Origin of the sequence: Streptomyces sp. NPDC056580 (assembly GCF_042793175.1) — a bacterium.
Classification (GTDB): domain Bacteria; phylum Actinomycetota; class Actinomycetes; order Streptomycetales; family Streptomycetaceae; genus Streptomyces.
Genome location: NZ_JBHTVE010000024.1, coordinates 1 through 57,671, shown reverse-complemented (window position 1 = coordinate 57,671; position 57,671 = coordinate 1). Strand labels below are relative to the sequence as shown.

Here is a 57,671-nt window from a genome sequence, read left to right as displayed (position 1 = left end):
GCCCAACGAAACGCGGGACGATCCGCTGACGCTGCCGGACGACGACACGGCCAACTCGCTGTGGCGGCTGCGGGAGCGGCTCCTCGCCGCGGAGGAATCCGACGAGGTCTGGTCGTGGACGCGGGTCGACGCCGCTCTGCGCACCGAGTTCGGCTACACGAGCGCTCCCGGATCGGACCCGCTGTACCGGCTCGGGGCGCGCTTCTTCCCGTCACTGCTGGAGGACGACGGCATCGTCGTACCGGTCGAGGACCGGCGTTGGAGCGCCCCGCTGGCCGGGTCGCCGCCCGCGATGTGGAACACCCCGCCCGACGGACCGTTCCGCTACGCCGCCGACCGGCTGACCGCGGGGCTGCCGCTGCGCGACGAGGCAGTGGCCGCGAAGCTGGCCCGCATCCGTCAGCTGCGCCCTGAAGAGCGGCACTCGGTCAGGGAGTTGCTCGCGGGACCGCGGGCCGATCTGTCGCCGTTCGCGTTCCTCTTCGAGGACCCCGAGGCCGCGCTGCGTCTGTTCACGCACGAGGAGGACGAGCGGGAGCGGTTCGCGTTCTTCGCCCGCTCGGTGCGCGGGGCCGTGGCTCGCGCGAGGGTCGTCGCGGGCCACCTCGCCGCGCATGTCGAGGCCGCGACGGGGCAGCGCCGCGACGGGACCGAAGCGCTCGCCAAGGCGCTGTTGCTGACGCTGCGCGGCGACGAGAACGTGGGGCTCGCCCCGTGGGAGAACGACGCGGGCACGGCGCCCGCCGTGACCTGGGACGGTGTGAACGGGGCGGCACTGGCGGCCCTGCTGTCGGTCACCGGCACCGGCCTGCTGGGCGAGTACCGCCGGGTCACCACCTCCGGCCGGGGCCCGCTGGTGTGGCGGCAGCCCAGCTCCGCGCTGCGGCTGTTCGGTCCCGGCCGCGACGAACTCGCCGTCGCCGTGCCCGGCCTGGTGCCGGGGCTGGATGCCACGCTGACGGCGGGGCAGGCCCGGTTCGCCGGGGTCCGCAACGGGTTCGCGCTGAGCGACCCCACCGGTGAGCCGCTCGGCGCCGCGGAGGGCTTCGCCGTCCGTTGGACCGGCAGCCTGCTCGTCGAGACGGGCGGCGCGTACACCTTCTACGCCGGTGCCCCCGGGCAGGACGGCGAGATCCCCGACCCCGAGGCCACGCGGGCCCGGCATTGGCGCGTGGTGCTGCGCCGGGGCCAGCGCGTCTGGGTGGTCCTGGCCCGGCACTGGCCGGGTGAGACGGGCGCACCCCAGTGCGCGTCCGAGCTGGAACTGCGCCGCGGCGCCTACGAGGTGGAGATCGAGTTCCTCCAGTCCGCACCGGCGTTCGCCGAGGCCGACGACGTACGCCCGGCCACGACCGGATTCGAACTCGCCTACAGCGGCCCGGACTCCGACGACCGCCCCATCGCCCTCCCCCAGCACCGGCTCTACCGCCGCACCCAGGACCCGGGCCCTCTGGACCGGAACCTGAAGGACCTCACCGACGCCGAGCGGCGCGCCCTGCGGGAGCGGTACACCGGTTCACTGCGCGACGTACGGCGCACCTACCAGCGGGCGTTCAAGGCGCTGCTGCTCGCTCACCGGCTCGGCATCGCCGCCGCCCCCGTGGCGGACGACGGGCAGTCCGAGATCGGATATCTGCTCACGTACCCGGACCGGTTCTCCGGGGCCGCCTACCGCAACGAGGGCACCGCCTACGCGGTGCACCTGGCCGGTCTCGACCCCAACCTGCTGCCGGTCGCCGACCCTTACCTGCCCCCGGATGCGGCTGTGGACCAGCGGGTGGCGCCGTCGGTCCCCCGGCAGCAGGCACTGACCGACATCTGGGAGCGGCTGTTCGACTACACGGTCACCCGGGCCGAGACGACGGGCTCCCCGGAGCGGCCCCTGTGGCTGCTGTTCCACGAGTCCGCCGAGAGCCACCCCGACCTGCCCGCGGATCTGCTGCGCCACGTCGGCGTCGACCTGCTGCGCACCTCACTCGTCACCCTGTTCGACGGCGGGCCCACGCTGGTCAGCGACGACCTCGTGGACGAGCGCTGGCCGATCCGCGTCTGGCACGCCGACCTGCTGCTGCGCAAGGTGCTGTGCCGCTTCCTGGTCGCCGACGTACGGACCGCGCGGCCGGACCTGTGGGCCGCCGACGACCCGGCGGCCGGCGGGAACGCCAACCTCACCGCCTTCGTCGCCGACGGCTACCTGTCCGCCGGGCCACCCCGACGGTACAGCGATCTGCGCGCACTCGACGACGGTCTGCGCGAACGCGGCCGCGCCGCTCTGCTCGCCTACCTCACCCGCTTCGACCGGGTCACCGGTGTCGGTGGCGCCCCGGCGCGCGAGGCCCGCCATCTCAGCGACCTGCTGCTGCAGGACGTCCAGGCCGGACTGTGCGAACGGGTCAGCCGTGTCGACGACGCCATCAGCGCAGTACAGACGCTGGTCAGCCGGGCGCGGCTGGGGCAGGAGCCCGGCTGGACGCCGTCTGCCGGGTTCCTCGCACTGTGGGATGCCCAGTTCGCTCGCTACCAGGTGTGGGAGGCGTGCGCGCGGCGGCAGTTCTACCGCGAGAACTGGGTGGACATCGACGAGTTGGCGCTCGCCCGGCGCAGCGAGACGTTCACGTTCTTCGAGGCCCAGTTACGGCGGGTCACGCTGACCCGGCCGGAGCCGGGCGGGCTGGATGTCTGGGCACAGCCGCCCGCGCCGGAGCACCCCGGGTTGGCGCTGCTCCAGGTGCGCGATCCTGCCACGCTGCACGAGGTGGACCCCGCCCGGCACGGGTTCGATCGGCTGGGCACGCCTCAGCGGCATGCGCGGCCGTCGTGGCTGGCGGCGGTGCACGCACCGTCCGGGGACGGGGGTGACGTACCGCCTGAGGGCGGAGACGACGATGACCGGGAGCCGCCGGACAACGGCGGGAACGGTGGGGTCGACTGGGAGCCGCCACACGACGGGCCGATCGACCTGGGGATGGTCCTGCGCGACGAGCGCGGTGAGCTCGGTGAGCCCGGCGACGACAGGGCGCCCTCCGCGGAAGCCGTGCAACTGCCCTGGTGGATCGAGGCGCCCGTGCGGCTGGGCACCCGCTTCCTGCGGGTCGCCGCCGCCGGGGACCCCGCGGTCACCGCCGGGCCCGGGACGATCGGCCTGCTGCCTGGCCCGGCCGCGTCGTCGTGCTGTGCGACCTGCGGCTGCGAGCACGGAACGCTCGTCGACGAGTATTACTTCTGGCTGCTCGACGCCCAGCTCCACGACCGCGTCGACCAGGACCCCGGCTGGCTCTGGCACGAGTCCGACCAGCTGCCCGGCCTGCTGGCGTGGCCGGAGAAGCGGGCGTTGCGGCTGGCGTGGTGCCGGGTGCGGCACGGGGAGTTCAGTCCCGTCCGCTACAGCAGCGAGGCGCTGCGCTGCACGGCCGGCCCGACGCTCCGGTTCGCCGGGCGGACGGAAGACTCGGTCCGCCTCGTCGTCACCGGCGGTATCGCACCGCCCGGGCACTCGGCTCAGTCACCCGGTTTCCGCTATGACATCGCCGCGGATGACGTCGTCGTACTGCCGCAGGCCGTGGCACCCCCGCCGGCGCCGAAGCCGCCGTCCGGTCCCGCGCATCCGGGTCAGTTGGCCGCCTACCCCTACTTCGTGTTCCACAGCCCCGGGGCACCGCTGGTGCCGTCCTCGCCGTATGCCGCGGCGACGGCCGTGGCGGCGGCGCTGCGTGCGCACTGTCAGCCCGGTGCGGCGCTCGGCTGGTACCGGCTCGCCGCGGATGTGGCGCACGGCGACGCCTCCTGGATGCGCTGTTGGGGTCGGGAGGAGGGCCAGAGGCATCGCGGGTGCTGTACGGACAGCACGCATGCGTCGACGGAGGACGTGCGGCGGCGCAGCATCGTGCTGCACCATGCCGAGACGCTGCTGGAGTGGGGCGACGCGCTGCTGCGGGCCGGAGGCAGTCCGGAGGATCTCAACCAGGCGCGCGTGGTCTTCGACGGGCTGAAGGCGCTCCTGGGCCGCAGGCCGCGGCTGGTGCTCGACGCGGACGCGACGCCACCCGGCGAGGCGCCGACGATCGACGCGCTCGTCCCGCATCCGGCGCCGCCCAATCCGCGGCTGATCGGGCTGTACGACAGCGTCGAGGACAGACTGTGTCTGATCCGCGCCTGCCTGGACGCGCAGCGGCTGCCCGCCCTATGGCCGCCGGACGGGCCGTTCCTCGGGAACACCGAGCGCCTCGGCTGCGACGACGTGTGCGTGCCGGAGAGTCCGTACCGTTTCGCCTTCCTGGTCAGCCGGGCCCGCGATCTCGCCACTGAGGTGCATGGCCTCGGCACCGCGCTGCACGGCGCGTTCGAACGCGGGGACGCTGAGTTCCTCGCGGCGGTGCGGGCGGACCAGGAACGCCAATTGCACGCACTGTCGGTGCAGACCCGCCGCTTGCAGTGGCGGGACGCGGACTGGCAGGTGCAGGCACTGCACAAGACCAAGCAGATCGCCCTCACCCATCGCCGTTACTACGCCGACCTCGTGGAGAAGGGACTGATCCAGGGCGAGAACGACTATCTGTCGCTGACCGAGCAGTCCGTGGGCAGTCACGGTACGGCGATCCCGCTAGAGGCGACGGGGCAGGCGCTCGGCTTCATCCCCGACATCTGGCTCGGTGTGGCCGGTATGGGCCCGCTCAACGCCAACCAGCTCCCGCTCGGCACCAAGCTCGCCGGGGTCTTCTCGGCGGCCTCGCGCATCGCGGGGATCTTCGGGTCGATCGCGGGAATCACCGCCTCGGAGCGGCTGACCGAGGCCGGTTGGGACCGGCGTGCAGCCGAGTGGCGGCATCAGGTGGAGATCCACGACATCGAAATCGAGCAGATCGAGCGGCAGATCCTCGCGGCCGAGCGCCGCCGGGACGCCGCGCTGCACGAGCTGGACGAGCAGCAACTGCGCTGGGAGCAGGCCCGAATCACCGAGGAGATCGTCCGGGACAAGCTCACCGGTCACGCCCTGTTCCTGTGGCTGCAGCAGGAGACAGCCGCGCTGTATCGGCAGACGTACGAGCTGGCCGCGCGTGCGGCGGTGCAGGCGCGGCACGCATTCGAGCTGGAACGCGCCCTGCCCGCCCATGACTTCCTCGCCGAGGCGCGCTGGGACCGATTGCACGAGGGGCTGCTCGCCGGTGAGCGGCTCGGGCTGGGACTGCGGCGGATGGAGCAGGCGTACCTCGATCTCAACGCGCGTGAGTACGAGTTGACCAAGCACATCTCGCTGCGGCTGCACGCGCCGGTGGAGTTCCTGCGGCTGCAAGCCACGGGGCGGTGTGAGATCGAGCTGCCGGAGTGGCTGTTCGACCGGGACTATCCGGGGCACTATCTGCGCCGGATCAAGAGCGTCGCGCTGACGGTGCCGTGTGTGGCCGGGCCCTACACGGGCGTTCATGCGCGGCTGACGCTGCTGGCGAGTACGACGCGGGTGAGTCCGGCGCTGACGCCTCCGGTGGCGCCCTGCTGTTCGGGGATGGCCACCTGCGGTTCCTGCGACGACAGTTGCAACCACGGAGGTTACGCCCTGCTCCCCGAGGACCCACGTGCCGTACGCCGCTACGCAGCCCGGGAGGCTGTCGCCACCTCCACCGGGCAGAACGACAGCGGCATGTTCGAGGTCCGGTTCCAGGACGAGCGCTATCTGCACTTCGAGTACCAGGGCGCGGCCAGCCGATGGCTGCTCGAACTCCGGCAGGAGGAAAACCAGTTCGACTTGTCGAGCGTGACCGACGTCGTAATGCATCTGAACTACACCGCGCGGGAGGGCGGCACGGCCCTGGCGGAGGCGGCACGGCGGGAGACGCGCAAGCGGCTGCCCGGCGACGGACTCCGCGTGTTCGACGTCGAGCAGGACCTGCCGCAGATGTGGTACACCTTCGCCCGCGTCGCCGAGGACGAGGAGCGGCGGCTGCCGCTGCGGCTGTCCCGTGCGATGTTCCCGTTCCTACCGGGCAACCGGGGGCTGCGCATCGGCCGGGTCGAATTCTTCTTCGAGGCCGGGTGCGCCTGCCCGTCGGTGCACCACTCCGTGCGGTTCCGACCGCCGGGACGTCGGGGGGCCGAGGAGTACGAGGTCGTCGAGTGCGTGGCCTCGCGTGACTGGCCGGAGCTGTTCCACGGTGTGCTGCCCGACCTCGGTACGGAGGGCAGTCCGACGCTCGTGCACGGCGGCCGGGAGGTCGACCTAGGCAGTGTGACGGTGCCGCCGCAGTTCGGTGAGGTGTCGCGGCTGTGGCTGCTGTGCAGCTACGAGGCCGACGACGGTGACCGGGAGCGGCGATGACCGACCAGGACCAGGGTGCGCCCGCCTTCCCGGGCGCCGAGCGCGACGACACCGAGCCCGGCCCCGTCCGGCCCCAGCCGGATCCGCTGCCGGGGGCGGAACTGCCACCGGCCGGCGGGGCGGTGCGCGGGATCGGGGAGAAGTTCGGCACGGACGCGGTGACCGGCACGGGCTCGTTCGCCGTGCCCGTTCTGCTGACCACCGGCCGGGACGGCTTCGGCCCGCAGATGTCACTGGGCTACGACAGCGGGCAGGGCAACGGGCCGTTCGGGTTCGGCTGTTCGCTGCGGCTGCCGTCCGTCACCCGCCGCACCGACAAGGGCCTGCCCCGCTACGACGACGCACACGAGTCCGACGTGTTCGTACTGTCCAGCGCCGAGGACCTCGTCCCCACCGGGCAGGACCGGCACCGGGGCAAGCATCTGGTGCGCGGCTACCGCCCCCGGGTGGAGGCGAGCTTCGCGCGGATCGAACGCTGGACGAGCATCGACGACCCCGCCGATGTGCACTGGCGCTCCTGGTCCGCGGACAACGTCCTGACGGTCTACGGCGCCGACGCCGACGCCCGGATCAGCGACCCCGAGGCGTCGGAGCGCGTCTTCTCCTGGTTGATCAGCCAGACTCGGGACGACCGCGGCAACGTGATCGCCTACGAGTACGACCGCGGCGACGGCGTAAGCGACCAGGCGCAGCGCTATCTGCGGTGCGTCCGCTACGGCAACGCGGTCCCCCTCCTGGACGACGCCGGGGAGCGGCCGGCCTCCGTGTCCACGGCCGAACTGCACGCCCGGCATTGGCACTTCACGCTCGTCCTCGACTACGGCGGCCACAACGAGGAGCGGCCGGGCCCGGACCCGGACCGGCGCTGGACGGCCCGCCCGGATCCGTTCTCCTCGCGCCGCGGCGGGTTCGAGCTGCGCACCGAGCGGCTGTGCCGCCGGCTGCTGATGTTCCACTCGTTCCCAGAGGAACCCGGTGTCGGCGAGGACTGTCTCGTCGCCGCGACCGAGCTGTCGTACGCCCCGACTCCCGCACCGGAGGAGGCCACCCGCCCGGTCTACGCGGAGCTGACAGCCGTCACCCACGCCCGTTTCCGGCGCAGGCCCGAGGGCGGGTACCGGCGCAAGGCGTTTCCGTCGGTGGAGCTGGCCTACAGCCAGGTCGCCGTGCAGCACGAGGTGCGGGTCGTGGAGCCGCGTGAGCTGGCCCGGCTCCCCCACAGCCCGGGCCGACTGCGCTGGCTCGACCTGCACGGCGAGGGAATCCCGGGCGTGCTGACCGAGCATCCCGGCGTCTGGTACTACCTGCGCAACCTCAGCGCGCTCACGGACGCACCGCACTTCGGCGAGCTGGAGTCGGTACCCCGGGTGCCGAACCGGACCCTCGCCTCGGGTGCGGAGCTGCTCGATCTCAGCGGGGACGGCCGCCTGGACGTCGTAGATCTGACGGGTCCGCAGGCCGGGGTGTACGAGCAGGACGAGCACGGCGGCTGGCGGCCCTTCCGTCCCTTCGCCGGGCCGCTCGTCAATGACCCACGGGCGGAGCTGCGGCTGGTCGACGTCACCGGGGACGGGCTCGTCGACATGCTCAGGCTGGCGCCGGACGAACTGGGCTGGCACGAGGGGCTCGGCACGTCGGGCTTCGGCCCCGAGCACCGGGTGGCGGTCGATCCGGCGCAGTGGCGGGGCACGCGCGTGGCGTTCAACGACGCCTCGGGGGCGCTGCTGCTGTCGGACATGACCGGGGATGGGCTGCGGGACCTCGTGTGGGTCGGCTGCACGCACGTGTGCTACTGGCCCAATCTCGGGTACGGCCGCTTCGGCGCGCGTCACCTGCTGGAGAACTGCCCGCGCTTCGACGCCGACGACAGCTTCTCCCCGGACCGGGTGCGGCTGGCCGACATCGACGGGACCGGCACCAGTGACCTCGTGTACCTCCATCCGGACGGGCCGCGCCTGTACTTCAACCAGTCCGGCAACGGCCTGAGTCGCGAGGTCCGGCTGCGCGGGCTGCCCCCGGCCACCGCCGTGGACGACTGCGACGTCGTCGACCTGTTCGGCAACGGCACTGCCTGCCTCGTATGGACCTCTCCCCTGCCGGGGAACGCGGGCCGGTCCGTGCGCTACGTGGATCTGATGGGCATCAAGCCCCATCTGCTGACCCGGACGACCAACAACCTCGGCGCCGAGACTCGGATCCACTACCGCTCCTCGACCTCCTTCTACCTGGAGGACGAGGCGGCGGGGCGACCGTGGCGTACGCGGGCGCCGTTCCCGGTGCAGGTGGTGGAGCGGGTCGAATCGATCGACCTGGTGGCCCAGCACCGGCTGACCACGCGCTACGCCTACCACGACCAGTATTTCGACCCCGTGGAGCGGGAGTTGCGCGGGTTCGCGGTCGTCGACCAGTGGGACACCGAGGACCTCGACGCTCCCGGGGACGGGGAGTGGGAGAACTCCCTCCCAGTGGCACCCGTCCACACCCGGAGCTGGTTCCACACCGGTGTCCGACTGAGCAGAGTGAGCCGGCTGCTGGCGCACGAGTACGACAGGGGGTGTGACCGCGACGGCCTGCCCGACAGCGTGCTCCCGGAGGGGCTCACCGCGCAGGAGGAGCGCGAGGCGTGCCGCGCGCTGAAGGGCATGCTGCTGCGGCAGGAGGTGTACGGGCTCGACGGGTCGGAGCGCGAGTCCGTGCCGTACACCGTGCTAGAGCGGAACTTCACCGTACGGCTCCTCCAGCCGGTGAGCCGCAACCGGCACGCGGTGTTCCTCGCCCATCCCCGGGAGCAGTTGACGGTGCGTTACGAACGCGACCGTGACGATCCTCGGGTCACGCACGCGATCACCTTGCGGGTCAACGAGTTCGGCCAAGCGCTGGAGGAGGTGGCCATCGCCTACGGGCGATTGCCTGCCGATCCTCGGCTGACGGCGGCGGTGGACCGGGAGGAGCAGGCGCGAACGCTGGTGACGGCCGTCCGGTACGAGCACAGCGAGCCGCTGCTGGACGAACCCGGCCACTACCGGCTGCCGCTCCCGGCGCAGCAGAGCACGATCGAGGTGCGGGATGTCGTCCCGCCCGAGGGCGGCTGGCTGCGCTTCGAGGACTGGACGGGGCCCGGCGCGCCGTTCGCGCGGCTGCACCGGCTGCTGCGGCGCACCCGCACCCTGTACCGCCCCGACGACCTCGGCGGCACCGACCCGGTGGCCCTGCTACCGTTGGGCCGCGCGGGGCGGCGGGGCATCCCGGGCGTCGGGCTGACCCTGGCGTTCACGCAGAAGATCCTGGCCCGGCCGCTGTTCCCAGCCGAGGACCTCGACGCGGTGCTGCGCGAGGGCGGCTATGTGCCCGGTGACGTTCCGGGCGAGTGGTGGGCGCCGTCGGGGCGGACGTTCCTCGGGCCTGCCGGTACCTTCCCCGGCGAGGGGGCGGCGGACGAATTCGCCTACGCCCGGGCGCACTTCTTCCGGGCACGCCGCTACCGCGATCCCTTCCAGGACGGAATCACCAGTCCCGACCGCGAGGTGCGCTACGACCGGTACGACCTGTTGCCGGTCGACACGGTGGACAGCCTCGGCAACCGGAGCACGATCGGGGAGCGCGGGCCGGACGGGGTGCGCGAGGAGTCCGGCGTGGACTACCGGCTGATGAAGCCGGTGCTGGTGACGGACGCCAACGGCAACCGCTCCGCCGTGGCGCTGGACACCCTCGGGCTCGTCGTGGCTACGGCGGCCATGGGCAAGCGGGGGGAACAACTCGGCGACTCGCTGGAGGGGTTCGACGACACCTTCATGGACGCGGCTCCCGGAGATGACGCCGGACAGCTCCTCCTCGGTGCCACCCGCCGCATCTGCTACGACCTGGAGGCGGTCCGTCGTACGGCGTCCGAGCCGGTGGTACAGCCGCTGTCGGTGCGGACCATCCTGCGCGAGCGGCACCTGAGCGACCTCGCGCCGGGCGAATCCTCCCCGCTTCAGCAGAAGTTTGTGTACGTCGACGGGTCCGGGCGAGAGATTCAGGCCAAGAGCCAGAGCGACGAGCCAGGCGGCTGGATCTCCAGCGGCTGGAAGGTCTACAACGCCAAGGCGAACGTAGTCCTGTTCCACGAGCCGTATTTCACCTCCTCACCCGGCTACGAACCGGGCCGGCGCGAAGGTGTGTCGACGGTGCGCTGCTACGACGCCACACAGCGGCTGGTCGCGACCGTGTTCCCCGACGGGACGTACAGCAAGCGGGTGTTCGGCGCCTGGTGGTCGGGCACCTGGGACCGGTCGGACACCGTGCTCGCCGATCCGCGCCACGACCCCGACATCGCTGTGGCCACCCGCGGCCTGTCCGACCTCCTCCCCGCCGGGTGGCGGCCCTGGTACGAGCAGCGCGTCGATGGCGACCGCGGCGACGCCGAGCAGCGGGCCGCCCGGGCCAGCGCGGACCACGCGAACACCCCGGACCTGGAGTGGTTCGACGCGTTGGGCCGGGCCGTGCTGGTCCGGCGCACGGACGGGCGGCACGCGGTGGAGAACCGGGTGGTGCTGGCGATCACCGGAGAGGTGCTCGCCGTGCACGACGCGATGCCCGGCGGTGATCCGCGCGGGCGTGCGGCCAGCCGCGCCGACCATGACCTGCTCGGCCGGGTCGTACGGCACTGGGCGGTCGACTCGGGCACCCGGTGGCGGCTCGCCGACGTCCTCGACCAGGAGCTGCGCACCTGGGACTCCCGGGGGCACGTCTCCCACACCCGCTACGACGCCGGCCGCCGTCCCGTGGCCGTCCACGTGACGGGGGCCGATCCCGACCGGCCCGAGGCCGAGGTGATGGTGGAGCGGGTCGTCTACGGGGAGTCCCTCGCCGACGCCGAGGAGCGCAATCTACGCGGGCGTATCCATGTGCGGTGCGACCAGGCAGGGTTGTCGGTGTGCAACGGCTACGACTTCAAGGGGAACCCGAGTTCGTCCACGCGGCGCGTGGCGGTGGCCTACGACCGCGTACTGGACTGGAGCCTGGAGCAGCCGTCCGACGTCTTGGAGCCCGCATGCCTCAACGCGTCCACCCGCCTGGACGCGATGAACCGCCCGATCCTGCTGACGTCGCCCGCGCTCGACGCTCCGGCGAGCGTCACCCGCTACCGGTACGGCCGCTCCACCCAACTGCGTGCCCTCCAGGTGCGGATCGAGAGCGAGCTGGACTCCGACGGGCAGCCAGTGTGGACGGACGTCGTCACCGCCATCCGCTGCAACGCCCGCGGTCAGCGCACCCGAATCGAGCGCGGGAACGGGCTCGTCACCGACTTCGCCTACGACCCGCTGACGTTCCGGCTGATCCGGGTGCGCTCCGCCCTGGGGTCCCGGTGTGTACAGGACCAGCACTACACGTATGACGCTGCAGGCAATCTGGTGCTGGTGCGGGACGACGCCGTATCCCCGGTCTTCTTCCGCAACCAGCGCGTCACGGGCGAGTCCGCCTACCGCTACGACGCCCTGTACCGGCTCGTCGAGGCTACGGGGCGCGAGCAGCTCGGGCTCATCGACGCAGGCGGGCGTCACCGTCCGGTGGCGCATGCGGAGGACGGCATCGCTGTCGGACGGTATGTGGAGCGGTATACGTACGACCTTGTGGGAAACCTGCTGGAGATCGCCCACCGGGGAAGCGACCCGCACCACCCGGGCTGGACAAGGGAGTTCGAGTACGCGCAGGACAACCGGCTGCTGGCCACGTCCTTCGCCGACGGCCCGCGCGAGACGTACGCCTACGACGCACACGGCAACACGGTGGGCATGCCGCATCTGGCCCGGATGGAATGGGACCACCGGGACCAGCTGAGGTCGACCTATCGCCAGGTGGTCGACGAGGACGGTGAGGAGGGTTCAGTCGTCGTCGGGACGTACTACGTCCATGACGCGACCGGCGTCCGCACCCGAAAGGCGACTCAGCGTTCCGGTGGCGTGCCGATGCGCGACGAACTGTTCCTCTCCGGGCTTGAGTTCGTCCGGTCGTTCACCGGTCGCCATGCGGGTATCATCCGCACCGGCCTGGATGTGGGCGACGGGGTCGGTGTGTTCGCGCGGGTCGAGACCCGCAACGACGTGGACGACGGGTCGCCGCGGCGCCGCGTGCGCCACCAGCTCACCGATCATCTCAGGTCGGTGACGCTGGAGTTCGACGACGAAGGGCGGCTGCTGTCGGCCGAGGGCTACTCACCGTACGGCGCCACCGTCTGGCGGGCCACACGCGGACAGACGGACGCCTCAGCCCGCCGCGGGTTCCTCGGCAAGCAGCGTGACGACGAGACGGGCTTCTGCGCCATCGGCGCACGGTACTACGTTCCCTGGCTGGGGCGTTGGCTGTCGTGTGACCCGGCAGGCCAGCGCGGTCCAACGAGCCGGTACGCCTACGCAGCCTGCGATCCGGTGAACCGGCTGGACGACAACGGTGCCTGGGACATCAGTTGGAAGGACGTCGCCATCGGCGCGGCCATCGCCGTGGGGACGGTCGCCGTGGTGGCGGTCGTCGTGGCGAGCGCGGGCACAGCGGCGGCTCCGCTGCTCGCGGCGACGGCGACTTCGCTCGGGGTAAGCGAAGCCACGGTCGTCACCGGGGTGGTGGCGACCGGCACCGCGTTCGGTATCGCAGGGACCGTGAACACGGCCAACGAGGTGCGGACAGGCCGGACAGTGACCGGCCGAGTGCTCAGCGACCAGGAGCGTTCACGCAAGCTCGGGGCACTGCCCGTCGAGGCGGTGGCGACCATCTTCGGTATGCGGGGCATCTCCTTCGGGGGCGGCGGTGGAGGCGCGGCACCGAGCATCGCAGCCGATATCTCGGTCGGCGCCAACGGGACCGCGGCACTGACCCGGCCGAGCGCCGACTTCGGCTTCAGCCTGCCGAACATCGTCGCCAACACCGAGGCCATCGCCCCCGCACTCATGGCAACCGCGGCCCCCGTGGTCAGCGCGATCACGGGCGGCGGTGGAGGTGGTGGGACGTCGGGCGGATCAGGCGAGTCCGGCGGGCAGTCGAAGGAGCCGAACCAGTCCGCCAACCCGCCGCCCGAACCGAACAGTTCATCGACGACGGGTACGGGCGCACAGCCCGAGCCGAGTCCCGCCGCCGCCTCCGATGCCGCGGGGGCCGCGACCGGCGGCAACGGTGCCAACGGATCGACGTCCGGGGGCTCGACGGCCGGCCCGCAGATCGCCCCGTACAAGCAGATCGGCGGCCACCACATCCACCAGTCGGCCGCCAACTCCCCGGCCGGGCAGACCTCCCGCACAGGCAACCCCAACCACGGGGACGCGCTGGCCATCGAGCAGGGCGTGCCGGGCTTCAGCGAGGCCGACCACAATCTGGCATCCGCCCTTCAACGCAACGCCAACCGTGCCATGTGGGGCAACGAGATCACCGACCAGCCGATCGGCCCGGTAACGATCACCGCCGCCGGCGAGGGCACGAACCTCGGTAGTCCGTCACCGTTCTTCGAGGACGTCAAGGCATTCTTCGCCCTCATCGCGGCGGGCCGTTCGCCCGAGCAGTCACTGATCGACGTACTGCGGTCGCGGGCCCAGATCGACGCTTCGGGGGTGTCCACGGTGCGTGTACCGTCGCGTTGAATCGGGACGACAGATCGCGGGCCGGTCCGAGTGGCAGGCCCGCCCGGCCCAGGTTGGTGCGCCGTTCGTCCGGCAACCTCCTTTAGCCTCGCGCTTTCACGAGTGGAGCTGTCCGGGTCTTGATCGAATAAGCGGAGAGTGCTGCTGACCCGCAACGATGGGACTTGTCGAGGTCCTGTCAGCTGCAAGGAAAGAAGCACTACCGGTTCAGCGGTGCGCGACGACTTCCAAAGCGATCTTGAGATGCCGCCCCGTCATGCCCTTGGCCTTGGTGATGTCGAAGGCAAACCGGTCGATCGTGGTAGTGCCGCTCGCCGTCATCCGCTTGCCCTCCTGGGCAACCGTGCCGAGTGTGACGGCGATCGGCTGAGTCACCCCGCATACCGTCAGCTCGCCGTACAAAATGGCATCAGCGCCGGATCGTTCCACACGCTGGCTCCGAAAGCCGATCTCGGGATGCCGCGCCACATCCAGGTAGTCAGAGGACCTGACGTGGTCGTCACGCTGCTGATTGCCCGACTCGAAGCTTCCTGCCTCTATTGCGACGTGCACCAACGACTCTTCTGCCGGGTCCGCGACAGTGATCCGGCCGTGACCGATGGCGAAGGTACCGCGGACTGGGAGCAGCCCGAACATGGCGCGTGTGGCGAAGCGGACCGTTGATGCCGCCTGATCGATCTCGTATGCACCTGCTGCTGGTAAGAGCTGGTTCTCTGATGCTGCCATGAGCTTGTAGCCTCCGTGCGCTGAAGATCAACCCGTGATGGGTCAGCCTCTCGCAGCGGCAGCGGGTATGCCAGCCCCCGTGCAGGCGTGGCTGACAAGGAGGTCCTGGCAGGCGGCCAAAGCGTTGTCGGTTCTCGTCAACATTTCTGCGGCGTTGATCGCCAAAGTGCTGTCCGAAACCGTTGACAAACGTTGTCCGCCCTCGGGCTCTGGCTCATGTTCTGCGGTCCGGCCACGTTGAGTGACTGTGGGCCGATGAGCCAGGTCTGCGAGGTTGCCTGAAAATGGCTGTCCGTTCGGGTGATTGGGCCGACAGTTCGGGGCCGTGGACGACCTTGAGGTTCGGCTGAAGGATCTGTTGCTCCCGGCGGTGGCGGACGTAGCGGTGCTGTCGTTCGACGTGAACATCGCGATAGTGCGTGTTGATGTCCGATGCACGACGGCACGCGCGTCATATCCGTTGTGTGGGACGTGGTCGGATCGTGTTCATGGCTCCTACCTGCGGTTTCCCGCTGACGTGCCGAGCAGCGGCAGAAACGTGGTTCTCCCTCTGAGGGGGCGGCGGTTCACCTGCCCAAAAGCCTCCTGCGGGCGCCGGACGTTCGTCGAGCAGATCCCAGGGCTGACGCGTCGCTACCGCCAGCGAACGGAACGGCTTCGCTCGACGCTGTCCGACATCGGGCTGGCACTGGCTGGCCGGGCCGGCGCCCGCATGGCCCGCATGCTGGGCGTCGGCGTCAGCCGGAGCACACTGCCACCTACACGGCGGTACCAGGCCAAGTCGGGCATCCAGGCTCCACCGGCCTCCAGCACCCGCAGGCGTGACGCACGGTTTGGAGCCTCAACGCCTGAGGCGGCGAAGCGGCTGGATGTGGAGGCTGCGGTATCTCTGCGTGAGTTGGTTGGAAGTGCTGTGCAGCATTATCGGTCGGCGCTGGCGACGCTAGGGCCGGGTCGGAGCTTCGACGGCTGGGCCGTTCGAGGCCGCTCAACAGCGGCCAATGACGACCAACGGCGACCACCAGGTGCACGTGCCCACCGCCTCTGAGCAGCGAAAACGCAGGTCGCCAAGATCCCCGGCAAGACCCAGGGCAAGAAGGAGTAGCACGCATGCCCGAGCCTCTGCACGCGGATGTCCTGCGTGCAGAAGCTCGGAAGGGCTTCACGACCTTACGGGCTGGCCGGCCCGCCTGGCACTCAGAGGTCGGGAACTCCCGTCAGGGCAGCCATCTGCTGGATCATCGTCGAGTTCGCGACGCCGGAGTAGGCGCGCACCTCGTCCACGGTGCCCTCGAAGTACTCACCGCGGAGCGCCGAGCGGCCCACCTGAAGGCCGCCCGAGGCCATCCACGAGGTCCTGTCCACGCTAGTGGACGTGTTGGCCAGCTGACCGTTCACATAAAAGCGAAGCTCATGAGCAGGGGCGTCGAAGACGACGGCCAAGTGATCGCCCACGCCGTAGGGATTGTCATCGGGCAAAGCTTGCTCCTCGGTGATAACCACTTGCGGAGCATTCGCCTTGTCCTTGGTGGACACCACGACTTCCCACTTCCCGCTTGTCGCCTGATACCGGATCGCGATGCGGTCGGCGTCAGAGCCCGGAAGTGACAAGACGGTCTGCGTCCTGTGGTCGGCTGCGGCCAAGCGAGCGCGAGCGGCGAGAGTGAAGCTCCCGTCCCCGCCGACCGGTGCCGCGGATGTCGCCGCCCAGTCACCGTCGCCGTCGAGCCTGAGATCACCCTGATCAACCAGTGCGGGATCTCCGAAAATGTCCTCGTTGTGGTAGATCCAGGCATCGCCGTTCAAAGTCAGCGGCAGGCCCTCAGGCTCCACATTGGGAGCGATTCCGCCGGGCGCCTCCTCCAAGGGCCAGTAGCCCTCTCGGCTCAGCGGCGTCTCTCCAGCCCGAAGGCCGTGTCCCTTGCCGGCTGCGTACGCGACGCCAGGGAGCGCACCGAGTGTGAACGAGAGCGCGATGGCGCCCAACGCCACCAACGCGGCACGGTATCTGTCGTGCATGATCCCCCTTTGAAGAATCCGGCCAAAATGCTGGAGTGATCTTCCAGCCTGGCTCCTTCGGGCGCAAGGAGTTTCGGTCGTCCAGCTCACACATCGGCCTGCCTTCGAGGCAGCCGAGTATGACCAGGCAGAGCAACTGCGCTGAGCGGTGCGGTACAGCAGCGGAGTACAGCAACCGCCAGGGCCGTAGCCGACCGCCAAGAACCGTCAGGGGCCGGCTGACCGGCTCACTGCCGCTCACTGACCACCGAGCCGAGAGTTCGGGACGAAGAGGTCGCCTTTAAAGGAGGGCCCCTCCAGGCGGCCCCGTCTGACGCGTGCATCCTGGCAGCATGACGAATCCCGGCGGCCCGTACGTCAAGGTGCACTTCCGGCTTGAGGTGCAGGACGACTGGCCTCCGGCCTCGGTGGAGAGCCTGTGGGCCATCGACCAAGGTGATGGCACCGTGCGGCTCGACAACATCCCCTGGTTCGTCCGAGGCATTGCCTGCGGGGACGTCGTGGCCACGGAACCCGACGAGGACGGGGTGCGATGGGCTGGCGAGGTGGTTCGGCGTTCGGAGAACTCCACCATCCGCCTCATCGTGTTCCGTGACGGCGGCTCGGGCCCGGCACGGCAGAGCGTGATCAACGCGTTTCAGCAACTCGGCGTCGCTGGCGAGGGCATAGAGCGGTTCGGCATGGTTGCCTTGGACGTCCCGCCCTCCGCTGACCTCGCCAAGGTGCAGAGGCTGCTCAAGCACGGCGTAGCCGAGGAGTGGTGGGACATGGAGGAGGGGTGTATCACCGCTCAATGGCGGGCCACTTCCGTCGGCTGACGCCGGTCATGTGGGCCATGGCTGGGCCGCCCCTGGGCCGTCCGAGGCCGCTCGGCAGTGGCCAATGACGACCAACGGCGACCACCAGGCGCACGTGCCCACCGCCTCTGAGCAGCGAAAACGCAGGTCGCCAAGATCCCCGGCAAGACCCAGGGCAAGAAGACAGGCCCTGACGCGCCCGAGGAGATGCCGTCGGCACCAGGGGCAGGGCAGGGCCGGACACAGAGGTGGCGAGCACGGGCTGCGGCAGCTTCCAGGTCATGGGCGATGCCTTCCACAGGCTGCTGCGTAGCTCTGCCCGAGCGGTCGGTCGGCACTGTCGCTGCTTGCGTGTCTGGACGGCGGATCAGCAGCTGCTCACGGCTCGGCCGTCGGTTTCCCCGTGAGGGTTCTGGTTGAGCGGAAGGTGCAACCATGTGAAGTTCCAGGCGAGTTGACCGGATTGGACGGAGGCGGGGTATGGCGGCCGTGCGGTGGGTGGTGGCGGTGGTGGCCTCGGTTGCGGCGTTCTTTGCCGTGGCTGTGCCGTGGGCGGTGTCGTTCCTTGCGGACGATCAGCCGCATGCCGCTGGGCCAGCCGTCCAGCAGCTTGCCCGTGAGCTCGGCGACCCAGGCTCCGTCGCGGACCTGGCCGCCGACCTCGACGGCCGGTGTCCAGGCTGGGCCGGGGATCTTCAGCACGTGCTGGTGGATCGCCTCGGTGATCACCATGCCGACCGAGTAGGACAGCCATCGGCCTCGCTTCGCGAGCCAGGACACGAAGTCGTGGGTGCCGCCGGCGGAGTCCGTGCGGATCAGCGTCCGCCGTCCTCGCCGGTACTTCTTCGGCAGTTGAGCCAGGGCTCGTTGGGCGGTGGTGATGTGGTCGGCGGCCGTGTTCGAGCCCGCGTTCCCCGGTCTGAGGAGAGCGGCGACCGGCTCTCCGGTTCCGCCCGGGCCGTGGTCGACGAAGGCTGTCAGGGGGTGATGGCCGTAGGTCTTCTTCCAGGTCGCGGCCGCATCCTCCTTGTCGGAGTGCGCGATCACGAGGACGCCGTCGATGTCGACCGTGACCCGTCCATCAGCGTCCGGGGCGTTCTTGCCCGCCAACGACCAGACCCGGCTGCGGACTTCGGCCCGTGCGGACCGGATGGCCTGCAGGGCTTTCTCGTCGGAGCCGGCGAGGGCGTCGATCAGGCGGGAGACCGTCGGGTCGGAAGCGACCGGCCCGAAGACAGCCGGCTCACATCTCAGCATCGCGACGTCCGCGAGGCAGTCCCCGCCCAGCGCGACCGCCAGAGCAAGGTCCAGAAGGATCTTCCCAGGAACGTGGACGGCCCGCGGTTTGCGCCAGGACGCCAGGGCTGTGGATATCGCCTGGTCAAGGCCGATCTTGCGGACCGTCTCCAGCAGCAGGACCGCACCGGCCTGCGAGGCCACCCGCCGACCGTCTGCCTGGACACGGACACGCGGGTACGACGAGATAGGCTCTCTCACCTGGAAAGTGCTCTTTTCCTTGCGGCCAACAGGACCCTCAGCAAGTCCCATCGTTGCAGGTCAAGGGCATTTTCCGCGTTTCTGATCAACTCCTGGACAGCTCACCTCGTGAAAGCGCGAGGTTAGCGCGGCAGCATCCGCCCCAACGGAGCCGGCTTCCAGGTCCGGGTCTATGCCGGCCGCGACCCGCTCACGAAGAAGGACATCTACCTCCACGAGCAGGCCGAGACGGAGACCGAGGCGGAGAAGACCCGCACCAAGCTCCTGCACCAGGTCGACGAGAAGCGCCACCGCAAGACGCAGGTGACCATGTCGTTTCTGCTCGACCGGTGGCTGGGCGTCGCCCAACTCGACGAGACCTCGTATGACCGGGCCGAGGGCATCATCCGCAACTACCTCAAGCCCACCTTCGGCGACCTCAAGGCGGGCAAGCTGACGGCCGAGACGCTGGAGCTGTTCTACGCCCGTCTCCGGCAGTGCCAGGGCCAGTGCGAAGGCCGGCGCAACGGCAAGACCGACCCCAAGACGAAGCATAAGCACCTCTGCGAGCCACTAGCCGCGAACTCCGTCCGCAAGATTCACTTCATCCTGCGCCCGGCGCTCAACCGCGGCCTGCGCTGGGGATACGTGACGACAAACGTGGCGGCCCTCGCCGAGCCGCCATCCCAACCCAAGCCGAACCCCGACCCGCCCACTCCCGAAGAGGCAGCCCTGGTTCTGAACACTGCCTGGCAGCGGGAGCAAGAGCACGGTGTCCGAGGGACTGAAGCGCGCGACGGCCACCACGCAAAAGCGCGTCGAGGAGCTCGCCCGGTTCATGAGCCTGATGGTGTCGATCCTCGAAATCGTCAGGTGGGCCGTCCCGGCGATCACCGCCCTCCTGAGGCTGCCGCTCGGGATCTTCTTCGGCTGACCTGTATCGCACGGTCCCGGTCCGATTCCACGGGCAGGGCGCCGCCCTGCCCTGCTGCAGCGGCACGGGAGCCCCAGCCGTACCACTGCAGCATCCCGAAAGCGACCGATTGAGCCTGTCGGCTGCTACGGATTGGGGGCTACCAGGTCGACGGCAGGCTGACGGTCATAGGACTAGCAGTGCGGACGGCAACAAGAAGCCGATCGGGAGCTGAGCCACTCGCGTTGCTGAAGGACACCGTGCTGCCGGAGAACATCACACCGCGGAAGCACACCTTGCCGCCGGAGAACGTCGCACCGCGGAAGTGCACCGTGCCGCCGGGGAACCTCGCACCGCTGAAGTACACCGCGCCGCCGGGGAACCTCGCATTGTCGAAGGACACCACGCAGCCGGAGAACACCGCCTTGCCGAAGTACACCGTGCCACCGGAGAACCTCGCGCCGCGGAAGGACACCGTGCCGCCGGGGAAACTCGCATTGTCGAAGGACACCGTGCCGCCGGGGAAACTCGCATTGTCGAAGGACACCGTGCCGCCGGAGAACACCGCGTTGCCGAAAGACACCGTGCCACCGGAGAACCTCGCATTGTCGAAGGACACCGCGCCGCCGGAGAACGTGGCGCCGCTGAAGGACACTGTGCCGCTGGAGAACGTGGCGCCGCTGAAGTCCATGTCGCCGTCGATGGCGACGTCGGTGAGGTCGAGGTCGCAGCCCTGCCAGGAGCGGTGGGTTCCCGGGGGGCGTCGGTAGTGGTCGCCGATGAGGCGCAGGATCGTGTGCCGGACCTTGCGAAAGGCCAGGTAGCGGTGGTGTTCCTCTTGGTGGGCGGGGTCGTTGCCGGGGTCGGGGGTGAAGGGGAGCTGGAGGTAGGCACACAGAACGTCGATGCAGGTCTGGCGCAGGCTGTCGTCGGGGGCGTCGTCGGCGAGGCCGGCCAGGGCGTGCACTGCGCCGAGGCGGACCGCAGCGGATTCCTCACCGAGCTGGCCGACGGCGGTGGTGAAGCGTTCGGTATGCAGGCGGGTGGCTTCCCGCAGGGCTCCGTCCTCGTCGACGCGCTGGCGCCGGTATGCCACCACCAGGGCGACCAGGGCCCCGGCGCCGGCGACCACCCCGAAGGACAGCTTCACCAGGTCGAAGAGGGCCGTGGAGTCGATACGGTGCTCGGGCTTGAGCCCACGGGCGCTGAGCAGGTCCCATCCGGTGTAGAACACCCCGGCCGCCACCAAGACCGCCACGGTGAAGGCCAGGGCGAGGACCAGACCGACCGGCCACAGCCGCAAGCCGCGCTGCTGGGTCCGGCGTCGGGGTAAATGTGCATTCATATCCTCTCATGACGCTCCAGATCTGCTGCCGGTTGCGGCCCTCCTTCGCCGGCCAGGACGGAGAGCAGGGTGCGGGTGGCCCGTACCGGGCATGTGGCGGGGTTGGAGCCGCAGGGCACGGCCACCTCGCCGTGCCGCTTGAGCTTGCCCACGACCACGCATCGGCCGGCCTCACCAGTACGAAGAAGAACCTGGCCGAGGAGATCGACCAGGTGGTCACCCGCACCCTTGCAGGCTCCTGGGACAACACGGACGCCCGCAACCGAGGCGTCCGCCGCGCCACCGCCGCGGTCTTCCGCCGGTACACGCTGAAGCCGGTAGGGGAGCCGTACGACTCCACCGTCGCCTACATCGAAGCTCACTACCTCGTCGACTGACGAATGCACAAACCCCGGCCATCTGTCGTGCGGCGTAGCCGCTCCGCTCTGTCTTGACCCGCAGACGACGGCCGGGCGCGGCACGTCTCATAGCGCGGCATGTCCGGGAGCGCAGTTGGTCGTGGCGCGGTTGGCCTTCCTCGCGCGCGGTGGGGGCGTCCGGCCACGAGGGGATTTCTCCAGACCCCTACAGGGGCGCGGCAGCAGTTCCTCCCGGGGAACTCCGGCCGGGGGCCAGTTGCTCGCGGCCCCCGGTGTAACAACGTGGCTTCCTTGTACGTCCAGTCTGGTGAGCGAGTCACCTGGGCTCCTCCTGCGCGTACCTTCCGGCTGGCGTGCAGACAGCCGACCTGGGCGCTGAACTCTTCAGTGCACAGTTGGGAGACCTGTTCTGCGCAGTGCGCAGTTGCCGAGAGATGGCGGCCGCGTATCACGAGGTGGCCCCAAAGGGACGGCCTCCGCTGGCACGCCAAGCGCTGGCACGCCCGCAGGCCGAAGCCGCCCGCCAGGCCGCCGCACCACCTGCTCGTGGACAGGGCCTCCTCAAATGCTGAGGAGGCCCTGTCCACGGCTTGGTCGTCCAGCGGGCTCAGAACAGGGCCTTGTACCCCTGCCAGCCGGTGGCGATCTTCGAGCGCGCCCCGAAGGAGCCCTTACCGTTGCCGGTGCTGCGCCACAGGTTGCCCGAGGTGTCGCGGGAGACCAGGTCCGCCCTGCCGTCACCGGTGATGTCCCCGAGACCGACGACGGCGTTGTAGGACGCTCCCCAGTCGTTGAACACCTTCACCCGGGCCTTGAACGTGCCCGAGCTGGTGCCCTCGTAGCGCCAGAGCTCGTTGGACTTGTCCTGGGCGAGCAGATCGCCGCGACCGTCACCGTTCAGGTCGCCCGCGCCCACGATCTTCTTGTATCCGGTCCACCGGGAGTAGAGCTTGGTGCGCGCCGAGAGCTTGCCGGTGCTCGTCGCCTTGAAAAGGTAGACGTCTCCGGTCGACGACTGGCGCGCGATCAGGTCCGCACGTCCGTCACCCGTGATGTCCCCCGGCGAGGTCAGGATGTCGTACTGGTTCCAGCCCGAGGTACCGAGCGAGGTGTACGGCGTCGACGGCGTCAGCGCCTTGCCGCAGCCCGGCTTGTACGCGCGCAGGGCGCCGCTGCTGAACCGCACCAGCACGTCGTTGCACCGGTCGCCGTTCAGATCGCCGTACGGCACCGCCTTGACGGTCGTCGGCCAGCCGGAACCGGTGGTCTTGGTGGAGAACTTCCCGGCGCCGCCGCCCCGGTGGTAGGTCAGGGCACCCGAGCCGTTCAGCGTCAGCAGCTCGCCGAAGCCGTCCGAGCCGATGAAGTCACGGGGCACGGCGGCGCCGCCGCTGAGCTTCACCGTCCCGGACTTGGTAAGACTAGCGCCCTGCCCGTCAGCAGGCGTGGCGGTCAGCGTCCAGGTGTAGGCCCCGTTCGGCACCAGCCGGCCCGATCCGTCCTTGCCGTTCCACGCCGTGCTCACCAGGCCACGCGCCAGGCCGCCGGAGAGGGTGCGGACGGCCCCGCCGGTCGCCTTGTTCGTGATCACGAGCTTCCAGGAGGCGGCCGGCTTGTTCAGCCACCACTTGGGGCTCCACTGCCCGGTTCCTCCCTTGACGTCCACCGACGTGGCGACGGTGGCGTCGAGCTGGGAGAGGACGGAGACGGGGACGCCACTGGGGACCAGGTGGATGCCGCTGTCCTCGCCGACATAGGCGATCACGCCGGTGTACGGGTCGACGTCCCAGGGGCGCCAAGACTCGAACCCCCCGGCGGTGTGCGACACCGGTGTCCCGCTGCGGACATCGGTCACCTTCAGGTGCCCGTCCTCCTCGGTCGCGACGAAACCGTCACCGAGCCCCGCGCGCCCCCAGTCGGGCCCGTCGATCAGCCGCAGGTTCGTCCGCTTCACGGTGTCGTAGACACCCTGGCCCTCCGCGGAGCCCACGCAGGTCCACAGCAGCCACCGCCCGACGGCCTGGAGGTTCTCCAAGAGGCACCCGTTCCCGAACCACACCTCAGTGCCGCGCTGCCCGGTCAGGACGTCGACGGGGACCACGCTGTTGTTGCTGTCCCGCACCCACAGGGTGGTGCCCCACATCGCCACGACGCTCTCCATCGTGGTGAACACCGTGCGCCCGCTGTCAACGTCCATGAACCGGATCTCGTGCCCGGTGCCCGTGTACGGTCCCATCAGGCCGGCGAAACGGCCGCTGATGGCCGCGGTCCGCATGTAGGTGCGGGAGCTGTCGATCCGGGTGCCGGGCAGGGACTGGGTCGGCCCCAGAAGCTGGGGCTGCAGGTCGGCGGTGGGGCCGCCGCGGTTGAGGCCGGTGACGACCGTCCGGCCGTCACCGCTGTCCTGGAGGCTCGGGCACTCCCCGTTCCAGCAGTTGTCGTAGTCCGCGGGCACCGGGCCACGGACGGTGCGCGTCCCGACCGTGAGGGAGCCGGCCACGCCGGCGTCGCGGGTGTAGAGGAAGGTCCTCGCCTGCGCGGGGTCCCGCTCCAGAGTGTTCAGCCGCCCCTGGGTCAGGGTCAGCTGGGAGACCTGGTGGACGGTCTGCTGGGGGTGGGCGTCGGCGATCCTGCGGAGGGTCACTCCGCCACCGTCGGCGGCCTCGATGACGGAGACGCCCCAGTGGTCCGTGTCGGACCCGCCCGGTACCAGGAGACGGCCGTCGGGAGTGGGCAGGGCGAGCCCGCGCGACCTGGCCAGCAGCGTCTTTGTGGTGGAGCCGTCGAGGGCGACGGCTTCGACCCGCCAGACCGGAAGGAAGTAGTCGTAGCGGCCCAGGGAGGAGTCGTAACGGGACACGATGAGGGTGTCACCGATCATACCGTGCAGCTGCCCGTCGCCGGCGAGCGGCACCGTCCGTGGGGCGGCGGTCAGGTCCTGGCGGGAGGAGATGGAGACGGTCCCGTCCTGCCACCACATCAGATGGGTGGGGGTGACCGCGATATGCCCCGGAGTCAGATCGACGTTGTAGGGCAGCGGGATCCACCGTCCCTGGTCGGCATCGAGCCAGCCGGCGTGGCTCACCATGCCCCGCCGGTACTGCACGACCTGACCGTGCGCATCGCCCAGCGCCGCGTTGACCTCGTACATGTCGTCGATGACGTCGGGGAGGCCCTCCACCGCACGGTCTGTGAGAGAGCCGTCGTCCTGCGGGTCGAGCAGATGCAAGGCGGCGTCGGTGCCCAGGGATCCGGCGATCGTCACGACCGTCGACCCGAGGGTGTTCCAGTACCGGTGTCCGCTGGGAAGTGTGACCGTACGCGACTCACCGGTCGACATGTCCCGCAGCGTCACGGTCCTGGAGGTGTCGTCGTAGCGGGCGACGACATCCGAGCCGGCACCGAAATCGGGGGTGCCGAAAGGGTCCGTGCCGGAGGCGTCGACGACCGTGTCCGCACCGGCGTAGCTCGTCCACAGGTAGCCGCCGTCGGACTCGTAGCGGAGGAACCCCGAGGGCCCTGCGCTCAGCAGGCTCGTCCGGGGGACCATGGCCGTGGTGGCAGGGACGACCACCTCCCCGGGGACCGCTTCACCGTACGCGGTACCAGCCGTCAGCGGTGCCAGGCCCGAGGCGAGCGTCATTGACACGGCGGCGGCGACAGCGCCGCGTATGAGGGAACGTCTGGCCACGCAGGACCTCTCTGGAAGACATAAGGCGAAGGCCCCAGGAGATGTCCCTGCGACGCGGCCACGCGCCGCACGTCACGAACCGGCGATAACACCAGGCCCGCCCCCCGGGTAAGCGCGTGATCTTAACATTCTCCCGCGCACAACCGACCCAGCCGCGTCCGCCTCAGGCAGCGAAGGCTCGGTCCAGCCAGTGCCCGAGGCATCTGCACACGTTGCGCCGGCAGTTCCCCGACCTGGGCCCGGAGGAGATCGCCGACCACCTGGTCACCGGTGCGGTGCGAAGACCGAGGCCGTAGGAGCGGGCGTGAGGTCGGCCGCGGCGCTGCCCACGCCCCCGGCCACGCCCCTCGCCATGCCCGCGGAGCTGGCCGCGGGCATCCTCGGAACGGCGGCGGTCGCATGCAACCGGCTTCCGCGTCAGTTGTGTTGCCTGCTAGGAACTGTCCGGGCGATCACGGTTCGGTGTGCAAGGCCATGGCTTGCTTGTCGGCGCAGTCCCATAGCCTGCGCTCATGACGACCGCTGAGTCCGGATCTTTTTCGAGTGCGGCCCTTGAGGAGTACCTCTCCTTGATCGACGAGCTGCTCGCACAGCCTTTCCCGGAGGCGAACTTCCATGACGACACCGAGTGCGGTGGCCCTGAGTATCGTGTCCGCATCCTGCGAGCCAGTCAGGAGTTCTGGGATGACGATGACGGCCAGGCGGCGCGCGAGGCTGACGCAGACCTGCGGGCCTACCTGGACGCCCTGATCGCAGCCCTTACGGCACGCTGGGGCGAGCCGCTCGTCGTTGACCTGTTGCCGTATCTGCGGGCCGGCCTCGAGGGGGAGGCGGTGTCTGAGCCGATCAACTGCCTGAGCCAGCTGACTGGAAGCATGCAGGCGTGGCCGCACCGGGATCCCGGTCGCTGGCTCGGGCTCGCCATTGGACAGGGGGATAAGGAGTTGCCGCTCCAACTGCTCGCGGCGGTTGGCCAGACCCTTGCGCTTGAGCCGAGCGCGTCCGGTCGGTCATGAGCGGACCCAGATGATCGCTGTTGCCACAGTGACCGTTCCGAGGAAGACGTAGCCGCGCTTGTCGTAGCGAGTGGCCACGGCCCGGGACTGTTTGAGCTTGTTGATCGCCCGCTCGACGGTGTTGCGTTTCTTGTAGCGGTCTTCGTCGAAGCCTGGTGGCCGTCCGCCTCGTGAACCTTTGCGCAGGCGGGCGACCTTGCTGTCGGCCTTCTCCGGGATCGTGTGGCGGATGCCGCGACGTCGTAGGTACTCGCGGCACGGGCCGTTGCTGTAGCAGCTGCTTGGTGCAGGCGACGTCGTCGTCTGCACGGGATGACCCCTCGGCGCGCGCTTCCGGACCGCCGCACGCTGATACGCTCCCGGCGCACAAAACATGTACAGGTCAATTGGGCCTGTTGGGGTCACAGCTATCAGGGTCGAGGGACCGGGGGGTTCCGTGCAGGGCCACAAGATCGTACGACGTCGTCTGCTCGGCCGAGGGGCCATGGCCATGGCCGCGGCCGTTGCCCTGGCCGCAGGTGCCCTGGCCGCCGTGCCGGCGGGGACGGCGCTGGCCGTCGGCGAGGACGAGATCATCCTGCCCGCCGCGGACCGGACGGCCACGCGCAACCCGGTGTTCGGGGGCTTCGGCGACACCGGTGTGCTGTCGAGCCCGGAAGGCACTGTCGGCTTGCGCTGGACCGACTACGCGACGGGCCAGACCAGGGACGTGACCGAGTTCGCCGGCACCCAGCGACCCAACGGGCTCGCCCAGTCGGACACCACGTTCACCCTGTCGACCGACGCCGAGGGGCGACGCGTCGTCCAGTTCCGTGCGATCGGCTCCGGCGCGGACAAGGGCACGGTGACTGTCCCGACCGGCCTGACATACGCCGGTACCGCGGGCGAGGGCGTCGTCGTCGCCTACCTGGGCAGCTCCGTCAACGTGCGCGAAGTACACCTGCTGAAGACGGCGGCCGAGGGCGGCACCAGCGACACGATCCTGACCGGCTGGCCCGCCGACGCGAAGCTCCTCGCGGTGAGCGAGCGTGACGACCGCTCGCTGCTCATGCGCTACCGCGTGCCCACGGAGGACCCCGCGGTCTTCCTCGACCAACTCGTCCTCGTCGACATCCACGACGGATCCTGGGCCAAGGTATTCAGCCCCTACAAGGCGGGCTCGGCCCGGTCGCTCTTCCTGAGCAAGGACTACGTCGGCTGGTGGTACCCGGGGAGCGGCGCGCGGCTGCTGCGCCGCGACGCGCTCGACGGACCGGTGACCGCGGTTCCAGGCCAGGGCACCGAAGGGAAGACCGAGTTCACGGTCATTGGTGACGACGTCGTGGTGGCCACGTACGGCGACGAGACCCGTGCCGTGCTCACCAGACCCCTGACCGACGCCGGCGAGTGGCGCACGCTGCTCCCACGGATGGACGGCTGGATCTGGCATTCGGCGGACGGGTCGGCCATCGTGGCGGGCGGTCCTGACAAGGCGGACTGGGGCGTGTACCGGCTCTCCGAGACGCCGGACGGACAGATCGCCGCCCAAGAGCTGATGGACCTGCCGCCGGTGCCCGCGCCCGTCGACGGGCTGTCGCTGGCAGGCGGCACCCTGGCCTGGACCGACCAGACCTCGTCCCCGGCCTACGACGTCATGTTCAACACGCGCACGGTGTCCGCCGACGCGGTCCCCGAGGTCGGACCGGTCCGGCAGGCCGGCGGATGGGTGAAGCCGTGTCAGGTTCATTACGGCTGCGTCCGGCTGGTCGGGGCCGGTGACGGGTCCGTCGTCTACTCCGACCTGGACTCCACCCAGTGGGTCCACCGCCGTACACCCACGGGTGAGGTCCAGACGCTGACGGTGCCCGGCTTCTACGGCGAGGTGCAGGCCGCGGAGGGACGGTACGCGCTGCTGTCCGGCGGCGCGAACAGGAAGCAGTTCGTCGTCGACTGGACGCAGTCCAAGGTCGTGTCGACGCGCACGGCGAACGCCGCCGCCCTGTGGGACGGGCAGCTGTGGACCACGACGTCCACCGCGGGGCACCTGTCGATGAGCCGCCTCGGATCAACCGTTCCGGCGGTCGATGTCAACGTCGGCTCGGCGTGCGTATCCAGCGAGTTGCAGGTCAACGGCCGCTTTGTGTACTGGGTTTGCGCCGCGCAGAAGAAGGCCGGAGTCTTCGACCGCTCCCGAGGGCGATCGATGGCCGTGCCGACGGGTGACGCTCTGCTGGCCAACGGGTTCCTGGTCCGCCACGACAACGCCCGCGGCAAGCTGGTGCGCACCGACGTCCGCTCCGGGCAGGCGGTCACCGGCGACGTGGCCGATCTGCCCGCCTCGTCCAACCTCTGGCCGGAGGGCACGACCTCGGACCGCCGAATCCGCTGGACCCTCGACCCGTACGGGAACCGGGTGGCGTTCGTGGACGCCGACGAGCGCATCCATATCCTCACCGCCGGTTCCCTCGCGGCGCCGGTCCTGCGGGACCACGCGGGGCGGGACGGCCTCGGCGACCTGCTCACCCTCAACTCCTCCGGCACGCTGACGTTCCAGCAAGGCACGGGCGAGGGCACGTTCTCCGGGAAGGTCAGCGGCAGCGGCTGGGCGACCGGCATCCGTCCGGTGCCCGTCGGGGACCTGAGCGGGGATCGTTGCAACGACGTCCTGGTCCGGCTGAGCAGCGGCACCCTGCGGCTGTACAAGCCGGCCTGCGGGGAGGCGCTGAAGCCGACGACGTCGTACACGACGCTGGGCACCGGCTGGAACCAGTACGACGTCCTCACCTCCCCCGGTGACATCTCCAAAGACGGCCGTCCTGACCTGATCGCCCGCAATGCTTCCACGGGCGCGGTGTACCTGTACAAGGGCGCGAGCGGCGGCAAGCTCGCCGCGCGCGTGAAGTTGTACGACAACTGGAAGACGTACAAGAAGGTCGTCGGGGCCGGGGATCTGAACGGCGACGGGATCGGCGATCTCGTCGCGCAGGACAAGTCGAACAACCTGTACCGGTACTTCGGGAAGGGCAACGGCACCTTCGCCCCGCGCGTGAAGATCGCCGCCGGCTGGGGCGCCGCGTACAACGGGGTCGTCGGGGTCGGGGACATCACCGGCGACGGGAAGGTCGACCTGATCGCGCGGGACACCGCCGGGAATCTCTTCCGGCAGGCCGGTTACGGCAACGGGTCCTTCGCCGCGCGCGCGAAGATCGCCACCGGCTGGCAGAGCTACAGGGGCATTTTCTAGCCAAGTCGTGACGTGTGTCATGCCCCGCGTGGAGATCGCTGGGGGCATGACAGACCTTCGGCGCCTTCCTGCCCTGTGTCGTCAAGGCGGAGGACGCCCATGCGGGCCCGCACCGAGGGGCGTCTAGCAGCTGATGTGTGACGGGCGCTCCCCCACCAAAGTTCTCTGGGAGCCGCTTGGGAGCCGACCTGCTCCCAAAGCCCCTTCCACACCACCCGAGACCAACCGGGACCACGCCTCTGACCAGCGCAAACACGATCCTCGCTGGCAAGAACGGCAACCGAACCTCATTCGGGACGAAGAGGTCGTGGGTTCATATCCGCCACCCTGGCAGTGAGTGGCGCTCCGACCTCACACGCCTACCAGCGCAGAGTCCGGCATGTCTCGTCTTCTTCCGATTCCGAGGGATGCCGCCGTCCGAGGGCTACTGTCCAGACCCAGCGACGCTGCTTGACATCCTCGCCCGCCTAAAGGACAAGGCCATGAAGTTAGGGGCCGTTGGGTGCTGTCAACAGGATGTCGATGCTGACGGTGGCCCTGTAGGTGCGTCGGTCGACGCGCAGGCTCTTGTAGGCGTAACGGGACATCGGACGTTTCACGGCGCGGGGACTAAGGCGTAGTCGGCGGGCGGGCATGAGGTTGTCCAGGACTGCCCGGCCGATGGCGCCCACGAGGTCGATGGTGGTGTCGGCGATCACGCCTGCGGCCCGGATGACCTGGTCGCGGGCGGTGTGGAGGGCGACGCTGAAGCTGGCCCGGTCCGGGTCGGCTTCGGGGACGGTGCTGGTGGCGTCGGCGATGGCGATCCTGATCACCTGGTAGACGGTCAGTAGCGCGTAGATCTCCTGCGCGATGCCCGGCAGGGTGCGGGAGCGCAGCACGCGGCGGCCGAGCATGGACTGCTTGACCGCGAAGTAGGCGGACTCCACTTCCCATCGCTCGTGATACAGCCTGACCAGCTCGAATGCCGGATACCGGCGCGGGTCGAGCAGGGTGGTGGCCAGGCGGTAGACGCCGGTGTGCCTCCCGCCGGCAGTGGAGATGGTGATCTCGCATTCGATGATGCGGACCTCCACTGTGCCGATCTGGGACAGGAAGGAGCCGTCGTCGAAACGGCGCAGGACGGGCGGCTTGCGCGTTGCGGAGAGTCGGGCCAGGAAGTCGGCGCCGGTGCCGGCCACGGCTTGGAGGAAGGCGTTGGTGGCAAATCCCCGGTCCAGCAGCACGATCATGCCTTGCTGCGTCGAGCGCAGCAGGCGGCGTCCCAGGACGGGCTCGCCGGGTTTGCGGGGGCCGAAGACGGCGTCGATGACGGCGCGGGTGCCGCAGGCGACCAGGGCGATCAGCAGGACCTGCGGGTAGCCGGAGGCGGTGGTGTACTGGTTGGCCCCTTTGCCCAGCCGGGCCCGCACGTCCGCGTCGTCGGCGACGTCCAGGTAGGTGCCGTCGATCGCGACGACCAGCAGTCCGGCCCAGCGGGTGCCGGCCGTGCGGACCGCCGAGGCCGGGCCGCGCAGCAGGTCGAACAGGGCCCGCACGGGGCGCACGCCGAGCCGGGTGCGGGCGTGCCACAACGCGGTCGCGGTCACCGCCGGCAGAGGCAGTGTCTCAAGGGCGCCGGTCAGCTTGCGCAACACGGTCGGGTAACCGCATTCCTCGAACAGGGTGGCCGCGAGCAGCAGGTAGACCACCACCCGGGCCGGCAGCTTCCGCAGCCGCTGCTGCACAGCCCCGCACTCGGCGAGGACCGCATCGACCATCTCGAACGGCACGACCTGGGTTAACTCGCCCAGATGTCCCGGGGCGAAGACGCCTTCGGCTACCGCGATCTCACGCGTGATGACAGACTGTCCGGACAGCGGAGCCTCCGGTCCTTGAACGGCTTGTCTTGGCGGACCAGCCAGTTCTACCGGGGCTCCGCTTCTCGCGTCCGGCGTCCTTCCAGATCAGCCCTCACTTGCGGCCACGACCCGACCCCTAACTTCATGGCCTTGGCCTAAAGGAGGGCGATTCCCGTCTGCCGCACCGTTGTCGGGTGCGGTTCCGGGTGGGTTCCCGCTTCGCCGCGCTGTGCGGGGACGGGTCCCCGTCCTACCTGCGCTCCACGGGCTGTCACGGCCAGTCCGGCCGCCTTGGCGACGTTGACCGCCGCGTTGATGTCTCTGTCCAGGACGGCCCCGCATGCCCTGCACGTCCACACGCGGACGTGCAGGGGCTTGGGGCCGTCCTTGACGCCGCACCGCGAGCACACCTGGGAGGTCGGCTGGAACCGGCCGATCTTCACGAAGGTGCGCCCGTACCGGGCGGCCTTGTACTCCAGCATGGTCACGAACGCCGACCATCCGGCGTCGTGCACGGACTTGGCCAGACGTGTGCGGGCGAGCCCTTTCACCGCCAGGTCCTCCACCGCGACCGCTTGGTTCTCGACGATCAGCTTCGTGGAGAGCCGGTGGTGGAACTCGCGGCGCGCGTCCGCGACCCGGACGTGTGCCCGGGCGACACGGATCCTGGCCTTGTCCCTGTTCTGGCTGCCTTTCTCCTTGCGGGACAGCGCCCGCTGCGCCTTCTTCAGGCGTTTCTCGGCCCGGCGCAGGAAGCGCGGGCTGTCGATCTTCCGGCCGTCGGAGAGGACCGCGAAGTGCCCGAGCCCGAGGTCGATGCCCAGCTCGGGCGTCGTCTCCGGCAGGATTTCCTCCGGGCCGGTCTCGACGACGAAGCTCGCGAAGTACCGGCCGACCGAGTCCTTGACCACGCTCACCGTGGACGGCGTCGAGGGCAGCGTCCGCGACCACTTCACCCGCACGTCTCCGATCTTCGGCAGACGCAGCTTCTGCCCGGGAGTGATCGACCAGCGGGCGTTCGCGGTGAACCGGACGGCCTGCCGGGCGTCCTTGCGGGACTTGTACCGGGGCGCACCCACGCCCGGACGCTTGCCCTTCAGCGCGTCGAAGAAGTTCCGGTACGCCGTATCCACGTCGCGCAGGGCCTGCTGCAGGACGACCGCCGACACCTCGCCGAGCCACGACCGTTCCGGGGTCTCCTTCGCCTGGGTGATGAGCTGCTTCGAAAGATCCCCGGTCCTCGGGAACGGCAGCCCCTGGCTGCGGGCGGTCTCCCGGACCCTGAGAGCGTCGTTGTAAACCATCCGCGCGCACCCGAACGCCTTCGCCAACGCCGTGCGCTGAGCGGTGTTCGGGTACAAGCGGAAGCTGTACCGAAGCTGCACGCGGCCCATGATATTCCCGCCGAAGATCGCCGTGACCAGGCTGGTGAACTCCCTCAAGGGCGTGCCCTCCCGCAGGCTCCGCCAGGCGTTCCCCGATCTCGTCCGTCACTACTGGCGGGCGCAACGCCCTTTGGTCCGGCCCGTACTTCGCCGGGTCGGTCGGCTGCGCGCCGCTCAGCATCCTGAAGCAGTACATCGAGCAGCAGAACCGGCCGCTCTGACCAGGGCTGAGGTGACCAGCGCGGATCCGCGCCCATAGCTGAGGTCAGAGCAGGCTAAAGATTCGCTTCACCACCGGGCTGAAGCCCGGTGCACTGCAAATAGACCCGGTAGCCGCCGTTGGCCGCGAGCTCCTCCTTGGTCGCCAGGCTGGTGCCCAGGCAGAGCAGGAACACAAGCGGAACAGGGCTTACCAATCTCCCAAATATCTCAATTTCGCCTCTACCGCACCTTGGGAACCATCCCCCACGTCTGCTAGCTTTCCCGTTCGATTCCGAACTGCTTTGGCACAGCGGCAGTTTCGAGACGACAGGCATGTCTTCAGACATGTCGTCAGACATGGGAGGCCCCATGAACAGAAGCGCCGCCGTGCCCCTCGGCGCGGCCTTACTCCTTCTCCTCGGCACGGCCGTGCCCGCCGCCGCGGGAACCCCCGGCGACGGCGCGGCCACCGACGGGGCGACGCTCTACCGCGACAACACGGTCGACGTCTCCTACCGCCAGGTCGCCCCCGGCGACACGGCGTGGAGCCAGGTCCCGGCCGCCCTCCGCGGCAGAGCGACGGAGGGCTCGTACGTCGCCCGGCTCCAGCTCGAGAACGTCTCCGATCACCCCGTCTCCAAATGGTCGCTGACCTTCGAGCTCTCTGACCGCATCACGGACACCTCCGCCGCGAAGCTCGCCGCCCCCCAGGACGCGCGCACGACGCTCCAGGGCGTCGGCCCCACGAACACCCTCCAGCCGGGCAGGACCGAGACCGTCTGGTACCGCGCCGAGCCCGGCGCCAAGGCCGATACCCCGACCTGGGCGTCCTTCGCCAAGCACGGCATCTCGCCGACGGAGGACACCGACGGCGACCGCCTCCCCGACGACCTGGAGGTGCGCGCCGGGCTCAACCCCAAGTCCGCGGACACCGACGGCGACGGCCTCTCCGACTTCGCCGAGCTCGGCTACGGTTTCAGCAGCCCGCTCAAGGCCGATACCGACGGCGACGGCACCAAGGACGGCGCCGAGGACCCCGACAAGGACGGCCTCACGACCGCCCGCGAGCTCAAGCTCCGCACCACGCCCACCCGCGCCGACACCGACCAGGACGGCCTCGCGGACGCCCGCGAGCTGAAGCTCCACACGGACCCCGCCAAGGCCGACACCGACGGCGACGGCGTCCAGGACGGCGAGGAGTTGAGGCTGAACGCCTCCCCCCGCGCTAAGAACTCCGCCTTCAACGTGACCCGCCGCGCGGACGGCGGCGCCACCGCCGCCGAGGCCACGCTCAAAGGCCTGCGCGCCAAGCAGGTCGGCGGCTTCCAGGTCACCAGGCTCCCCGCCAATCAGCGGGAGTTCCCGAAGTCCACTCCGGGCTACCTCGGCAACGGCTTCCAGGTCTCCGCCCCCGCGGACGGCGCCGCAAGGCTCACCTTCCGCCTCGACCCCAACCGTTCGAAGGGCACCGCACCGGCCCTCTACCGCTACGACGACAAGGCCCGGCACCTCGTCAAGCAGTCGGGCCAGCAGCGCAGCGGCAGCACGATCACTACCACCGCCACGGCCGACGGCTCCGCCAAGTACGTCGTCCTCGACAGCCACGCCTTCGACAAGGCAGGCCCCAAGGCCCCTGGCAAGCGAATCCTCTCCGACGGCCCCGCCGACGGCGGAGACCCGGGTGACCCGGGCGACCCGCCCCCGACCGACATGCTGATCCACCAGTCGTCCTTCCTCGAGGGCCACCGCAAGGCCCCCGACCCCCTGCACCCGCCTGTCCCGGCCGACCCGCGCGTCGCCGACGACCTCACCTTCAACGACTACAACTACGACAAACTCACCGACCTCGGCTGGGAGTTCTGGGACGCCGGCATCACGCCCGAGTCCTGGATGTGGGCCGAGTTCAACGACATCATGAACTTCGGCAAGCTCGGCGCCGACGCCGACCACGCCCAGTCCGTCGACGACCTCCGCAACACCTTCCGCTACGGCCGCGGCGGCCAGAGCGCGGGCAAGGTCACCGTCGACGACAACTTCGACCCCGGCCGCTACCTCTACAGCGGCTCCGACACGGCCCTCTCCCGCGCCGTCGGCGCCTCACCGCAGGAGAAGGCGTACACCGACAAGGCCGGCCAGATCATCAAGCAGTCCCTCATCGACAACCAGGGCCGCACCGATCAGCTCAAGGTCCAGGAGGACCTCTCCAAGAACCTCCTCTTCCAGGAGTTCCTCCGCCAGGACGTGAAGTACCCGGTGTACGACTTCTCGCTCTGGGACGCCAACCAGCGCGCCCTCTCCATCGCGATCCACCAGTTCCACGGCCACACGATCGCGCTGAAGGACTACAAGGTCGAGGGCAACTCCTTCTCCGGCAAGCTCGTCTTCCACTCCTACGACCACTTCGGTCTCGACCCGGACGACGAGATCACGAACTACGGCTTCATCGACTGGTTTACGCTCCAGCACTATGACCGGTTCGACGGAAAGTACCCCCCGGCGATCGCGCAGGCGGATATCGAGATCCCCATCAGCGGCACGTTCTGACCTCGCCGGCCTGATGCCCCACAGGCGCTCGCGGGGCCGGGTCCTGGTCGTCACGCTGCTCGTGGTGACGGCCGGGTACCTGGTCTGGCGGGTCGCCGTCCTCGCGGGCCTGGAGGCCCACTTCGGCAGCGGCCTCGACGAGCAGCGCTTCAACCGGCTGCAGCAGGAGTACGACCGCCGCGAGGACGCCTTCGCCCGGGCCGACGCCCGGATGCGGAAGCTGATCGCCGAACACCCCCGCGCCGAACGCATCGACTGGAGCCAGTACCGGACCTGCGTCCGCGAGCCCGGCCGCCCCTCCGACACGTGCACGACGACGCCTGCGCGCGACCAGAAGGTGTACGACGCCCTCTGGGGCGTCAGCGTGATCCTCTACCAGCCCAAGGACGAGGGCCGCACGTTCTACCGCTTCTACCACGAGGACCCCCCGCGCTACACGATCATGCGCGCCCCCGAAGACACCGCGGAGGAGGCCGAGAAGTACGCGAACGCCCACGGCTTCCGCTCCGCCCGCCCCCTCGGGCCCGGCTGGACGATCCTCGGCCCGATCGACGACATCGGCCGCGAGGAGAAGCAGTTCCCGTAGGAGGGCTCGCGGAACGCTTCGCCGGGAAGCAGCAGGCACGAGAGGAGACCCCCACCCCCGTGAATTCCAGGAAGATCAGATCCCGCTCGCCCGCGTGCGCCGCCATCCGTAAGTCCGCAAGTCCTCCGGCACCTTAGCCTCGCGCTTTCACGAGGTGGGGTGTCCGAGGCTTGATCAAATAAGCGGAGAGTGCTCCTGACCTACAACGATGGGACTTGTCTAGGGTCCTGTTGGCTGCACGGAAAGAAGCACTCTCCAGGTGAAGAAGCGTATCGGGTCATACCCGCGTGTCCGCACCGAGGGCGGCGGTCGGACGGTGGTCTCGCAGGCCGGGGGCGTGCTGCTGGTCGAGACCATCCGCAAGGCCGGCTTGGACACCGCGATATCAGCGGCGATGATGCCGTGGCGGAAGCCGCGGGCGGTGCACGATCCGGGCAAGATCCTTCTGGACGTGGCCCTGGCGGTCGCGCTGGGCGGGGACTGCCTCGCGGATGTCGCCATGCTGCGGGCCGAGCCGGCCGCATTCGGGCCGGTGGCCTCCGACCCGACGGTCTCCCGCCTCATCGACAGCCTCGCAGCCTCCGGGGAGAAGGCCCTGCGGGCCATCCGTGCCGCGCGGGCTGAAGTCCGACAACGTGTCTGGCGGTTGGCCGACCGCAAAGCGCCTGATGCGGGCGGGACGGTGACCGTCGACCTCGACGGGGTGCTGGTGATCGCGCACTCCGACAAGGAGGACGCCGCACCCACCTGGAAGCGGACCTACGGCCATCACCCGCTGATGGGTTTCGTCGACCACGGCCCAGGCGGCACGGGTGAACCGGTCGCGGCCCTGCTCAGGCCGGGCAACGCGGGATCGAACACGGCCGCCGACCACATCACCGCCGCTCAACTGGCCCTGGCCCAGCTGACGAAGAAGTACCGGCGCGGGCGCCGGACCCTGATCCGCACCGACTCTGCGGGCGGCACCCACGACTTCGTCGCCTGGCTCGCCCAGCGCGGGCGCTGGCTGTCCTACTCGGTCGGCATGGTGATCACCGAGCAGGTCCACCAGCATGTGCTGAAGGTTCCGGCCTCGGCCTGGACGGCGGCCGTCGAGACCGGCGGCGAGATCCGGGACGGCGCCTGGGTCGCCGAACTCACCGGCGACGTTCTGGACGGCTGGCCCAAGGGCATGCGGCTGATCGTCAGGAAGGAACGACCTCACCCCGGGGCCCAATTGCGGCTCACGGATGCGGACGGCATGCGGCTGACCTGTTTCGCCACCAACACCACCGGCCGGCCGATCGCCGAGCTCGAACTCCGTCACCGGCTGCGGGCCCGGGCCGAGGACCGCATCCGGGCCGCCCGGGCCACTGGTGCGCAACCTGCCCCTGCACCGCACGGCCCAGAACCGGGTCTGGCTGGAGATCGTGCAGATCGCACTGGACCTGCTGGCCTGGATGCCGATGCTCGCGCTGACCGGCAAGGCCCGGCTCTGGGAGCCCCGCCGCCTGCGGCTCCGCCTGTTCACCACGGCCGGACACTCGTGACCACCGGCCGCCGGCGGATCCTCCGCCTGGCCCGGCACTGGCCTTGGACCTGTCACCTCACCGCAGCCCTCGACCGGCTCACCCAACTGCCCGACCCTGGCTGACCTGCAGATTCCCCGTCCCTTCGACAGCACATCAACACCCGGAGCAGTGGAATCCGGCGCCATCCCGAGGCGACACTCGGGTCTTCGGCCTGCACAGGCTCAGCCCACGGCACGAAAACGGTCCACCGACTCCATCGGCGGACCGTCACGAAACTTCGAGGCTAGTGGCTTGTCACGCGGCTTTCGAACACACCCAGCCAACGCCCCACCGCTACATCCATCACCGCGTGATACCGATGCTCGACCACGCTCAACTCCACCAGCACGGCCCCGGTCCTCCCTGCACGCGGATACGACGCGCACAGCCAAGCCGAGGCAAGCGGTGTCAAGCATCAGGTAAAGCCACAACGTCAAGCATCAACCGAGACAAGGCACAGGCCCACGCGACCGACTGAGTAATGATGCGGTCCGCGGCGGACTTGGAGACCCCGAAGAGCGGGGCGAGCTGGCGCAACGTCAAGTTCGTCCGCCAGTAGGCCGCTACGAGCAGCAGCCGGTCCTCCACGGAGAGACCCCAGGGCCGCCCCGGGCGGACTTTGCCGGCTTCCCCGCGCCGCAGCACGGTCACCAGCTTGCGAAACTGGCGCGGGCTGAGCCCTGTGAATGGGGTTATCCAGGACGGATCCGACGCCGTGATCACACCAGCCACCGCGAGATCATCTCACCCGTGACCAGCAGATACGTACCAGCTCTCAACCGATCCCGGTAGCCGTCGAGGCCAAGGACAGGAACAGGGCACCTAGCGCGCCCACGGCGCCGTAGAGGCGCATCTTGCGCCGATCATCGCGTTGGCGGACATACAGCGCGGTGGCCCCCGCGAAGATCAGACCACCGACGATGAACCACGGCCCCCACAAGTAGAGGTACCAACCGGTCAGCCCAGCCAGATCTGGCTCAACAGAGACGGCCCCGGCCTCGACCAGCACACCGTGGACGACGAAGAGGCCACCATGCCACGTGAGCAGGGTCGCCGCGCCACCGCCGCAGAACACCATGAGCCGGCTGATCCGCGAGCCCCGCGGTCGCGTCAGACCGATGCCGACCAGTGCCCCGAAGAGCTTCAGGAAGCCGGTTACGACCAGGACGGTCAGGAACCATGGAACTCCATCGCGAGCGAGCCGCACCAACGCCGGCGACACCGTCGACTGCGCGCCGAAGGTATCGCCCGTCGCCCAGACGAAACTGGGTACCGCGAACAAGAAGCCCCATGCTGCAGCGGCGTATCCAGGCCATTTGCTCAGGTGGAGGCGGTCTGCCTGGCACGGTACGGGGCGCACTGTGTCGCCCAAGGAGTGCCTGATCGACATGACTCGAGCATGGTCCGAACCGCGACGACGTGCGTCATCCGCACGGAGGATCCGTCTCCCCCACGAGAGCTACCTCTCGCCGCCCGAGCTGCGAGCGGCCCGACGGACCCGGAACTGGCAACCTCGGAGATCAGTTACGGGACATCCCTTAGCTTGACTCTGTCGGGGATCTTGGAGTCGTCGGGGTCAGCTTCCCAGGCTTCGCCACGACCTCGGCCGGGGGATCTCGCGCCGGTCGAGGTAGTTCTGGAGCGCGGTTGGTCGGCGGGGCATGGGGGCTTCCTCGGTGGGTGGAAGTCCGCTGAGGCGTTCGATGTTGACGGCGATGGCCGTCAGAACGTGCTGGACGTGTGCCTTTCCCTGTCCTCGGTAGCGGCAGCGTCGCATGCCGTGTCCGTGGGCGAACTCGTTGACCGTGCCCTCCACTCCGGAGCGGACCGCGTAACGGGCCTTCCACTGGGGCGTCTGCTGCTCGGTGCGGACACGGAGCTGCAGGTCGCGGAGTTCGCGTGGGGGAAAACCCACGGTGCGGGCGCTGTCGACGGTAGACGTGCAGCGGGATCGGACGGGGCAGGGGCGGCACTGGCTCTTGGTGAACCGGGCCACGATCAGCGGGGCCGCGGTGGGCGAGGAGGTCGGGTAGGGGCCATGCCAGCCCTGGCTGACTTGTCCCTGGGGGCAGGTGACCTGCCGGCGGTCGTAGTCGATGTAGAAGTCGTCCCGGGCGAAGCCTTCGTTCTGGCGGTGCTGACGGGTGGGGTTGCTCCGCAGCGGCCCGGAGACAGTGACCTGGTGTTCACGGGCGGCTTGTTCCAGGTGGGGCAGGGAGGTGTAGCCGGCATCGACCAGGTGCTCGGCGGGCAGCAGTCCGCGACGCGCCAGGCGTGTGTGGATGCCGGGCAGGACCTGACTGTCGTGGGTGGTGGCCGCGGTGGTCGCCACGTCCGTGATCACGTTGGGTCCGCCGGGACCGCAGGTCTCGGTCAGGTGAGCGGCGAATCCCTTCCAGCTGATGATGTGGCCGTGCCGTGCGTAGCGGCCGAGGTGTCGTAGGGAGAGACGATCGCCCGGGACGAGGGCGGCAGCCCAGGGCCGCCTTCCTTCTCGGCGGTGCGCCAGCGCAGGTGTCCTGCGGCGTCATAGTGGTAGTTCTGCACCATGATCTGGCGCAGGGCATGGACACGAGGACCGGAGGTGCGGTCGGCTCCGTGCCGGTCGAGGTGTTCCAGGAGCCGGACGGCATCGTTTCCGGTAGCAAGGATCCTGGTCTTGGGCTTGGTGGGGTTCTTGCCCAGCCGGACCGGTCGGCCGTAGCGGAGCCCCCAGTCCTCATCGACCAGCCCGTCGAGCAGGTGAGGGGACGTGCCGGCGACTTCTTCGAGTGCAGCACGGACCGCTTCAGTGATCAGCTCCAGGCGGGTCAGGTCACGCACCGCGGCCAGGACATGGGTGGAGTCGGTGCGCTGAGTGGTGCGTTCGCGCACCAGGCCGGGCTCCTTGAGACGGGCCAGCGCGAGGTCGAGGAGCTGGTTGGCACGGCCGTCTTCGGCGAGCCGGTCGCGGAAGTCGGCCAGCACGCTGTGGTGGAAACCGGGATCGTCCAGCTCCATGGCCATGGCGTACTTGAAGTCGATGCGGCAGCGGACCGCCTCGGCGGCCTGCCGGTCCGACAGGCCGAGCAGGAACTGCAGCACACAGACGGTGGCCAGCTGAGCAGGCGAGAGACCCGGGCGCCCGTCCCGCGGGTACCAGTCGGCGAAATCCTCGTCGCACCACAGCCCACCGAGGCGGTCCCGTACCCATATCGCCGTCGTGCCACCCGGGTTGCTCGCCCGCGCGACCTGCGCTGTCAGAGGCGGGACATGCTCACCGGAACGGGGGCGGAGGGACAACGGGCACCTCGACAGCTGCATCGATCGGCAGAACCACCCGAGCATGCCCGTTGATCATGCTGTCACACCGGGAAACTCCAAGATCCCCGACAGAGTCAAGTTAGGCTGGTAGTCAGCTGGCTGCCGGGGCAGTTGGTGACCTGTCTCGCTGAAGGTGGGCCAGCCTTGGTCCATCTGAGCCATCCACCCGTCTGTCTCAGACAACCTTGGCGATTTGCTGTTTTGGCTCGCTCTTTCTGAGCCGCTGTCGCGCTTGGCTGCCTACGGTTGTACGACTGGCGACAAGGCGACGGGGGCAACGATGCGCATCGCAGTGACGGGGGCGGCGGGCAGCCTGGGCGGGCGGGTGGTGCAGTTGCTCGCGGACCGGGCCGCCGTGGACGTCGTAGCCATGACCAGGAGGAGGCTGCCTGCCGAGGCGTTTCCGCCGCAGGTGGAGGTCGCCGTCGCCGACTACGCCGATCCGGCCGCTCTGCGTGCGGCGCTGAAGGGCGTGGACACTCTGGTCTTCGTCTCCAGTGACGGGCCCGATGCGCGGGTGCTGATGCACCACCGCAACGTTGTCGCCGCCGTGGCGGCTGAGGGCGTCGGCCATGTCGCGGCACTGAGCAGCGTCGATGCCGACGCGGCGTCCCCGTTCTGTTACGCCGTGGTCAACCGGCTCACCGAGGATCTGCTGCTGGCCTCCGGCGTGCCGTGCTCGTTCGCCAGGGCTTCGCTGTATATCGAGTTCTTCCAAGGCTGGCTCACCGAGGCACGCACAACCGGGCTGCTGCGGCTTCCGGCCGCGGATGGCCGGGTCTCCCTGGTGGCGCGCGACGACGTGGCGCGTGCACTCGCCGTCCTCGCGGTGGGCGAACCGGCTGGCCGTCACCATGACATCACGGGGCCCGAGTCGGTGGACCTGGCAGGCATCGCCTCGATCACGGCGGAGGCGTGGGAGACACGTGTCACCTACGTGGACATCCCGGATGACACCTACCATGCCGAGACTGCGGCGACCGGTCTGGATCCCTGGTGGCTCTACGCCTTTTCATCCATGTTCGCCTCGGTACGCGAACAGCGCTGGGATCGAGTCCGAAACGACTACACGCAGCTGACCGGCCGCTCTCCTCTCGCTCTCCGCGACGTCCTGGCAGCACACGGGTGAGAGTCGGACCTACGGGCCAAGGAGATGCTGATGCCCTTGAGAACGATCAGTCCCGTGCGTCTTCCCGGGAGGCGGACTGGCCGCTGCGGCGGGAGGTCCGGCGGGTGATGCGCCTGGTCATGATGGTGATCGCTGCCCAGGTGATCAGTGATTCCGAGTGCTGGATGAGCCGTTCGTAGTCCCGGGCGTGACGGCGGGCGTGCATGATCCAGGCGAGCGACCTCTCAACCACCCAGCGGCGGGGCAGGACCACGAACCCGCTCGCGTCCTTCGGCCGGCTGACAGTCTTGAGGGTGAGGCTGAGGTGGGTTTTCGCCCGGGTCACGAGCTTCCCGGCGTAGGCGGAGTCGGCCCAGGCGATCGTGATCTCGGGGTGCATAAGCCGCAGCCGGAACAGGACTTCTTTCGCTGCGTCGCGGTCGGTCATGTCGGCCGGGGTGACCATGACGAACAGCGGCTGGCCCTTGGTGTCGACGACCAGGTGGCGCTTGCGCCCGTTGATCTAATGGGCGGTGGCTGAGGTCGCTCAAGGCACATGCTCGATACCGGCCGCCGGCGTCAGCACGACGTCCTCCGTTGATCCGGGCCTCTGAGCCCTCAAAGAAGACTGACGTGTGCTGACGCTCGCAGTCGGCGTCGAGAGCCACCCCTTGATCACCGATGATGATCGTGGACCAAGCCCCCTGCGGGGACTACCTCTTACGTATTCGTGAGCCACCAGCTCCGGTCAAGGACCGAGGGCCCCGGAAGTCGCTGGGGTCATGAACGGCTCATCGGATGCCGGGCCCATTGAGCCCTTCCATTAGAGAGACGCATGCCCTGCGCGGCTGTGACCAGCCGCAACACTGGTCCTTTGAGAAAGCGTGAGGCAAGTGAGAGCGTTCTGCGGCATCGACTGGGCCAGTGATCACCACGATATAGCCGTCATCGACGAAACCGGTTCACTGCTCGCCCGGGCTCGCATCGATGACACGGCGGCAGGGCTCGACCAACTGCTCCGGATGCTCGCTGAGCACGGCGATGGTCCGCAGGATCCCGTCCCGGTGGCCATCGAGACCTCCCGCGGACTTCTGGTGGCGTGCCTGCGGGCGACCGGCCGCCCCGTCTATGCCATCAACCCGATGGCCGCCGCCCGGTATCGGGATCGACACACGGTCTCCCGCAAGAAGTCCGACCACCTGGACGCCATGGTGCTGGCGAACATCCTCCGCACCGATGCCGCAGCTCACCGCACGCTTCCCGCCGACTCTGAAGTGGCCCAGGCCGTCGCGGTCCTTGCCCGCGCCCAGCAGGACGCCGTCTGGGACCGAACCCAGGCCGGCAACAAGCTGACCTCCCACCTGCGCGAGTACTTCCCCAGCTATCTGGCCGCCGTCGGCCACCGCCGCGAGGGCATCTATCACCCCATAGCCCGGACTCTCCTGGCCGCGGCCCCCACCCCACGCCAGGCGGCCAAGCTCACGCGGACGCAGCTGCGGGCCATCCTAAAAAAGGCCGGACGCAAGAACACCATCGACAGGGAGGCGGAACGTCTGCACAGCGCGCTCCGTGCTCCGCAGATGCACCATCTCCCCCTAGTCGAGGAAGCCATGGGACAGCAGGCACTTGCGCTGCTTCGGCAGCTGGAAGCCGCATGCGCGAGCGCCGACGATCTCGCCGAAGCTGCAGTGAAAGCGTTCGAGGCGCATGCCGATGCCGAGATCATCACCAGCTTTCCCGGCCTGGGCCCGCGGAGCGGGGCTCGGGTTCTGGCCGAAATCGGCGATGACAGGACTCGATTCGCCGACGCCAGAGGTCTGAAGGCGTATGCGGGATCCGCCCCCGTCACCAGGGCCTCCGGCAAGAATGTGTCCGTCACAGCCCGCAGGATCAAGAACCAGAGACTGGCCGGCGTCGGCTATATGTGGGCCTTCTCAGCGATGGCCCATTCGGACGGAGCGCGGGCTCACTACGACCGCCGACGTGAGGCCGGAGACCGTCATACGGCCGCCCAGAGGAATCTCTTCAACCGGATGATCGGCTGCCTTCATTACTGCCTGCCTCACCGCGTCCCGTTCAACGAGGCCGTGGCCTTTCCCGCCGCACGAGAACCCCATCTTGCCCTTGCCGCTTGACGCGTTCTTCGCATCGGATGTCTTCTTGCCCGCGTCGAAGCCCCGTGAGCCGAAGGTGACGGTGGCGTCCGCCTTCACCGACTGCGAGTCCACGACCCCCGCGCTCGGCTCGGCGCTGCGGCCTTCACCGGCTCGGACGGCTTCCCGCAGCGGGTCGTGCAGCTCGGTTACCAGCCCCGTGTCCCGCCAGCGGGCGAAGAAGGCATAGACACATCGGTGCGGGTTCTCTGACTGCCGGCTCTCTGGCCTGGATCACTGCAGGTTGACCTGATCACATCAAGTACTCTCTGATTCGTCATGTGGCCGCCGGCGCAGCGTGAGTGGGTGTGCCGCGGCGAGGTATTACGGGGTTGTCGGCTATTGAAGGTCGGGGCGAGAACCGTGTGGCTGAGGGCCCGGGGTGCTGACTGGGGATGGTGGTTCGGCCCCTGGTGAACGCCGATCCTCCGACACGACCCGCCCGCATATCCTCCGGACATGGTTGATCAACGCTCGGTCGACGTGGGCGGGCTCCGGCTGGCCTATCAGATCTCGGGTCCGCCGGATGCTCCGCCGCTCGTCCTGTTGCACGCGCTGGGCGAGGATGCCACCGACTGGGAGGCGGTTGTGCCCGCCCTCGCCCGGAGTCGACGGGCGTATGCCCTCGATCTTCGCGGTCACGGCCGAAGCGACTGGCCGGGGGACTACTCGCTCGAACTCATGCAGGCCGATGTGCTCCGGTTCATGGACGCACTGGGACTTGGCCCAGTGGATCTGATCGGGCACTCCATGGGCGGGATCGTGGCCTACCTGCTCTCACAGGACCATCCGCAACTGGTGAGCCGGCTCATCCTGGAGGACGTTCCCATCCCGCGTCCCCGCGAGCAGACCACCCCGACCAGGCCGGACGGCGCCCTGACCTTCGACTGGGAGATGGTGCTGGCAGTCAGGCGGCAGATCGATATGCCTGACCCCAGATGGCTGGAGCGACTCAGCCAGATCACCGCCAAGACCCTCGTGCTCGCAGGCGGCCCACACAGCCATGTTCCCCACGACGGCGTCGCCGAGCTGGCCCGCCGCATCCCCGGCGGGCGATTAGTCACCATCCCGGTCGGACACCTGATCCACCACGCAGCGCCGGAGGCGTTCGCCGAGGCGGTTTCGGCGTTCCTGCAGGAGAACCTCCGTCCTGCCCGCCAACCATGAGCCCGGTCACAGGCCGTGACGCGTGGACGGTCGCACGGGCTCTTAAAGTGTGACCAAGAAGTGGGCCCGTGCGGCCTTGTCCCATCCCGCCTTCACAGGCGTCTCGCGTGCACACCTCGGTGGTTTGATCGAGGAGTTGGCCGGGCCGTGGCAGGCCCCGCGGGAATCGGCATTGCCCGTCAGCCCAATGACCTGCTAAACCGCCCACCAGCCGAACTCTCAGGTCATCACCCCTCAACATCAATAGCCGACAACGTCGTTAGCGATCCGGCGCGTTCGCCGCCGCCGTATTGTGCCGCGCACCCGCTGCCGCGGCGGTGGCCCTCACGTCCCGCCGAGCCGCAGGCAGGTAGGGGACGATGGATGGCCGCCGGTGTCACCGAGGCCAGCCGCTGCTGGAGTGGCGGGGCAATTGGTGACGGCAGCGCATTGCCATCCGGTGAGTGGACTCGTTGCCAGCGGACCCAACGCGGTGACGAGATCGGCGGAACGGCGAAGATGGCCTGGGGCGTTGACGCACGGGGCCCGACTCCGCAACCCTCCAGTCACTGTGACTCGTTCAGGTTGCCCTTCGGAACGCAGACGGTTCGTGTCACAGCCGCACCCTCACCAATCCTCTGACGACCTCTGGACCGCACATGAATGGACCGAACGACCACGTGCTGTACTCCCGGCGTCCGAGCCGGAAGGATGCCCGCAGATCACAACTGACGCTGGCGTCTTGAGGTGCACCGCATGATGGACAAAACCCCGGCCTGCCCGGGGTGCGGCCGGCCCATGGAGTCCGGCGCTTCGTCCTCTCAAGGCGGGAAGACGACGGCCGCCGGCCCTGCCGGACGCTATGGAGGTGTACCGGTCGACATGTTCGGTAGCGCTGGGCCGACCGGCGGCCGGCGCACGATTCGAGAACGGCGTCCTGGTCGAGCGCGAGGAGCCGGCCGCATGAACATCGACGACATCCTGCAGAACCCGGACGAACACGTCCGATTCGCGGCCTACCTCGACCAGCTGGGGCGCGTTGCCGACCTGGACGAGGTCGACCTCGTCCGCCGCGTGCTCACTGATCCGGACCGGACGATGGCCCAGTCCGCGGTGCTGCGGCACCTGGACCGTCGAGCCGCCGGCCTCTACCCCGGTCCCGCATATGAGGGGTGGGCACAGGCGATGACCCCGGCCACGAACGCCCGCCCCTTCCTGGCTCAGCGCCTGCGGGAGTGGTCGCTGTTCCGCGCCGTCACGCTCAAGCTGCCCTGGCAGCCGGACGACCTGCTCGCATCATCCAACTGGCTCCAGCTCAAGACCGCCGCCGGAACGAACACCGAGGCCATCGGGATCCTCGCCGACGCCGGCCGCACCAAGCGGATCCGCAACACCGCGAAGGCCACCCTCAGCCACCGAAGCGAGAGCTGAAGAATCAGCTCACCCACAACTCTTGACTATTGCTCCTCTACGACGTGCAGTGTTACCTCGTACCCGCGCTTGGTGGACTCGATGCCGACCCAGCCAATGGCCGGTGTCTCCGCCCCCTGCACCGCCCCGAGGCACTGCTCAATCCCTTGACCACGCCGCAGAGCTCCGACAGCGAACGTCTCGACCAGATAGCGCATGGGCGCAGCGTACGGCGTGAGGGTCCGTGCCCCCCCGCATGCCCGTGGACTAGGTCTGGGACGGAGCGGGACGCTCACACCCGAGGAGGTCGAGCCAACGAGCGAAGTACTGGGCCTCGGCCTCTCGGTCACCCTCGACGGCCAGCCACTCATGGGCGGCAGCGATCACGTGCGTCTCGGCCTGATCCGTTTCCGCAGGCCGAAGCTCGACCCAATCGGTCAGTTCGCCCCAGATGTTTGCGAGCCAGTAAAGCGCTTCATCCCCGCCATCCACCGGCAACCCGCTAGCAAGGCCCAAGACCTCCAACGCCGACTCGTACGGCGAAGTATCGCTATTCAGCGTGGCCGCGGTACACACCCTGACCACTGCGCGAAAGGCCTCCGAGTCCCTCATGACGTAGAGAGTAGGCGACGCGATTTGAATCGTCGGGCCACGCGAGCGGCCCTGTACAGCAGCGAAGTACAGCAACCATGCCAACCGCCACCGTCCCGCAGCGACCTTGATGGACCTCACGACCAGCCGAGCAGACCTCAGCGACCACCCCGCCCGTAGTTCGCATCGAGCGGCGAGCACGTCGACCGATGGCTTGACTCAGTCATGGCGACTCCGCCGATCGCATGGCAAGGTGCATCTGTCCGCAGAGCACTCGGCCTTGGCGGCGACCACGTTCACCTGTCACGATCAAGCCGTGGTCAACCTTTCGAAGATCGCGAGGCAGGCAGACGTCCTCCTCGACCTGATGGGCGTGGCCGTCGGTTCACTACTGCTGGTGATCGGTATCGAGACCTACCGTGACGGCGGGTCAGTGGGCTGGCCCATAGCCGGATCAGTGCTGTTCTTGATCGACCTCTGGGTAGCCTGCCGTCGATTCGGCCGGCGCAGGAAGCCGACTCTGTCGTCGTAGCCGCCCGCGGCCAGCCACCGTGCCCCATGCGTGCCCGATAGGGCGGCGACCGACGGGGAGCAGCGGGGAACCACGGCGCGCAGCCCAGGAACGCGCAGGTCAAGTTTTGCCAGTTCAGGCGGGATCCACATACGCGATCTTCCAAACTGGTGCTCCAACGCCCGTACAGCGGCGCTTGACTGCGTCATTGAGGACCCCGCCGAGGTTGCCAAGAGACCCATCGTGGCAATGGCTCAGTGGCCGTCGGTCTCGGGCCAGTGCCAAGACTCGTCGTCCTCCAGCGCGAGGTCGCCCGGGAAGCCGTCCTCAAGCTTCCCTTCGAGCCACATGCTCAGCCATTCACGGAGCGTCAGGTCGCACTTGTGCCGCTCTCCCTGGTCCCACCACCACATCTGCCCTTCCGGGTGGCGGCAGTCGAGCAAAGACCACGTGGCACAGCCGTGGTCGCAGAACAACAGCACCCCATGAGGCGGGGCAGGTGGCGCTTCCGGATCCGGATCGGGCTCGTCGTACTGGAGATACACCTCCAGCATGCTTAGCCCGTTGCTCGTGTATCCGTCGCGGAGGCCTTCGATGCCGCCGCAGGGCCCGAAACCGCCGTTGGCTACCTCCGTGTAGAGGCGGCGGAGCAGAGGCGGGAGTGGGTAGCCGATGATGCGCTCTGCCTCCGCCAGTGCCTCCGCAGATGCGGGGGCCGGCGTGAGCAGACTGTCGCGCCATTCCGTTGGGCGCCCTGCCTGAACGCGGGCCTTGACGGCCGCCAGCACCTCGTCATCGGTCACGCTGATGATGATCGCAGATGCCTGTGCGGTGCAGCAGCGAAGTACAGCAACCATGCCGACCGGGGCCGACCGCACACGCCCCCAGTAGCCAGTCTGACCAGCCCACCAGACCTCAGCGACCTCTGCGCCCATAGTCCGCATCGAGGGGGCCAGGCAGCGGGAACCACGAGCGGCCCCGGGGGTATCCCTGGGGCCGTCTGTGGGCCGTCCGAGGGCAGCCGACGACGACAGATGACGACTGTCGAGGACAGCCCTTCCCTGCTGAGCGCTGGTGGGGTGGGTACCGGCGCAGGCGCCCATCAGCGAAGCAGTGTTGAGGAAGAACTGACCACGACGCCTGTGAAACGCTGTGTCTCATGACTGAGGCGACCCCCTATGACGACGAACGGGCCGTGTACACCCGGGAAGCACTGGCCCGTCTCGTACTCAGTGACCAAGCAACGGAGGTGGCCGACAGCGCCGCCGGCCTCGTGGGCACACGAAACGACGCAGACGCCGGTCTCGGCGGCCGGGCCAGCCAAGCCCTACAGTTGATCGAAAGGGCCGAACAAACCCTTTCATCGGCCGTCATCTACGAGCGAGAACGCGGCGCCACCTGGGCACAAATCGCCAACTACCTGGGGGTTAGCGCCTCCGAGGCCGAAGAACGCTACGCCCCTGCCATTCGGAGGTGGAACGAGGCGTTCGATGAGCCCTACAAGCTCGATGAGACTCGACGCAAGCGCGTCCCGCAGCTCCCCACCGCTGCGTACGACCCTGACTGGGCCTGCGTGCAACTCGATCGGTGGGCCTTCCTCCACCTAATCGGCATTGACGACCAGCAGGCAGTCAGCGCTGGCCTCACCAAGAGTGACCCCCTATCGGCATGATCGGCAGACGCCTATGCCGCGCCACCACACGGTGTGTGCCGTACAGCAGCGCGTCTGACTGACATGCTCGGCAGACCTCAGCGCCCGTAGTTCGCATCGAGGAGGCCGCGGGGCGTGCCACTTCCGTGCCAGAACGGGCGGGGACTCACGGGGAACCGAGGTTCCCCGGGGTGCGCACGGCCCTATGCCGCCTAAGGCAGGGATTCCCAGGTCAAGCCCAGGGACCCTCAACCTCGCTCCTAATGCGGTGGTAGACGGGCCCGTGCCCTCCGCGTGCCCGGTCCGACGGGAAGTCGCGGGGAACACCGGGCAGTCACGGCAACTGAGCATGAGAGCGGCCCCCGGATCAAACACCCAGGTCGGGGGCCGTTCTCACTGCTCACAGAGCGGAGGCGGTGGGATTTGAACCCACGGTGACATCGCTGCCACGACGGTTTTCAAGATCCTGTACAGGGCACGGCTTGTCGACGCACGCCCTGAGCCGACCCTACGCTGGCACCTGTTTCGATTGTTCAGGGAGCAGCGTGCCGCCATCCTTCGTACACCGGATCACCAAGTACGATCCCGCCGACCGCGACGAGCGTGGCCACTACACCGGCGCCGAGGACACGATCAGCGACCACGGGCCTGTCGAAGCGGCGTACCTGGCAGCGATCGCCGCCTTTGCGGAGGTCTCGGGCATCGATCGGCTGCAGATCCGCGAGCCCGCGGTCACAGGCTTCGTTCACTTCGGCGTGCAGCCGCCGGTCGACGGACACGGCCTCGGTGGGCTCTTCCCGCCCGACCTCACCGGCTACCACGACGGGGCCGAGGTCTCCCTGCCGGTCGCGCTGGAGCTGGTCCGGGCCATGCTCCGCGACCAGGGCGCCTGGTGCCGGCTGGAAGTGGGGGACGTGTTCACCGTGCACGTTGGGTGGGACCAGTACGTGTACGTGGGCAGTGACCGGCCCTGCGCGGATGCCGTGGCCCGTACACGGGAACTCGGCCTCTTCCCCGAACGGCTGACGGCCTCGCCCTACGCAGCGGAGTTCGAGGAACCGGAAGTGACGGAGGCCGCCGACGAGAGGTTCTGGGCGCGCGTGCGCACGGCGCTGGCTTCACGGCACACGGTGCTCCTGGAAGAGGGCTACGTCCGCAACGCCGCACGCTGGCATCGCCTCTCCGTGGAGAACCTCGACGTGGTACGCGCCCGTCTCAGCCCGCGCGCCCTGCTGACCATCTGGCCCGATCTGACGCCCGACGCCGACGCGGTTTTCGCCGCACTGCCCATGGAGGGCTCCGTGGAGTTCGTTTGGGAGGCACAGGATGGGACGATCAGCCACGCGGTCGTCGACGACACCGAGTACCAGGAGCTCGCCGACCTGGTGGCCGGCGCGCGGGCAGCCTGCGCCTTGCCCACAAACGTCGACGAGCGCCACCCACTCCTCTGCGCCATCTTGCCGGACAGCGACGGCGTTCCGTGCGCCCGGTGGTGACCATGCCCGAGCTGTTCCGCTGACGTCCAACGCTGACATCAACGACCCCAGACGACGGCGGCAAACAGCGACCGCGGATGGCACCGGTTCACGCGGCGAGCCCGACCTGGCCGAATGAAGATCGAACTTGTAAAGCGGCGCTCAGCCCAGTCAGGTCAATGCGCTGAAGAGAAGCCGGTGGACTGGTTGAGGTGAAACGGTGAGCCCGGGCGAGTGGGAACCCAACCCTGCCGTACGGCAGCCTCAATGGCATCGGCGACATCGGAGGGCAGTACTGCATTGCCCGGGCGTCCAAGCCAGTTACCAGCGTGAGGCTGGTTCGTGGTGACGACGAGAGTCGTCCCAGGGTGAACCGCATGCTCCACGGCGTAAGAGCACGGCGACCAGCAGAGGGCCTGGCTGTAGGTGGGCCTGTGTCGCAGCCGCCAGCGGTAGCTCGTGCCGTCGACGACTATGCGCCGTGCCCCCTTTCGACCCAGTGCCATGTCTGCCCTCCCTCCGATGCCGGGATGCTAGCGGACCCAGCCCACACGGAGGCCCGGTGCGATGGCCGGGCCGTCTCCGGGCCGTGCGAGGTCACCCAACGTCCACCGACAACGACAGAAGCCCACGGGATCCGACAAGGTCAGAGCCGTGGGCTTCCTCAGCCTCGGTGGTCGGCGAGAGCCGTGATCAGTAGACCGGCTACCGAGGCCGGCCGGAGAGCAGCGCTCGCCCGGCGCACCAGCTTGCTACCGTGCGCCCCCACCGCACAGCCCCCTCGGGGTGGGCGACACCGAATTATCGACACGCATGAGGGGATTCGGGAAGTACTGGGGTTGGGTTGTCTTTGCAGTGCTGGTCGCGGGCTGGCTGACCTTCGACTTCGGACCGCTCGTGCTCGTGGTCCTGTCCGGGGTCAGCGCCTTCTACTTCTTCTTCACCGTGCCCGTCTGGTGCGGAGCCGCAGGACGTGATGGCGCATGCCGCCACAACAGTCACGGCGTCCTCATGGGCTGCCAACTTCGCCAGCACAAGTGGCAGAAGCTCAAGATGATCTTCTGGGCCGCCCGCTGGGCACGACTACGGCAAGAGCCGTTCCAGAACGCGACCACCACACTGGCGAGCCTCGGTGGCATCCTCGCGGTGACGTCAGGCGTGGCGTCCACCTTGCAGCCGCTGTTCGGCGAAGGTTGGTAGCGGGGCTCGCTGACATCCACGTCTGACATCAACGACAGTGGGCAGCAGCGGTCGGGCGCGTTCCTCGACGGATCATGTCCACTTGGTCAGACAGCCATGGAGACGCCTCGGACCGAACTCCTAAAGCAGTGCTCCGTGACGTTACATCCGCGTCATTGAGTCTGAGTGCTTCCAACGCTCTGGGATCAGCTGACAGTGCCCAAGGCCTCTGCAAGGCAGAGGTCCTGATCAAGCGAGAGGCCGAAGCCCCCCGTACGCGGACTCCAGTCGCCCATGCAGCGCAGAACTCGACTGGGGCGGGGAGGTGCGTTCCCACCGCTGAGAGGGGAAGCGCCAGGCTCATGGAAGTACCAAGGAGGAGCTCCCCAGAAAGGGTGGTCCAGCAATGCCTCGGCGAGAACCGTGCGTGTCTCCGGCGGAGCGCCAATGGCGTCCAGGGCACTCTCGACAGCTTCGACGGCATCCGGGGGCAGTGCCTCGTCGCCGAGAACGGGCAACAGGAGGAGCAGGCGAGCATGCGGGGTGGTGACCCCGGGGCCCGTACCTGGATTCCGAGCGATGTAGACCAGTTCGCGCCAGGCGAGACCGGGGCCGGCGAAGTGGCCCTCGATGCTGCCGAGCGATCGCGGTCGGTCCCAGCTGGGGTGGGTCAAGTAGTAGTCGATCCCACAGTCCTCGGGGAAGTTGCGATAGAGGATCAGAATCGTGTGCTCGCGCTGCAAGGGCAGCCGGGGAACTGGCCAGGCAGCCGGGTCGGTGAGAGTCCCGTAGGCCTCCTCGGTGTCCGCGCCGTCGACACCGAACCATCCGGGCTTAGGATCCACGTCCTCGCCTTCGGCAAGCCACAACAGGTGCGCGGGCCAGAAACCGGGAAGGCCGAGCCATTCCTCGCTGACCGCAAGAGGGTCGTCCTCATATCCAGGGATCACCACGCCACCATCCTGACACCTCACTACCTGCCTCCTGGGACGAGTGTCCAACGGCACGAACAGCGGCGGACAACCGCAAACGCCTGCGGACCGCCGCAGCAGGTGAGGGACACAGCAGCGCGAGATCAAGCGCCCAGCGAAGTTCGCTCGCGACGAAGAGGTCGTGCCAGACGCGTGCCAGGTCCTACGGGGAACACGGGGGAGTCAACGGACCCGCCACCAGGCGTCGACTCCCCTTCAGCGCAGGTCAGCCCTACCTCGAACCCCGGATCACCTCAGCTTCCCAAGCCCAGGGCTCGTCCACGCGACCGTTCAGATGGAAGAGAAGCCACTCAAGCCAGTCCGCCGTGACTCCCAGAGACGCGGCCCAGCCGTGCATGGAGCTGACGTAGGCGGCGTATCGGGCGGGCCAGTGGCGTGTGCCGGCCGCCTTCCAACTGGTCCACCCGAGGGCATTGAGCGAACGAAAGACCCGGTCGTCGAGGATCAAGGCCCGGTCGCATGGAGCGTCGCGGTCGTCAACGGCCGCGAACCACTTGGTGAAGAAGGACCGCCCCACCCCCTGGAGGTCGAATTGCCGGTAGGCCTCGCTCATGTCGCCGTCTCGGACCGCTTCGCGCGTGGTCTGAAGGACAGTGGGCATACGCGCGTCGGACAGAGCCGCTTCCGTGTACCGCGGCCCACGTCCGTTGGTGGTGCCCGAGCCCCAGATCATGACGGCCACGAACAGGTCACGCAGACCGTCAGGATCATCTTCACCAACTCGGTCGCGGAGATGGGCCAGGTCGCCCCGGCTGATGAGACGGTCACCGCTCGACCCGCTCGCACATCCAACGCCGACATCGAGTACATGCGCCGCTCCGTGCGGCTCCAACCGCGAGCGTCACGTTTCTGGACGAAAGCCCACGGGCTTCTGTTCGCAACCGCCGTAGCGGACAACGAGCTTCCGAAGCTGCTCCATCATGCTCCCCCTAGCCAGGACGGCGGAGTGCCGTGAGCCACAGCGTATGGGAGTAGAGGACACGAGGGACTCATGCCAGCCTGTTGGGGCAGTGCTTGGCAGCCTCATCAGCGAAAGCGCAGAGTTTACCAATGAATTCTCGGTATCTGTCGGGTACCTCGTGGTCCTTGCTGGGCGGCCCATCGATCCACTGCTGCCAGAGTCCGTCAGGCGCGAGGAACCGAGCCGCGTAGTCAGCACCGAGCTTGGCGTCGAGCAACAGAAGTGCACCGAGGGCGGCTTCCTGGTCGTAGTAGAGGTCGGGGCGCCGCAGGTAGCGGTCGAGGTAAGCGACCAGGAGGTCAGCGTCAGCTCGGGTGTCGAACGTGGCCAGAGCGACGCAGTACGCCATCCCCGCGTAGGGTCCTTCACTGGCGAGCAGGAGTTCGCCGAGACGATCCCGGAACTCGGATCTGCCGGCCACAGCAACGAGCCAGGCTGCCGTCTTCCGCTCGCGCCACCCTCGGTCAAACAGCGTGTCCAGTTCTCGAGGACTGATCTCATCGGCAGCCTGACCCAGCTTCCGGAGGAACTTGGTTCGGTCGCGTCCGCTCATCCCGAGAAGGTTGCCGCCCAGTTTGAGGTACCGCCGGTCAGGCGTGACATACCGGCGGATCAGCTTGAGCGGCTCTTCCTCTTCGTCTGCGCGGCGCATGGCAGCATCCTCGTATGGACGAAGCTGTCAGACCAGCGAATCGGCAGGTCGGGCGCCTCAGCCCTGGGTGCCCATCCGTCTCAGTTTCCGTCTCATTCGGCCCCGTTCACGGCCGTTCAACCGAGCCCCGGAGCCGTCACCACACCGACGGCCAGCCGCCCATGAACGCAGGTGAACTCCCCCGCACGCAGCCCGGCACCCCACCACCACAGTTGGAAAGCGTGCGCCTGGTCGGCGGCCGATACCAGGGTGGCGTTTCCCGGAGCGGGCACACGGGCTGGCAGTCTTCCAAACGCTCGAGGCACCCCGGGCCGAGCCACGCCGGCAGGCGTGCACGTAGAGCAGCCGGAGGGTGCGACTCACCTCTCCACAAGACGCGACGGCACCCGACCCATGCCCCCGGAAGCATGCATTTCGGTCCCTCGGAGCCGGGTGCCAGCGGATGCCGCTGGAAGCCAGCCACTGCATTCCCCAGGAGAGCAGTGCATCTCCCGCTTCTTTGGGCAGTTCTGCATGGAACCGTCCGCGTGCGAAGGCGACGGATGCCTCTTTTACGCCGCCCCAGCCCTCGACGTAGGTAGGGGCGTCCTTCGCCTTACCGCCGGTGAGGTGCTCCCACAGCCACGCGGCGGCGTGCCGCTGTCTTTGCCACGTGAGGTTTTGGCCGGCCGGCTGGAGAATCGGCAGCAGCACACGGCCGGGTACCTCCCGGAGGCCGGCAAGCGCCGTGCGGCGGGCTTCGTAGTCGATCAGGCCACGGGTGGTCATGTGTGCGGCCAGGGCCCGGACCGCTTGCCAAAACGCTTCCGGGTCGGCAGTGCGTTGGGCGATGCGGCGGTAGGTTATCGGTGAGCTGGTGGCGACGCCGAGCGCTTGTGAAGCGTCCGGCCAGGTCTGGGCGCCGGCCAGGCGGGCCAGGGCGAGGGAGACGATGTGCCTGCCGGTCGCGGGCAGGAGGCCAGCAGGAGCACGGCCGAGAAGGCGTCGTATTCTTCGACGCCGATCCGCTGGGGAATGTGCCGGAACTCCAGCGTGGCGCCGTCACGAGCGTGGTCCGCGCGCGAGCGAGGGGCGGGGGTCACGGTGACGGCCATCATCTCGTCCATCACCAGTGGACGCTGGAGGCGACGCAGCGGGTCCAACTTGTGATATCCGGTCATGCGGTCTTCTGCGAGTCGGCTCCCCCAGGCGGCAAGGTACGGCGGGCCCGCGGTGCGGTCGGCGGCGTCCACGACAGGAGCTGCGAGAGCGAGCACAGCGGCGGCCTCGGCGGCCGTGGCCGGCCCTGCACCCGGGCCCGGTACACCCCCGCTCGTAAACTTCTCCCGGCACGCGTGGCGTGCATCGCGCACACTGGCCAGGGCCTGTGCCGCGACATCCGGGAGGGCCCGAAGTTCGTCGTCGTGCACGACCAGCCGGGCCACCGCGGCGATGAAGCGGACGGACGCGAACCACTCCGCGCCCGTGGCGGGCCGGCCCGCCAGATGTGCGGCGCCCCCGTCCGCGATGGCCAGAGCGTATTGCTGGAAGGTGGCCAGCGCCTGCGGAACCTCTTGGGTGGGGATGTCGGCGATCCGCTGGCGGCACGCGTCCGGATTCCTGGGCTTCTCGGGGTCGGGCCGACGATTGCCGCATTCCTTCGGGTCCAGCCCCCCGGTGCGCCTGAGGAGGGCGCCTGGCATGTTTTTCGAGCCGCGCCACAGAGCGATGCCGCAGGCGGGGCAGGTGTCGATCAGCAGACACCGGTGGACAGGGCAGCCAGCGGCGATAGCCAGGCGCCACCACAGCGGCCACACGTCGCTGCTGGCGAGGCAGTGCGGGCATGCGCGGCTGCTGTTCAGCAGGAGCCACTGCGTGCTGAGGGTGTGTTCCAGGGGCTTGTCGTTGTCGGGATCGAGGGCCTCGAAGTCGAGGAGGGTCCCGTCGTAGCGGGACAGGTGCATCCCCTCCAAGACGTCCGCGCTCAGCCCGGTGCTCTGGGCCAAACCCTGCCGGCTGGCCGGGGTGAGCAGGATGCCGAAGAACGCGGGCACCCGGTCACTGGTGCAGTACTCCAGGCCCAGCGCTCTGGCTGCCGTGCCCGGCGCCACGCCCATGGCCACGGCAGTGCGGTACACGCAGGCACCCTGGTCGAACGCAGCACTCACTACCTCATGCTGGTGCACCTACCCCAGGGCAGCAGCGCGGCCGCCGTCCGCGACGCCCTGGTGGACACCGTCCAGACCCTGCCGGAACACCTGAAGCGGTCCCTCACCTGGGACCAGGGCTCCGAGATGGCCGGCCACCACACGTTCAGCGTCACCACCGGCATCCCGGTCTACTTCTGCAACCCCGGCAGCCCCTGGCAGCGCGGGTCGAACGAGAACACGAACGGCCTGCTCAGGCAGTACTTCCCCAAGGGCACCGACTTGGCCCGGCACACCCGTGAGCACGTCGACGCAGTCGCTGCCGAACTCAACAACCGCCCACGCAAGACGCTCGGCTGCGAAACCCCAGCCGAGCGTCTGTCTAAACCGCTCGCCGCCACACGTCAGTGATCACGTGTTGCGACGCCCCACCGACGGGCAGGTGCTGTGGGACAGCGTCCCCACCGGTGACTGCGACCCCCAGGCCCTGTGGCGGCAGGTCGCCCTCGTGCCGCAGGAGTACGCGCACTGGCCGCTGACCGTGCGCGAGAACGTCACCACTGATGGTCCTCGACGAGCCGACGGCCAACCTCGACCCGCGCGCCGAATTCCGCATCTTCCAGCGGCTACGGACCCTCGCCCAAGACAGGGCGGTACTGCTGGTGACCCACCGCATCACCAACGTCGCTTCTCCGGGGGTTCGGCCTGCGGCGGTGGCAGGGTGCTTAGCCTCGCGCTTTCATGAAGCGGGCTGTCCGACAGGCGGTCAGGTAAGCGAAAAGTGCCTCTGACCAGCGAGAATGAGGATTGCTGAGGTCCTTGTT

General features: G+C 68.9%; 35 protein-coding genes and 8 pseudogenes (1 of these 43 running past the window's edge). 22 read left to right on the top strand and 21 right to left on the bottom strand.

Translation table 11 applies throughout. The features are described from left to right. Together ACFQ9Z_RS36250 and ACFQ9Z_RS36245 are read left to right on the top strand one after the other, a co-directional pair. Nucleotides 1-6,310, top strand: partial view of a neuraminidase-like domain-containing protein gene (locus tag ACFQ9Z_RS36250; RefSeq protein WP_383030197.1) — the 3' portion only. 3,653 nt of this gene lie to the left of the window's left edge; 6,310 of the gene's 9,963 nt are visible here — the last part of the coding sequence; its start codon lies beyond the left edge, outside the window; the stop codon is at nt 6,308-6,310. Then, nucleotides 6,307-13,917: a SpvB/TcaC N-terminal domain-containing protein gene (locus ACFQ9Z_RS36245; RefSeq protein WP_383030195.1), complete on the top strand. Its 7,611-nt coding sequence runs from the start codon at nt 6,307-6,309 to the stop codon at nt 13,915-13,917. The genes ACFQ9Z_RS36250 and ACFQ9Z_RS36245 overlap by 4 nt, the downstream gene beginning before the upstream one ends. Nucleotides 13,918-14,124: 207 nt before the next feature. Here ACFQ9Z_RS36245 and ACFQ9Z_RS36240 read toward each other — a convergent pair whose 3' ends face one another. Together ACFQ9Z_RS36240 and ACFQ9Z_RS36235 are read right to left on the bottom strand one after the other, a co-directional pair. Next, nucleotides 14,125-14,643 carry a YceI family protein gene (locus ACFQ9Z_RS36240; protein ID WP_383030192.1) on the bottom strand — a complete coding sequence of 173 codons (519 nt, stop codon included), beginning with the start codon at nt 14,641-14,643 and terminating at the stop codon, nt 14,125-14,127. 1,197 nt (nt 14,644-15,840) lie between these two features. Further along, on the bottom strand, nt 15,841-16,662 hold the full coding sequence (locus ACFQ9Z_RS36235) for a LamG-like jellyroll fold domain-containing protein (protein WP_383030188.1): 822 nt from the start codon (nt 16,660-16,662) through the stop codon (nt 15,841-15,843). Nucleotides 16,663-16,994: 332 nt separating this feature from the next. Between ACFQ9Z_RS36235 and ACFQ9Z_RS36230 the strand changes: the two genes are divergently transcribed. Then, on the top strand, nt 16,995-17,480 hold the full coding sequence (locus ACFQ9Z_RS36230) for a DUF4265 domain-containing protein (protein ID WP_383030185.1): 486 nt from the start codon (nt 16,995-16,997) through the stop codon (nt 17,478-17,480). 528 nt (nt 17,481-18,008) lie between these two features. Here the strand turns inward: ACFQ9Z_RS36230 and ACFQ9Z_RS36225 are convergent. Further along, nucleotides 18,009-18,956 (bottom strand): annotated as a pseudogene (locus ACFQ9Z_RS36225) (IS1380 family transposase); the annotation flags it as partial. A 309-nt stretch (nt 18,957-19,265) separates the two neighbouring features. Here ACFQ9Z_RS36225 and ACFQ9Z_RS36220 point away from each other — a divergent pair. After that, nucleotides 19,266-19,982 (top strand): hypothetical protein, encoded by a 717-nt coding sequence (locus ACFQ9Z_RS36220; protein WP_383030182.1) that lies wholly within the window; start codon nt 19,266-19,268, stop codon nt 19,980-19,982. Nucleotides 19,983-20,008: 26 nt separating this feature from the next. On the opposite strand, the gene ACFQ9Z_RS36215 is transcribed toward ACFQ9Z_RS36220, so the two are convergent. Further along, on the bottom strand, nt 20,009-21,193 hold the full coding sequence (locus tag ACFQ9Z_RS36215) for a pentapeptide repeat-containing protein (protein WP_383030180.1): 1,185 nt from the start codon (nt 21,191-21,193) through the stop codon (nt 20,009-20,011). Between the two features lie 8 nt (nt 21,194-21,201). Between ACFQ9Z_RS36215 and ACFQ9Z_RS36210 the strand changes: the two genes are divergently transcribed. Next, on the top strand, nt 21,202-21,570 hold the full coding sequence (locus ACFQ9Z_RS36210) for a hypothetical protein (protein WP_383030178.1): 369 nt from the start codon (nt 21,202-21,204) through the stop codon (nt 21,568-21,570). 589 nt (nt 21,571-22,159) lie between these two features. Here the strand turns inward: ACFQ9Z_RS36210 and ACFQ9Z_RS36205 are convergent. Next, nucleotides 22,160-25,243 (bottom strand): FG-GAP-like repeat-containing protein, encoded by a 3,084-nt coding sequence (locus tag ACFQ9Z_RS36205; RefSeq protein ID WP_383030176.1) that lies wholly within the window; start codon nt 25,241-25,243, stop codon nt 22,160-22,162. Nucleotides 25,244-25,440: 197 nt separating this feature from the next. Between ACFQ9Z_RS36205 and ACFQ9Z_RS36200 the strand changes: the two are divergent. Both ACFQ9Z_RS36200 and ACFQ9Z_RS36195 read left to right on the top strand, forming a co-directional pair. Then, nucleotides 25,441-25,640 (top strand): annotated as a pseudogene (locus tag ACFQ9Z_RS36200) (hypothetical protein); the annotation flags it as partial. A 115-nt stretch (nt 25,641-25,755) separates the two neighbouring features. Next, on the top strand, nt 25,756-26,259 hold the full coding sequence (locus tag ACFQ9Z_RS36195; RefSeq protein WP_383030172.1) for a hypothetical protein: 504 nt from the start codon (nt 25,756-25,758) through the stop codon (nt 26,257-26,259). On the opposite strand, the gene ACFQ9Z_RS36190 is transcribed toward ACFQ9Z_RS36195, so the two are convergent. Then, nucleotides 26,254-26,568, bottom strand: coding sequence for a hypothetical protein (locus ACFQ9Z_RS36190; protein ID WP_383030169.1), 315 nt, complete (start codon nt 26,566-26,568; stop codon nt 26,254-26,256). The two genes, ACFQ9Z_RS36195 and ACFQ9Z_RS36190, sit on opposite strands and share 6 nt — an antisense overlap. Before the next feature lie 181 nt (nt 26,569-26,749). On the opposite strand from ACFQ9Z_RS36190, the gene ACFQ9Z_RS36185 reads away from it, so the two are divergent. After that, nucleotides 26,750-29,482 carry an FG-GAP repeat domain-containing protein gene (locus tag ACFQ9Z_RS36185; RefSeq protein ID WP_383030167.1) on the top strand — a complete coding sequence of 911 codons (2,733 nt, stop codon included), beginning with the start codon at nt 26,750-26,752 and terminating at the stop codon, nt 29,480-29,482. A 488-nt stretch (nt 29,483-29,970) separates the two neighbouring features. Here ACFQ9Z_RS36185 and ACFQ9Z_RS36180 read toward each other — a convergent pair whose 3' ends face one another. Beyond that, nucleotides 29,971-31,275, bottom strand: coding sequence for an IS4 family transposase (locus ACFQ9Z_RS36180; RefSeq protein WP_383030218.1), 1,305 nt, complete (start codon nt 31,273-31,275; stop codon nt 29,971-29,973). 203 nt (nt 31,276-31,478) lie between these two features. Continuing rightward, nucleotides 31,479-32,708, bottom strand: coding sequence for an RNA-guided endonuclease InsQ/TnpB family protein (locus ACFQ9Z_RS36175; RefSeq protein WP_383030165.1), 1,230 nt, complete (start codon nt 32,706-32,708; stop codon nt 31,479-31,481). Between the two features lie 13 nt (nt 32,709-32,721). Between ACFQ9Z_RS36175 and ACFQ9Z_RS36170 the strand changes: the two are divergent. From ACFQ9Z_RS36170 to ACFQ9Z_RS36155, 4 genes and pseudogenes are all read left to right on the top strand, one after another. Then, nucleotides 32,722-32,929 (top strand): annotated as a pseudogene (locus tag ACFQ9Z_RS36170) (transposase); the annotation flags it as partial. Between the two features lie 349 nt (nt 32,930-33,278). Continuing rightward, the gene (locus ACFQ9Z_RS36165) at nt 33,279-35,453 is read left to right on the top strand and encodes a DUF3289 family protein (protein ID WP_383030163.1); all 2,175 of its coding nucleotides are present in this window, start codon (nt 33,279-33,281) and stop codon (nt 35,451-35,453) included. 13 nt (nt 35,454-35,466) lie between these two features. Then, entirely contained in the window at nt 35,467-36,039 is a 573-nt protein-coding gene (locus tag ACFQ9Z_RS36160; protein ID WP_383030160.1) for a hypothetical protein, read from the top strand. A 259-nt stretch (nt 36,040-36,298) separates the two neighbouring features. Further along, nucleotides 36,299-37,672: pseudogene (locus ACFQ9Z_RS36155) on the top strand (IS1380 family transposase). Nucleotides 37,673-38,069: 397 nt separating this feature from the next. On the opposite strand, the pseudogene ACFQ9Z_RS36150 reads toward ACFQ9Z_RS36155, so the two are convergent. The 4 genes and pseudogenes from ACFQ9Z_RS36150 to ACFQ9Z_RS36135 all read right to left on the bottom strand — a co-directional run. Continuing rightward, a pseudogene (locus tag ACFQ9Z_RS36150) lies at nt 38,070-38,321 on the bottom strand (transposase family protein); the annotation flags it as partial. Nucleotides 38,322-38,364: 43 nt separating this feature from the next. Next, nucleotides 38,365-38,871: a DUF3995 domain-containing protein gene (locus tag ACFQ9Z_RS36145; RefSeq protein ID WP_383030158.1), complete on the bottom strand. Its 507-nt coding sequence runs from the start codon at nt 38,869-38,871 to the stop codon at nt 38,365-38,367. Between the two features lie 294 nt (nt 38,872-39,165). Continuing rightward, nucleotides 39,166-39,933, bottom strand: a complete 768-nt coding sequence (locus tag ACFQ9Z_RS36140) for a transposase (RefSeq protein WP_383030155.1) — start codon at nt 39,931-39,933, stop codon at nt 39,166-39,168. 29 nt (nt 39,934-39,962) lie between these two features. Beyond that, nucleotides 39,963-40,673: a transposase gene (locus ACFQ9Z_RS36135; protein ID WP_383030153.1), complete on the bottom strand. Its 711-nt coding sequence runs from the start codon at nt 40,671-40,673 to the stop codon at nt 39,963-39,965. Nucleotides 40,674-41,172: 499 nt separating this feature from the next. Here ACFQ9Z_RS36135 and ACFQ9Z_RS36130 point away from each other — a divergent pair, with 499 nt between their 5' ends. After that, nucleotides 41,173-42,021, top strand: coding sequence for an NAD(P)H-binding protein (locus ACFQ9Z_RS36130; protein ID WP_383030151.1), 849 nt, complete (start codon nt 41,173-41,175; stop codon nt 42,019-42,021). 100 nt (nt 42,022-42,121) lie between these two features. Here ACFQ9Z_RS36130 and ACFQ9Z_RS36125 read toward each other — a convergent pair. Beyond that, nucleotides 42,122-42,523, bottom strand: a pseudogene (locus tag ACFQ9Z_RS36125) (transposase); the annotation flags it as partial. Nucleotides 42,524-42,893: 370 nt separating this feature from the next. Here ACFQ9Z_RS36125 and ACFQ9Z_RS36120 point away from each other — a divergent pair. From ACFQ9Z_RS36120 to ACFQ9Z_RS36110, 3 genes are all read left to right on the top strand, one after another. Next, the gene (locus ACFQ9Z_RS36120) at nt 42,894-44,135 is read left to right on the top strand and encodes an IS110 family transposase (protein ID WP_383030148.1); all 1,242 of its coding nucleotides are present in this window, start codon (nt 42,894-42,896) and stop codon (nt 44,133-44,135) included. Between the two features lie 477 nt (nt 44,136-44,612). Beyond that, the gene (locus ACFQ9Z_RS36115) at nt 44,613-45,320 is read left to right on the top strand and encodes an alpha/beta fold hydrolase (protein WP_383030146.1); all 708 of its coding nucleotides are present in this window, start codon (nt 44,613-44,615) and stop codon (nt 45,318-45,320) included. A 942-nt stretch (nt 45,321-46,262) separates the two neighbouring features. Then, the gene (locus ACFQ9Z_RS36110) at nt 46,263-46,730 is read left to right on the top strand and encodes a hypothetical protein (protein WP_383030143.1); all 468 of its coding nucleotides are present in this window, start codon (nt 46,263-46,265) and stop codon (nt 46,728-46,730) included. Between the two features lie 26 nt (nt 46,731-46,756). Here the strand turns inward: ACFQ9Z_RS36110 and ACFQ9Z_RS36105 are convergent, their stop codons facing one another. Then, the gene (locus ACFQ9Z_RS36105) at nt 46,757-46,927 is read right to left on the bottom strand and encodes a hypothetical protein (protein ID WP_383030141.1); all 171 of its coding nucleotides are present in this window, start codon (nt 46,925-46,927) and stop codon (nt 46,757-46,759) included. A 49-nt stretch (nt 46,928-46,976) separates the two neighbouring features. Next, nucleotides 46,977-47,321 (bottom strand): hypothetical protein, encoded by a 345-nt coding sequence (locus ACFQ9Z_RS36100; RefSeq protein WP_383030139.1) that lies wholly within the window; start codon nt 47,319-47,321, stop codon nt 46,977-46,979. A gap of 232 nt (nt 47,322-47,553) precedes the next feature. On the opposite strand from ACFQ9Z_RS36100, the gene ACFQ9Z_RS36095 reads away from it, so the two are divergent. Then, entirely contained in the window at nt 47,554-47,832 is a 279-nt protein-coding gene (locus tag ACFQ9Z_RS36095) for a hypothetical protein (protein ID WP_383030136.1), read from the top strand. Between the two features lie 233 nt (nt 47,833-48,065). Here ACFQ9Z_RS36095 and ACFQ9Z_RS36090 read toward each other — a convergent pair whose 3' ends face one another. Further along, complete coding sequence (locus ACFQ9Z_RS36090) at nt 48,066-48,614, bottom strand: SMI1/KNR4 family protein (protein WP_383030134.1); 549 nt, start codon at nt 48,612-48,614, stop codon at nt 48,066-48,068. Between the two features lie 356 nt (nt 48,615-48,970). Between ACFQ9Z_RS36090 and ACFQ9Z_RS36085 the strand changes: the two genes are divergently transcribed. Continuing rightward, nucleotides 48,971-49,483 carry a hypothetical protein gene (locus tag ACFQ9Z_RS36085; RefSeq protein WP_383030131.1) on the top strand — a complete coding sequence of 171 codons (513 nt, stop codon included), beginning with the start codon at nt 48,971-48,973 and terminating at the stop codon, nt 49,481-49,483. Between the two features lie 461 nt (nt 49,484-49,944). Next, nucleotides 49,945-50,958 carry an RNA-binding protein gene (locus ACFQ9Z_RS36080; protein WP_383030129.1) on the top strand — a complete coding sequence of 338 codons (1,014 nt, stop codon included), beginning with the start codon at nt 49,945-49,947 and terminating at the stop codon, nt 50,956-50,958. A 155-nt stretch (nt 50,959-51,113) separates the two neighbouring features. Here the strand turns inward: ACFQ9Z_RS36080 and ACFQ9Z_RS36075 are convergent, their stop codons facing one another. Next, nucleotides 51,114-51,443 carry a hypothetical protein gene (locus ACFQ9Z_RS36075; protein ID WP_383030127.1) on the bottom strand — a complete coding sequence of 110 codons (330 nt, stop codon included), beginning with the start codon at nt 51,441-51,443 and terminating at the stop codon, nt 51,114-51,116. 280 nt (nt 51,444-51,723) lie between these two features. On the opposite strand from ACFQ9Z_RS36075, the gene ACFQ9Z_RS36070 reads away from it, so the two are divergent. Further along, nucleotides 51,724-52,137, top strand: a complete 414-nt coding sequence (locus tag ACFQ9Z_RS36070) for a hypothetical protein (RefSeq protein ID WP_383030125.1) — start codon at nt 51,724-51,726, stop codon at nt 52,135-52,137. A 185-nt stretch (nt 52,138-52,322) separates the two neighbouring features. Here the strand turns inward: ACFQ9Z_RS36070 and ACFQ9Z_RS36065 are convergent, their stop codons facing one another. The 4 genes from ACFQ9Z_RS36065 to ACFQ9Z_RS36050 form a co-directional block, all read right to left on the bottom strand. After that, on the bottom strand, nt 52,323-53,069 hold the full coding sequence (locus tag ACFQ9Z_RS36065; protein ID WP_383030123.1) for a hypothetical protein: 747 nt from the start codon (nt 53,067-53,069) through the stop codon (nt 52,323-52,325). A 250-nt stretch (nt 53,070-53,319) separates the two neighbouring features. Next, complete coding sequence (locus tag ACFQ9Z_RS36060; protein ID WP_383030121.1) at nt 53,320-53,940, bottom strand: hypothetical protein; 621 nt, start codon at nt 53,938-53,940, stop codon at nt 53,320-53,322. A gap of 157 nt (nt 53,941-54,097) precedes the next feature. Continuing rightward, nucleotides 54,098-54,721 (bottom strand): DUF6000 family protein, encoded by a 624-nt coding sequence (locus ACFQ9Z_RS36055; RefSeq protein WP_383030119.1) that lies wholly within the window; start codon nt 54,719-54,721, stop codon nt 54,098-54,100. 842 nt (nt 54,722-55,563) lie between these two features. Next, on the bottom strand, nt 55,564-56,817 hold the full coding sequence (locus ACFQ9Z_RS36050) for a TniQ family protein (protein WP_383030116.1): 1,254 nt from the start codon (nt 56,815-56,817) through the stop codon (nt 55,564-55,566). A 21-nt stretch (nt 56,818-56,838) separates the two neighbouring features. Between ACFQ9Z_RS36050 and ACFQ9Z_RS36045 the strand changes: the two are divergent. Together ACFQ9Z_RS36045 and ACFQ9Z_RS36040 are read left to right on the top strand one after the other, a co-directional pair. Beyond that, nucleotides 56,839-57,258 (top strand): annotated as a pseudogene (locus ACFQ9Z_RS36045) (IS30 family transposase); the annotation flags it as partial. A gap of 16 nt (nt 57,259-57,274) precedes the next feature. Beyond that, a pseudogene (locus tag ACFQ9Z_RS36040) lies at nt 57,275-57,536 on the top strand (ABC transporter ATP-binding protein); the annotation flags it as partial. Between the last annotated feature and the right edge of the window lie 135 nt (nt 57,537-57,671).

Coding starts and splice junctions, on each gene's coding strand:
- ACFQ9Z_RS36235 (WP_383030188.1), bottom strand. CDS start 16,662: ATGCACGACAGATACCGTGCCGCGTTGGTGGCGTTGGGCGCCATCGCG.
- ACFQ9Z_RS36110 (WP_383030143.1), top strand. CDS start 46,263: ATGAACATCGACGACATCCTGCAGAACCCGGACGAACACGTCCGATTC.
- ACFQ9Z_RS36185 (WP_383030167.1), top strand. CDS start 26,750: ATGGCCGCGGCCGTTGCCCTGGCCGCAGGTGCCCTGGCCGCCGTGCCG.
- ACFQ9Z_RS36115 (WP_383030146.1), top strand. CDS start 44,613: ATGGTTGATCAACGCTCGGTCGACGTGGGCGGGCTCCGGCTGGCCTAT.
- ACFQ9Z_RS36085 (WP_383030131.1), top strand. CDS start 48,971: ATGACTGAGGCGACCCCCTATGACGACGAACGGGCCGTGTACACCCGG.
- ACFQ9Z_RS36195 (WP_383030172.1), top strand. CDS start 25,756: ATGACGACCGCTGAGTCCGGATCTTTTTCGAGTGCGGCCCTTGAGGAG.
- ACFQ9Z_RS36245 (WP_383030195.1), top strand. CDS start 6,307: ATGACCGACCAGGACCAGGGTGCGCCCGCCTTCCCGGGCGCCGAGCGC.
- ACFQ9Z_RS36165 (WP_383030163.1), top strand. CDS start 33,279: ATGAACAGAAGCGCCGCCGTGCCCCTCGGCGCGGCCTTACTCCTTCTC.
- ACFQ9Z_RS36130 (WP_383030151.1), top strand. CDS start 41,173: ATGCGCATCGCAGTGACGGGGGCGGCGGGCAGCCTGGGCGGGCGGGTG.
- ACFQ9Z_RS36050 (WP_383030116.1), bottom strand. CDS start 56,817: ATGGGCGTGGCGCCGGGCACGGCAGCCAGAGCGCTGGGCCTGGAGTAC.
- ACFQ9Z_RS36230 (WP_383030185.1), top strand. CDS start 16,995: ATGACGAATCCCGGCGGCCCGTACGTCAAGGTGCACTTCCGGCTTGAG.
- ACFQ9Z_RS36220 (WP_383030182.1), top strand. CDS start 19,266: ATGTCGTTTCTGCTCGACCGGTGGCTGGGCGTCGCCCAACTCGACGAG.
- ACFQ9Z_RS36240 (WP_383030192.1), bottom strand. CDS start 14,643: ATGGCAGCATCAGAGAACCAGCTCTTACCAGCAGCAGGTGCATACGAG.
- ACFQ9Z_RS36215 (WP_383030180.1), bottom strand. CDS start 21,193: ATGAATGCACATTTACCCCGACGCCGGACCCAGCAGCGCGGCTTGCGG.
- ACFQ9Z_RS36105 (WP_383030141.1), bottom strand. CDS start 46,927: ATGCGCTATCTGGTCGAGACGTTCGCTGTCGGAGCTCTGCGGCGTGGT.
- ACFQ9Z_RS36075 (WP_383030127.1), bottom strand. CDS start 51,443: ATGGCACTGGGTCGAAAGGGGGCACGGCGCATAGTCGTCGACGGCACG.
- ACFQ9Z_RS36160 (WP_383030160.1), top strand. CDS start 35,467: ATGCCCCACAGGCGCTCGCGGGGCCGGGTCCTGGTCGTCACGCTGCTC.
- ACFQ9Z_RS36210 (WP_383030178.1), top strand. CDS start 21,202: ATGACGCTCCAGATCTGCTGCCGGTTGCGGCCCTCCTTCGCCGGCCAG.
- ACFQ9Z_RS36055 (WP_383030119.1), bottom strand. CDS start 54,721: ATGCGCCGCGCAGACGAAGAGGAAGAGCCGCTCAAGCTGATCCGCCGG.
- ACFQ9Z_RS36100 (WP_383030139.1), bottom strand. CDS start 47,321: ATGAGGGACTCGGAGGCCTTTCGCGCAGTGGTCAGGGTGTGTACCGCG.